At 73.0% G+C, this 50449-nt stretch carries 33 protein-coding genes; 10 read left to right on the forward strand and 23 right to left on the reverse strand.

Annotated elements, in window-relative coordinates; genetic code table 11:
- Positions 1–39: 39 nt before the first annotated feature.
- The 4 genes from ACLHRZ_RS29875 to ACLHRZ_RS29890 form a co-directional block, all read right to left on the reverse strand.
- Positions 40–1017, reverse strand: coding sequence for a hypothetical protein (locus ACLHRZ_RS29875; RefSeq protein WP_490421678.1), 978 nt, complete (start codon positions 1015–1017; stop codon positions 40–42).
- A 211-nt stretch (positions 1018–1228) separates the two neighbouring features.
- A complete protein-coding gene (gene prfB / locus ACLHRZ_RS29880; protein WP_490421679.1) occupies positions 1229–2335 on the reverse strand; it encodes a peptide chain release factor 2 in 1107 nt (368 codons plus the stop codon).
- 183 nt (positions 2336–2518) lie between these two features.
- Positions 2519–3790 carry a serine/threonine-protein kinase gene (locus ACLHRZ_RS29885; RefSeq protein WP_490421680.1) on the reverse strand — a complete coding sequence of 424 codons (1272 nt, stop codon included), beginning with the start codon at positions 3788–3790 and terminating at the stop codon, positions 2519–2521.
- 167 nt (positions 3791–3957) lie between these two features.
- Positions 3958–5754, reverse strand: a complete 1797-nt coding sequence (locus ACLHRZ_RS29890; RefSeq protein WP_490421681.1) for a serine/threonine-protein kinase — start codon at positions 5752–5754, stop codon at positions 3958–3960.
- 515 nt (positions 5755–6269) lie between these two features.
- Between ACLHRZ_RS29890 and ACLHRZ_RS29895 the strand changes: the two genes are divergently transcribed.
- From ACLHRZ_RS29895 to ACLHRZ_RS29910, 4 genes are all read left to right on the forward strand, one after another.
- A complete protein-coding gene (locus ACLHRZ_RS29895) occupies positions 6270–10244 on the forward strand; it encodes an FtsK/SpoIIIE domain-containing protein (protein WP_490421710.1) in 3975 nt (1324 codons plus the stop codon).
- A 212-nt stretch (positions 10245–10456) separates the two neighbouring features.
- Positions 10457–11803, forward strand: coding sequence for an ABC transporter substrate-binding protein (locus ACLHRZ_RS29900; protein WP_490421682.1), 1347 nt, complete (start codon positions 10457–10459; stop codon positions 11801–11803).
- Between the two features lie 13 nt (positions 11804–11816).
- On the forward strand, positions 11817–13160 hold the full coding sequence (locus tag ACLHRZ_RS29905; RefSeq protein WP_490421683.1) for a carbohydrate ABC transporter permease: 1344 nt from the start codon (positions 11817–11819) through the stop codon (positions 13158–13160).
- Positions 13157–14044 (forward strand): carbohydrate ABC transporter permease, encoded by an 888-nt coding sequence (locus ACLHRZ_RS29910; RefSeq protein WP_490421684.1) that lies wholly within the window; start codon positions 13157–13159, stop codon positions 14042–14044. The genes ACLHRZ_RS29905 and ACLHRZ_RS29910 overlap by 4 nt, the downstream gene beginning before the upstream one ends.
- An 18-nt stretch (positions 14045–14062) precedes the next feature.
- Here the strand turns inward: ACLHRZ_RS29910 and ACLHRZ_RS29915 are convergent, their stop codons facing one another.
- Positions 14063–15577, reverse strand: a complete 1515-nt coding sequence (locus ACLHRZ_RS29915; protein ID WP_490421685.1) for a glycosyltransferase family 39 protein — start codon at positions 15575–15577, stop codon at positions 14063–14065.
- Positions 15578–15649: 72 nt separating this feature from the next.
- Here ACLHRZ_RS29915 and ACLHRZ_RS29920 point away from each other — a divergent pair, with 72 nt between their 5' ends.
- A complete protein-coding gene (locus ACLHRZ_RS29920) occupies positions 15650–17305 on the forward strand; it encodes a glycosyltransferase family 2 protein (protein WP_490421686.1) in 1656 nt (551 codons plus the stop codon).
- A 136-nt stretch (positions 17306–17441) separates the two neighbouring features.
- On the opposite strand, the gene ACLHRZ_RS29925 is transcribed toward ACLHRZ_RS29920, so the two are convergent.
- From ACLHRZ_RS29925 to manB, 6 genes are read right to left on the reverse strand one after another with little or no spacing between them, the layout of a single operon-like run.
- Positions 17442–18581: a glycosyltransferase gene (locus tag ACLHRZ_RS29925; protein ID WP_490421687.1), complete on the reverse strand. Its 1140-nt coding sequence runs from the start codon at positions 18579–18581 to the stop codon at positions 17442–17444.
- Positions 18575–21385, reverse strand: coding sequence for a bifunctional glycosyltransferase/CDP-glycerol:glycerophosphate glycerophosphotransferase (locus tag ACLHRZ_RS29930; protein ID WP_490421688.1), 2811 nt, complete (start codon positions 21383–21385; stop codon positions 18575–18577). The genes ACLHRZ_RS29925 and ACLHRZ_RS29930 overlap by 7 nt, the downstream gene beginning before the upstream one ends.
- 3 nt (positions 21386–21388) lie before the next feature.
- Positions 21389–22663, reverse strand: coding sequence for a glycosyltransferase family 87 protein (locus tag ACLHRZ_RS29935; protein WP_490421689.1), 1275 nt, complete (start codon positions 22661–22663; stop codon positions 21389–21391).
- Positions 22660–24174: a hypothetical protein gene (locus tag ACLHRZ_RS29940; RefSeq protein ID WP_490421690.1), complete on the reverse strand. Its 1515-nt coding sequence runs from the start codon at positions 24172–24174 to the stop codon at positions 22660–22662. The genes ACLHRZ_RS29935 and ACLHRZ_RS29940 overlap by 4 nt, the downstream gene beginning before the upstream one ends.
- Positions 24175–24183: 9 nt before the next feature.
- Positions 24184–25005, reverse strand: a complete 822-nt coding sequence (locus tag ACLHRZ_RS29945; RefSeq protein ID WP_490421691.1) for a polyprenol monophosphomannose synthase — start codon at positions 25003–25005, stop codon at positions 24184–24186.
- Between the two features lie 43 nt (positions 25006–25048).
- Entirely contained in the window at positions 25049–26128 is a 1080-nt protein-coding gene (gene manB / locus ACLHRZ_RS29950) for a mannose-1-phosphate guanylyltransferase (RefSeq protein ID WP_490421692.1), read from the reverse strand.
- 176 nt (positions 26129–26304) lie between these two features.
- On the opposite strand from manB, the gene ACLHRZ_RS29955 reads away from it, so the two are divergent.
- A complete protein-coding gene (locus ACLHRZ_RS29955; protein WP_490421693.1) occupies positions 26305–26856 on the forward strand; it encodes a GtrA family protein in 552 nt (183 codons plus the stop codon).
- On the opposite strand, the gene ACLHRZ_RS29960 is transcribed toward ACLHRZ_RS29955, so the two are convergent.
- The 4 genes from ACLHRZ_RS29960 to ACLHRZ_RS29975 all read right to left on the reverse strand — a co-directional run bounded on the left by ACLHRZ_RS29960 (position 26784) and on the right by ACLHRZ_RS29975 (position 34798).
- Positions 26784–27941: a hypothetical protein gene (locus tag ACLHRZ_RS29960; protein ID WP_490421694.1), complete on the reverse strand. Its 1158-nt coding sequence runs from the start codon at positions 27939–27941 to the stop codon at positions 26784–26786. The genes ACLHRZ_RS29955 and ACLHRZ_RS29960 overlap by 73 nt on opposite strands.
- Before the next feature lie 116 nt (positions 27942–28057).
- Positions 28058–33097 carry an NAD-glutamate dehydrogenase gene (locus ACLHRZ_RS29965; RefSeq protein ID WP_490421695.1) on the reverse strand — a complete coding sequence of 1680 codons (5040 nt, stop codon included), beginning with the start codon at positions 33095–33097 and terminating at the stop codon, positions 28058–28060.
- A 485-nt stretch (positions 33098–33582) separates the two neighbouring features.
- On the reverse strand, positions 33583–34260 hold the full coding sequence (locus ACLHRZ_RS29970; RefSeq protein ID WP_490421696.1) for an HAD family hydrolase: 678 nt from the start codon (positions 34258–34260) through the stop codon (positions 33583–33585).
- Positions 34261–34294: 34 nt separating this feature from the next.
- Positions 34295–34798 carry a DUF6912 family protein gene (locus ACLHRZ_RS29975; protein ID WP_490421697.1) on the reverse strand — a complete coding sequence of 168 codons (504 nt, stop codon included), beginning with the start codon at positions 34796–34798 and terminating at the stop codon, positions 34295–34297.
- A gap of 290 nt (positions 34799–35088) precedes the next feature.
- On the opposite strand from ACLHRZ_RS29975, the gene ACLHRZ_RS29980 reads away from it, so the two are divergent.
- Complete coding sequence (locus tag ACLHRZ_RS29980) at positions 35089–35514, forward strand: Rv3235 family protein (RefSeq protein WP_490421698.1); 426 nt, start codon at positions 35089–35091, stop codon at positions 35512–35514.
- A 63-nt stretch (positions 35515–35577) separates the two neighbouring features.
- Here ACLHRZ_RS29980 and secA read toward each other — a convergent pair whose 3' ends face one another.
- Positions 35578–38406, reverse strand: a complete 2829-nt coding sequence (gene secA / locus ACLHRZ_RS29985) for a preprotein translocase subunit SecA (RefSeq protein WP_490421699.1) — start codon at positions 38404–38406, stop codon at positions 35578–35580.
- A 200-nt stretch (positions 38407–38606) separates the two neighbouring features.
- Here secA and ACLHRZ_RS29990 point away from each other — a divergent pair, with 200 nt between their 5' ends.
- Together ACLHRZ_RS29990 and ACLHRZ_RS29995 are read left to right on the forward strand one after the other, a co-directional pair.
- Positions 38607–39200: a GNAT family N-acetyltransferase gene (locus ACLHRZ_RS29990; protein WP_490421700.1), complete on the forward strand. Its 594-nt coding sequence runs from the start codon at positions 38607–38609 to the stop codon at positions 39198–39200.
- Between the two features lie 46 nt (positions 39201–39246).
- Positions 39247–40458 carry a winged helix-turn-helix domain-containing protein gene (locus ACLHRZ_RS29995; protein ID WP_490421701.1) on the forward strand — a complete coding sequence of 404 codons (1212 nt, stop codon included), beginning with the start codon at positions 39247–39249 and terminating at the stop codon, positions 40456–40458.
- 77 nt (positions 40459–40535) lie between these two features.
- On the opposite strand, the gene ACLHRZ_RS30000 is transcribed toward ACLHRZ_RS29995, so the two are convergent.
- The 7 genes from ACLHRZ_RS30000 to mtnA all read right to left on the reverse strand — a co-directional run bounded on the left by ACLHRZ_RS30000 (position 40536) and on the right by mtnA (position 49054).
- Positions 40536–41276, reverse strand: a complete 741-nt coding sequence (locus tag ACLHRZ_RS30000; RefSeq protein ID WP_490421702.1) for a response regulator — start codon at positions 41274–41276, stop codon at positions 40536–40538.
- A gap of 232 nt (positions 41277–41508) precedes the next feature.
- Positions 41509–42198: a ribosome hibernation-promoting factor, HPF/YfiA family gene (gene hpf, locus ACLHRZ_RS30005; protein WP_490421703.1), complete on the reverse strand. Its 690-nt coding sequence runs from the start codon at positions 42196–42198 to the stop codon at positions 41509–41511.
- A gap of 329 nt (positions 42199–42527) precedes the next feature.
- Positions 42528–43253, reverse strand: coding sequence for a ComF family protein (locus ACLHRZ_RS30010; RefSeq protein WP_490421704.1), 726 nt, complete (start codon positions 43251–43253; stop codon positions 42528–42530).
- Between the two features lie 66 nt (positions 43254–43319).
- Positions 43320–45185: an LpqB family beta-propeller domain-containing protein gene (locus ACLHRZ_RS30015; protein WP_490421705.1), complete on the reverse strand. Its 1866-nt coding sequence runs from the start codon at positions 45183–45185 to the stop codon at positions 43320–43322.
- The gene (gene mtrB, locus ACLHRZ_RS30020) at positions 45169–47193 is read right to left on the reverse strand and encodes an MtrAB system histidine kinase MtrB (RefSeq protein ID WP_490421706.1); all 2025 of its coding nucleotides are present in this window, start codon (positions 47191–47193) and stop codon (positions 45169–45171) included. Before mtrB ends, ACLHRZ_RS30015 begins: the two co-directional genes overlap by 17 nt.
- Before the next feature lie 2 nt (positions 47194–47195).
- Positions 47196–47873: a two-component system response regulator MtrA gene (gene mtrA / locus ACLHRZ_RS30025; protein ID WP_171087043.1), complete on the reverse strand. Its 678-nt coding sequence runs from the start codon at positions 47871–47873 to the stop codon at positions 47196–47198.
- Positions 47870–49054 carry an S-methyl-5-thioribose-1-phosphate isomerase gene (mtnA, locus tag ACLHRZ_RS30030; protein WP_490421707.1) on the reverse strand — a complete coding sequence of 395 codons (1185 nt, stop codon included), beginning with the start codon at positions 49052–49054 and terminating at the stop codon, positions 47870–47872. The genes mtrA and mtnA overlap by 4 nt, the downstream gene beginning before the upstream one ends.
- A gap of 172 nt (positions 49055–49226) precedes the next feature.
- Between mtnA and ACLHRZ_RS30035 the strand changes: the two genes are divergently transcribed.
- Complete coding sequence (locus ACLHRZ_RS30035; protein WP_490421708.1) at positions 49227–50264, forward strand: DUF7847 domain-containing protein; 1038 nt, start codon at positions 49227–49229, stop codon at positions 50262–50264.
- Positions 50265–50449 lie beyond the last annotated feature (185 nt).

The raw sequence follows: 50449 nt of genomic DNA on the forward strand, positions 1-50449 counted from the left end.
CCCCCCCCCCCGGGCCTCTGTGCTGCGGGGAGGCGGTCGTCAGGCCGCCGTGCCGCGGTTGATCAGGCGCGGGAGCATCCGGAAGCCGATGCCGCCGGCGATCATCACCGCGGCGCCGGTCACCAGGAAGGCCGTCTGACCGGCACCGGTCTGGGCCAGCTCGCCGGTCTGGGCGAGCTCCTCCTTGGGCTTGTTCTGCTGGACCGGCTGGGCGCCGGCGTTGTCCGGGCCCGGGTTGTTGCCACCGGTGGCCGCGGCGCCGTTGTTGCAGTTGGCGCTGTCGGTGTCGACGGGGCAGGTGCGGGCGTCGTCGGAGCCGCCGGTGCTGCCACCGCCGGTGGCGGAGCCGCCCGTGGAGCCGTGGTCACCGGAGCCGCCGTTGGTACCGGAGGAGCTGCCGCCGGTGGTGGAGCCGCCGGTCGTGGTGCCGGAGGTGCTGCCGCCCGTGGTGGAACCTCCCGTCGTCGTACCGGAGGTGCTGCCGCCCGTCGTGGTGCCGGAGGTGCTGCCACCGGTCGTGGTGCCCGACGTGCTGCCGCCCGTGGTCGTGCCGGAGGTGCTGTCGCCGCCGGTCGAGCCGGACGTGCTGCCACCGGTCGTCGTACCCGACGTGCTGCCGCCGGTCGTGGTGCCGCTGGTGCTGCCACCCGTGGTCGTACCGGAGGTGCTGCCACCCGTCGTGGTGCCGGAGGTGCTGTCGCCCCCGGTCGAGCCGGACGTGCTGCCACCGGTCGTCGTACCGGAGGTGCTGCCGCCCGTCGTGGTGCCGCTGGTGCTGCCGCCCGTGGTCGTACCGGACGTGCTGCCGCCCGTCTGGCCGCCGGTCGGCTGCGGGATGGAGGTCGGGTTGCCCGTGGGGTCCGTCGTGGGGTCGGTGTGCACGCTCACGTCGATGCCGGGAACGGACACGTCGACCCCGGCGGCTGCAGCCGCGCCCGCGGCCGTCAGCGACGCACCCGCGGCCATCACGGCACCGGCCGCTATTCGCGCAACGCGCAGCCGAGTCGTCTTCGTCATCTGCCTGCTACCCCCTGTAGCTGATCTCGTCGATGGAGCAGCTATGCACAGGGCCGTGGCATTCCGGGGGCAGCGTGACCGGGCCGGCGATCGAAACGCCGGGACGCTTACCCCCCGTCACACGCGCCCCAGTGATACGCATGCCGGGCGCAAGCCTTGCGATTTTCGGGGGCGACGTCAAGCCGGAACGATCCGGCCGACGCCAACGCCGTTACTTTTCCTGCTGCTTGCGCCAGCGGATACCGGCCTCGATGAAGCCGTCGATCTCGCCGTCGAGCACGGCCTGCGGGTTGCCGACCTCGAACTCGGTGCGCAGGTCCTTGACCATCTGGTACGGGTGCAGGACGTACGAACGCATCTGGTTGCCCCAGGAACCGCCGCTGTCGCCCTTGAGCGCGTCCATCTTGGCCTGCTCCTCCTGGCGGCGGCGCTCGAGGAGCTTGGCCTGGAGGACGTTCATGGCGGTCGCCTTGTTCTGGATCTGCGAGCGCTCGTTCTGGCAGGAGACGACGATGCCGGTCGGAATGTGCGTCAGACGCACCGCGGAGTCGGTGGTGTTGACGCCCTGGCCGCCGGGGCCGGAGGAGCGGTAGACGTCGACGCGCAGCTCGGACTCGTCGATCTCGACGTGGTCGGTCTGCTCGACGACCGGCAGGACCTCGACGCCGGCGAAGGACGTCTGACGGCGGCCCTGGTTGTCGAACGGGGAGATGCGCACCAGGCGGTGCGTGCCCTGCTCGACGGAGAGGGTGCCGTAGGCGTACGGGACCTGGACGGCGAAGGTGGTCGACTTGATGCCGGCCTCTTCGGCGTACGAGGTCTCGTAGATCTCGGTCTTGTAGCCGTGGCGCTCGGCCCAGCGCAGGTACATGCGCTGCAGGCGCTCGGCGAAGTCGGAGGCGTCGACGCCGCCGGCCTCGGCACGGATGTTGACCAGCGCCTCGCGGGAGTCGTACTCGCCGGAGAGGAGGGTACGGACCTCCATCTCGTCCAGCGCCTTGCGGACGGCGGTCAGCTCGGCCTCGGCCTCGGCGAGGGCGTCCGCGTCGTCCTCGGCCTCGGCGAGCTCGAAGAGCACGCCCAGGTCGTCGATGCGGCCGCGCAGCGACTCCGCCTTGCGGAGCTCCGCCTGGAGGTGCGACAGCTGACTGGTGATCTTCTGCGCCGCCTCGGGGTCGTCCCAGAGGGACGGGGCGGCCGCCTGCTCCTCGAGCACGGCGATGTCGGCCCTCATCTTGTCGAGGTCCAGGACGGCCTCGATCGACCCCATGGTGGAGGAGAGGGACTTCAGCTCTTCGGATACATCAACGACTGCCACGCACCCCAGCGTAACGGCTGCGCCGGGCTGTCCGGTCCTCGCGGTGCGGGGCCGATGGGCGGGGCGGTGGTTTCGGGGCCCCGCTCCTTGCCCGCACCTGGGTTGTGGGCAGGCGTTCCGCAAGGCGGAACGGGTGGGCACAACCCGGCCCACCCGTCGCAACCACCCCGCGGTACCCCCGGACTACGGAGTCCGTTCCGTTCGGTGCACGCCCGGCTTCGCGTCGCCCCCGCCGTCGTGATCGGCGGCGAACCAGCCGCCGACCCCCGCCGCGGCGGCCACCGCGACGGCCACGGCGCCCAGCCGGATCCGCTTGCGCCGGGCAGCGAGCTCCGCAGGAGTCCGGTGGCGGGCCGAGCCCGCCCGCGGCTCGCCCGCGGCGCGCGGGGAGCGGGCCGTGCCGTGCGGGCCGCCCGCGAGCTCCTCCGGCGCCGGCACCCGCATGCTCGTGTGCGTGTCCCGGCTGGAGTCGGGCACCCCGCCCGGCACCAGCGGCACGGCGCCCCGCCGCTGCGGCTCGCCGGCCACGGCCGGCGCCGGCGCCACGGCACCCGCTTCCGGGCGGGCGGCGGCAGCCGTCTCCTCCGGTTCGTCGATGTCCAGCGGCGGCAGCCCGGCCAGCGACGGCAGCAGCTCCCGCAGCCGCGCCCCCAGCTCGGTGGCCCGCAGCCGCGAGGCGGGGGCCTTGGCGAGGCACTGCACGACGAGCTGCCACAGCTCGTCGGGGATGCCCGGCAGCGGCGCCACCGTCTCCGTCACGTGCCGCCGCAGCACCGCGCCCGGGTGCCCGCCGCCGAACGGTGTGAAGCCGGCCAGGAGCTCGTAAAGCACGGTCGCCAGCGCGTAGACGTCGACGGAGGCGCGCGGCGGCAGGCCCTCGATGATCTCGGGGGCGAGGTAGTCCGGCGTGCCGATGATGCTGCGCTGGCCCGTGGAGCGGCCGCCGGCGCCGCCGCCCGGGGAGTCGACGAGGCGGGCGATGCCGAAGTCCGTCAGCAGCGCCTGGTGCGCGCCGCCGGGGCCCAGCGGGCCCTGCATGTCCAGCAGGACGTTCTCCGGCTTGACGTCGCGGTGGATGATGCCGGCCGCGTGCGCGGCGGCGAGCCCGTCCGCGACGTCGGCGACGATGGCGACCGCGGCCTCGGGCGCGAGGCGGCGCTCGCGGTCGAGCCGGGTGCGCAGGTCCGTCCCCCGGATGAGGTCCATGACGAGCGCGAGGTCGGCGCCGTCGACGACGAGGTCACGGACGCCGACCACGTTCGGGTGGTCGAGACCGAGGAGGGCCGCGCGCTCCTGGACGAAGCGGCCGACGAGCTCCTGGTCCGAGGAGAGGTCCTCGCGCAGGAGCTTGATCGCGACCGGCCCCTCGGGACCGTCGCCGAGCCACACCGTCCCGGCACTGCCACGGCCCAGGACCTGGTGGGCGGTGTACCGGCTGCCGATCTTCCGTGCCAAGACTGTTCCCCGACTCCTCCGTCATCCGGCCGTCCTGCGACTGGCGCGCTGGCGCGCTGGCGACCAAGCTACTGCCAACCGTCACGGGGAAGGCAGAAAAACCCCTGCCGGTGTCGACATATCGATGGCGTCGGCAGCCGGACCGGCAGGTCGCGGGGCGTGCGGGGCTACCCGTGGGAACCGAGATTCGACACCCAGTCCTTGACGGCGGTGCCCCAGCTCCACAGCGTGTCCCAGTAGCCCTTGCCGTCGGCCACCCATGTCTTGAGCGGGGTGAACTCCCAGACCAGCCAGGAGCCGACGACCAGCAGGACGATCATGAACAGACAGCCCTTGAGGCAGCCCAGACCCGGGATCCGCATGGGGTTCGCGCTGCGCTGCCGCGGCGGGCGCGGCTCCCGGCCGGGCGCCGGCTCGGGGGCGGGCGGCGGGGCGTACGGCTGCGGCGCGGGCTGCTGCCGGCGCGGCTGCTGACGCTGCGGCTGGGGCTGCGGCTGGGGCTGCGGCTGCTGACGCCGGGGCGGACGCTGCTGCTGCGGCTGCGGCGCGTAGGGCTGCGGCTGGGGCGCGTACTGCTGCGCGTACCCCTGCTGTCCGTACGGCTGCTGCCCGGGCTGTCCGGACTGCCCGCCGTACTGCTGCTGTTGGGCCTCGCGGCGCGTGGGGCGGCGGCGCAGCGGGTCCTCGGCGGGGTCGAGGTACTGCAGCTGCGTCTGCTCGTTGCGGTCGCGGGCGGCGGCCATCTGCGTCTGCCACGGGTGCGGGCCGTCGGCCTGCGGGGCCCCGGGCGGGACGGGCGGCATGACGCGGGTGGGATCGGCGCCCGGCCCGCCGGCGGGCGGCAGCACCTGGGTGGGGTCGGCGTTGGGGCCGCCCCTGGACAGCACCTGGGTCGGGTCGGCGTTCGGGCCGGTGCTCGGCAGGACGCTGGTCGCGGCGTTCGGGTCGTAGCCGCCCGGCTGCTGGGCGGACAGCACCTGCGTGGGGTCGGCGTCGCCGGAGCCGGGGATGCCCGGGGCGGCGCCCTGGCCCGTGCCCGGCACCGTGGCCGGCTGCGGGTCGGGCGCGAGGAGCGCGGCGACCCCGAGGGCCGCCTCGGCCTCGGCCGGGGAGGCGTGCACGCCGACGCCCGCGGCGACGACGCGCAGGGCGCGGGCGAGGTTCTCGGCGCTGGGCCGCACCTCGGGCCGCTTGCTCAGGCAGCGCTCGATGACCGTCCAGAGCGGCTCGGGGACGGTGGTGGGGCGGCGCGGGTCGGCGGTGAGGTGCTGGTGCAGGACCTCCAGCGCGGTCGCGCCCGCGAACGGCGGGCGGCCGGTGACCAGTTCGTACAGCAGGATGCCCGCGCCGTAGATGTCGACGGCGGAGGTCTGCGGCCGGCCCTCGGCGGACTCGGGCGCGACGTACGCGGGCGTGCCGACGAATTCGTGGGTGCGGGTGAGGCCCGGGGAGTCCGCGAGGCGCGCGATGCCGAAGTCCGTGAGCATCGGGTGCATCTGGCCGCCGTCGCTCTTGAGGAGGACGTTGGCGGGCTTGAGGTCGCGGTGCACGATGCCGTCGGCGTGGCTGGCGGCCAGGGCGTCGGCGATCTGGGCGGTGAGGAGGGCGGCGGCCACGGGGGTGAACGGGCCGTTCTCGCGCAGGTAGCGGTGCAGGTCCGGACCGTCGATCAGGTCCATGACGAGCGCCAGCAGATCGCCCTCGACGACGAGGTCGCGGGTGCGGACGATGTTGGGGTGGGTCAGCCGCAGCAGGACGGAGCGCTCGCGCAGGAACCGCATGACGACGTCGGCGTCATTGGCCAGTTCCTCCTTGAGGACCTTGATCGCAACGGTCTCGCCCGGCTGCCCGGCGACGGCCGCCTCGGCACCGGCCGCCTCCCTCTGGCGGGCTCGCCAGACGGTGCCCGTGGCTCCGCGTCCGAGCGGCTCCTCGAGCAGGTACTTGCTGCCTACCGGCCGCACGTCATGCGCTCCCTGGTCGTGATCTGCTGGGTCTGCTGAATCGGCCTGGTCCCGTGTTCGGCCTTCCGCCCACTGTAGTGCCGGTCCGGGGGGCCGTCGGCGGCCGTGATTCGGATGCGACGCCACGGGCTTACGGGGAAGACGCAACGCGGGCGGGGATGGTTGCCGGGGGCGCGGCGGGCGGCCGGGGCGACCGCACGGTTTCGGCAATAAAGCGCAAGAAACAAGCCGGTCCGCGGACACAGGTGGCACACAGGAGAGAACAAATCGGCCACCGGCTGACAGTGGCGCAAGAGTGCCTCATCCTCGGAGGGTCGTTCAAGATCACGAATTGGCTCTCGCGGGGCGCGTTGTCGGCGGCAGGTGCGAGGATGCTCGCAGCACGGACGCGGCGGGGAGGGAGCGGGAGACCCCGCGCGACGTGGACCTGTACGTGCCGACGCGCTCGTGCACGGCCGGAGGGGGAGAGCCGCCCCGCCCGGCCGGCCGGGGGCAGGAAGGGACCGTTGACGGCGATGCAGATCCGGCTGACCGTCCTCGGGCCGCTCGGCGGCCACACCCACAGCGCCGCCGCGGCGGCCCACGTCTCGTGCGACGTCCTGGTGACGGCCCCCGTGGGCACTGCCCTCGCCGGCGTCGCGAGCGGCCTCGCGGCCGCCGTCGCGGCGGCCGGCTCCGACCTCGGCACGGGTGCCGTCGCGGTCTACGCCGGCACCGAGCGCCTCGACCCGCAGCGCTGCGCCCTCGGCGAGCCGCCGCTGATCGACGGCGCCGTCCTGTCCCTGAACGCCCCGGCCGACCCCGAGCGGCACGCGGGCGTCCTGCTGTCCGGCCTCCCCGAGTCCGCCGCCCGGCTGCACGTCGTCTCCGGCCCCGACGCGGGCGGTGTGCACCTGCTGCACGGCGGCGAGGTGCGGGTGGGCCGCTCCGGCGGGGCGGACGTCCCGCTGGACGATCCGGACGTGTCCCGGCTGCACTGCGCGGTCACGCTGTCCGACGAGGACGGCAGCATCACCCTGCACGACCTGGGCTCGACGAACGGCACGGTCCTCAACGGCGAGCGCGTGGACGGCCGGGCCGTCCCCTTCCCTCCCGGCTCGCTGCTGCGCGTCGGCGAGTCGACCCTGGTCCTCCACGCGGGCCCCTGCGGCGACACTCCGGAGGCGGCTCCGCGGGTACTGCCGGCGACACCGGACGGCGAAGGGCACCTGCGGGTGGGGCAGTTGGCCTCACCCGGGCAGTCCGTGAAACTGCCGGGGCAGCAGGGGGCGGCGGAGGTACGCGGGGGAAGTCCCTTGCCTCACAGCGCCGTTCACCCCGGGGAGGTGCCGGCTGCGCCGGGGGGTGGCGGGGCCCTGGCGGGCGCGGGTGCGGAAGGCACGTGGGCGGCTGCGGGCAGCGCCGGGGTGCCTGCGGCGGGTGCGGGTGACGGCGGGCGGGAGCCTGCGTACGGTGCCGGGCAACCCGCCCCGGGAGCACACCCGACAGCCACCGGTGACGGCGGGCGAGCACCCGCATACGGCGCCGGGCAGCACACCTCGGGAGTGCCCAAACAGGCGGCCGCCGACGGACGGGCGACCACGTACGGCGCGGGGCAGCACCTTCCGGGAACACCCGCGGCGGCCGCGTACGACGCCGGACAGCGTGTCCCGGGAATGCCCCTGGCCGCCGCCGGTGACGGCGGACGGGCATCTGCGTACGGCACCGCACAGCACGCCCCGGGAGCACACCCGGCGGCACCGGCCGCCGACGGACGAGCCCCCGCGCATGGCACAGCACAGCACGCCCCGGGAGCACCCGCGACCACGGCCGCCGACGGGCAGGCGCCCGCGTACGGCGCCGGGCAGCACGCCCCGATGGTGCCCGCGCAAGCGACCGCCGACGGCGGGTCGGCGGCGATGCCCGCGGCCGGCACCACCGCCGCGCCCCCGGCGGCCCGGGCCAGCGTGCCCTCGCAGGCCGCAGCTCCACTCGAACAGCAGCCCCTCGCGGGCGACTTCGCGCAGCCCGGCCCCACCGGCTACGCCACCGGAACCCTCGGCCTCGACGGCGGCACCGTCCGCCGCCCCGCCCCCGCCCACTCCGGCTACGCCGGCCACACGCCCGGCGCCGCCGGGACCGTCCACGGCGTCGGCTCCGCCTCCTTCGTCCCGGGCGGCCACGACGACGGCGCCCACGAAACCCTGGGCGGCCGCGGCCTGCCCCTCGCCGTCGAGGCCGAGGCGGACGACGCCGAGCCGCGGCGCGGCAAGCGCGGCCGCGGGATAGGGGCCTGGGCCCGCCGGCTCACCGCCGGGCGGGGCACGGCGCAGCGCGGGAGCGGCGAGGACCCCGAGGCGGACGGCCCGGAGAGCGAGGCCGGGCAGGCGCTCGCCACCGCCGCCGCACTGCGCGGGCGCTGGCCCGACCCGGCCGCCGTGCTGCTGACGGCCCTCGGCCCCGGGACGCTCCTGTGGGAGCGCGGGCCGGACCACCCCGACCTGCTCACCGTCCGGCTGGGCACGGCCGACCGCAGCCTGCTGCCCTCCGTGCCCGTCACCGTCGCGCTGCGCCAGGCCGGCGCCCTCGGCCTCGCCGGGCCGCGCGAGCGGCTGTCCGGGCTCGCCCGGTCCGTGCTGGCCCAGCTGGCCGCCCTGCATCGCCCGGCCACCCTCGAGTACGTGCTGATCAGCGCGGACCGCGCGCGGACCGCCGAGGAGCGGCTGGCCGAGTGGTCCTGGCTCGGCTGGCTGCCGCACGCGCGGCCCGCGCACGGGCAGGACTGCCGGCTCCTGCTCGCGTACGACCGCGAGCAGGCCGAGGCGCGCACGGCCGAGCTCGTGCGCCGCCTGGACGACGGCCCGCTCGGGACCGGCTGGGCCACGGCGCCCCCCGAGGCGGTGGCCGCGGCGGCCGCGCAGCACCGCGGCCCGTACACGGTGCTGGTCGTCGACGGCGACCCGGGCTCCCCGGCGCTGCGCGACACCGTCGCCCGGCTGGCCGGGAGCGGCGCGGCGGCCGGCATCCACGTCGTGTGCCTGGCGGAGGCCCCGCCCACCACGCCCTCCTCCCCCGTGTCGGCCACCCTCGCCACGGCCCAGGCCGCCTCCCCCGCGTTCGCCCAGTGCGGGGCGGTGGCCCTGCTGAGCGGTGACGTGGCCACGGTGGTGCAGGTCATCCAGCGCGCCCCGGCGGGTTCGCAGGGCCCCGTCGTGCCGGCGGTGGTCCCGGCCGTCGCGGGTACGACGCTCGTCGCCGCCGTGGACGCGGTGTCGGCGGCCTGGGCCGAGCGGTTCGCCCGGGCGCTGGCCCCGCTGCGCATGGCGGAGGGCGTCGGCGCCGACGGGCCGGGGGCCCGCGTGGCGGCCGTACTTCCGCGCGCGGCACGGCTGTTGGACGAGCTGGGGCTCGCCCGCGCCACGCCCGCCTCGCTCACCGCCCGCTGGGCGGCCGCGACCGACCGCGGGTCCCGCCCCGGCGGCCGGGCCGTCGCCGTGCTCGGCGCCGGGCCGCACGGCCCGCTCGCCGTGGACCTCGCGGGCGACGGCCCGCACCTGCTGGTGGAGGGCGCGCCCGGCAGCGGCAAGACGGAGCTGCTGCGCTCGCTCGCCGCCTCGCTGGCGGCCGCCGACCGCCCCGACCGGCTGTCGCTGGTCCTCGTCGACGGCGCCGCCGCCGAGCGCGGCGAGGGCCTGCGCATGTGCACGGACCTGCCGCACGTGTCCACGTACCTGGCCGCGTCCGACCCCGTGCGCATGCGGGAGTTCGCGCAGGCGCTCGGCTCGGAGCTCAAGCGGCGCGCGGAGCTGCTGGGCACGCTCGACTTCTGCGCGTGGCACGACCGGAACCCCGCGCCCCCGGCACCCGACGCCCCGGGCGTCGTGGCCCCGCGCAACGGCGACCTGGACTCCCCGCCGAGCGGCACGCTCAAGCTGCGGACGCAGCGCGGCGGTCCGGCGCGGACGGCGGAGACGGCGCTGCCCCGGCTCGTCGTCCTCGTGGACGACTTCGACGCCCTGGTCGCCCCCGCCCTCGGCAGCACCGGCCGCCCGGCGGCGGGTTCGGTCGTCCGGGCGCTGGAGGCGGTGGCCCGCGACGGCGAGCGGCTGGGCGTGCACCTGATCGCCGCGTCCGGGCGTCCGGACCGCACGGCCGACACGGCAGCGGTCGAACGGGCCGGGCTGCGGGCGACGTTGGAGATCGCCCCGGCGGCGGAAGGCGCCGGCTCCGGCGCCGACAGCGAACCGGCGCCCGGCCGGGGCCGTTTGCAGCGGCCGGACGACGGGGTGGTGACGCCGTTCCAGGCGGGCCGCGTCACGGGCCGCATCCCGCGCACGGCGACGCTCCGCCCGACGGTGGTGACCCTGGACTGGCAGCGCATGGGCGACCCGCCGGCGCGACGGCCGGTACGGGAGCTGGGCAACGGTCCGACGGATCTGGCCTTGCTGGCCAGCGCGTTGCAGCGCGCGGCCCAGTCGGCGGGGGCACAGGCGGCTCCGCCGCTGTTGTAGGGGGCTTTGCGCAGGCACCGGACGGGCTGATTTGCTGCCCGGTGCCGGGCACTTTCAGCCCGTCCGGCGATTGAGGACGAGCGGCGGAGCCGCGACAACAGCAACCCCGGGGGCAGCAGCCTCCAGGAGACGGGACCCCGCGCGCTATTGCGGCCACAGCCTCCCCGGCGTAGGACTGTCGCACGGGAGTGCGGTCACGGGGAGGTCCGGTCATGCGTACGGCACCATTACTCGCTCTGGCCACGGCGGTCGTCCTGGCCGCCGCCGGCTGCAGTAGCAGCAGTAGCAGCGACAAGAAAAAGGACGAAGGGAAATCCGGAGGCGCCGTCCCCCACACCCTCCAACTCCCCAAGCTCACCGGCCAGAAGATCAAGGTCACCGCCGTCTGGACCGGTGTCGAGCAGCAGAACTTCACCAAGGTGCTGGACGAGTTCCACCAGCGCACCGGCGCCGACGTCTCCTTCGTGCCCAGCGGCGACGACATGTCGTCGTTCGTCGGCTCCAAGATCGCCGGTGGCGACCCGCCCGACGTGGCCATGCTGCAACAGCCGGGCGTCCTGCACGAGTTCGCGCAGAAGGGCTGGCTCAAGCCGCTCTCCGCCGGCACCACGGCCGAGCTGGACAAGAACTTCGCCAAGGGCTGGCAGGATCTCGGCTCGGCGCAGGGCAAGCAGTACGGGGTGTACTTCAAGGCCAGCAACAAGTCCCTGGTCTGGTACAACACCAAGATATTCGACGCCGCCGGCGCCAAGGTGCCCGGAACGTGGCCGGAGTTCCTGCGCACCGCGCAGGCCATCGCCGACTACGGGGTCTCCCCGGTCTCCGTCGGCGGTGCGGACGGCTGGACGCTCACCGACTGGTTCGAGAACATCTACCTGTCCCAGGCCGGCCGCGAGAAGTACGACGCCCTGACCGTGCACAAGATCAAGTGGACGGACCCGTCCGTCAAGGACGCGCTGACCACGCTGGGCCAGCTGTTCGGCAAGAAGGAACTGCTCGCCGGCGGCAACGAGGGCGCGCTGCAGACACAGTTCCCCACGTCCGTCACCCAGGTCTTCGCCGGTGGCGAGAAGGCCAAGGCCGCCATGGTCTACGAGGGCGACTTCGCCGCCGCCAACGTCACCGCCGCCAAGGCCCGCATCGGCATCGACGCCAAGGTCTTCCCCTTCCCCGCGGTCGGCGCCGAGTCTCCGGTGGTGACCGGCGGCGACGTCGGCGTGGCGCTCAAGGACGGCCAGGCGGCGCAGGCCCTGCTGACCTTCCTGGCCTCGCCGGACGCGGCGGCCATCTGGGCCCACCAGGGCGGCTTCGTCTCGGCGAACAAGAACCTGGACCTCTCCGTCTACCCGGACGACGTCCAGCGCTCGATAGCGAAGGCCCTCGTCGGCGCCGGCGACAACTTCCGCTTCGACATGTCCGACCAGGCGCCCGCCGCCTTCGGCGGCAAGCCGGGGCAGGGCGAGTGGAAGGATCTCCAGGACTTCCTGAAGAACCCGTCCGACGTCGCGGGCATCCAGCAGAGACTGGAGGACGACGCGGCCAAGGCGTTCAAGAGCTGACGGGGGCGGTCCCGTGGCCTCCACCACGCAAGCCACACAAGCCACGCGAACTCCCAAGGCCCGCCGCAGCGTGCTGGGCACCCGCCCCTGGGCGGCCGCCTGCTTCCTGCTGCCCGCGCTGGTCCTGCTCGGCGCCCTCGTCGTCTATCCGATCGGCTACTCCGTCTACCGCAGCCTCTTCGACGCCTCGGGCCACGGCTTCGTCGGCCTCGGCAACTACCACGAGGTCTTCTCGGACGACCGGATCCGTACGGCCCTGAAGAACAACGTCATCTGGGTCGTCGTGGCCCCGACCGTCGCCACCGCCCTCGGTCTGATCTTCGCGGTGCTGACCGAACGGGTGCGCTGGGGAACCGCGTTCAAGCTCGTGGTCTTCATGCCGATGGCCATCTCGATGCTGGCCGCGGGCATCATCTTCCGGCTGGTGTACGAGCAGAACCCCGACCGCGGCGTCGCCAACGCCGTGTGGGTCGGCATCCACGACACCTTCGCCTCGCCCGCGCCCTACCCCGGCGCCCACCCGCGCCCGAACGCGGACCTCGCGGCGAGCAGCGGCGGTGCGTACACGACGCGGACACCGGCCCGGGCCGGCTCCCCCGTGCTGCTGCCCCTCGTGGCCGTGAAGCCGGAGGACGTGAACGGTGCGCACCAGGCGGCCCCGGCGAAGGCGGTGCCCGGGAAGGTCACCGGGACGGTGTGGATGGACTTCACCCGGGGCGGCGGCGGGACGCCGGGCCGGATCGACCCCGGCGAGAAGGCCCTGGCGGGCATGAAGGTCGAGGCGGTGAAGGGCGGTACGGCCGTCGCCTCGGCCACGACCGCCTCCGACGGGACGTTCACCCTGCCCGCCTCCGCGGACGGGGCGCAACTGCGCCTGCCCGCCGCGAACTTCGCCTCCGCCTACGACGGGGTCGACTGGCTCGGCCCGTCCCTGGTGACGCCGTCCATCATCGGCGCCTACATCTGGATGTGGGCCGGCTTCGCCATGGTGCTGATCGCGGCGGGCCTGGCGGGCGTGCCGCGCGAACTCCTGGAGGCGGCGCGGGTGGACGGCGCCAACGAGTGGCAGGTCTTCCGCCGGGTGACGGTGCCGCTGCTGGCACCCGTGCTGGCCGTGGTCGTCGTCACCCTCATGATCAACGTGCTGAAGATCTTCGACCTCGTCTACATCATCGCCCCCGGCTCCAGCCTCAGCAACGCCAACGTCCTCGCCCTCCAGCTGTACCAGTCGTCGTTCGGCACGGACGTCAACCAGGGCGTGGGCAGCGCGATCGCGGTCTTCCTGCTGCTGCTCGTCCTGCCGGTGATGTACGTCAACCTCCGGCGGATCCGCAGGGAACGGGAGCAGCGCCGATGACCACCACGCACCCGCACACCGCCGCGCCCGCCCGGCAGTCGCTGCCGGCCCGGATCGTCTCCCGCGCCGGCGGCGGACTGCTGCGGCTCTTCCTCGTCCTGACCGGCCTGTTGTGGCTGACGCCGACCGTGGGCCTGCTGCTGTCCTCGCTGCGCGACCGGTCGGACATCGCGGCCTCCGGCTGGTGGCAGGTCTTCGTCCACCCGGCCCAGCTCACGACGTCCAGCTACAGCACGCTCTTCCACAACTCCAAGGTCACCCACTCCCTGCTGACCACCGCCCTGATCACCGTCCCGGCGACGGTGCTGGTGATCCTGATCGGGGCGCTCGCCGGATACGCCTTCGCCTGGCTGGACTTCCCCGGCCGGGACGGGTGGTTCATGGTGGTCGTGGGGCTGCTGGTGGTGCCGGTGCAGGTCGCGCTGATCCCGGTGGCGAAGCTCTTCAACGCGCTGGGCATCTTCGAGACCACCCTCGGCGTGGTCCTCTTCCACACCGCCTTCGGGCTGCCGTTCGCGGTCTTCCTGCTGCGCAACTTCTTCGCCGAGATCCCCCGCGAACTGCTGGAGGCCGCCCGGCTGGACGGAGCCGGTGAACTCCGGCTGTTCACCCGGGTCGTGCTGCCGCTGGGCGGCCCGGCCATCGCCTCGCTGGGGATCTTCCAGTTCCTGTGGGTGTGGAACGACATGCTCGTCGCGCTGATCTTCGCGGACAGCAGCAACCCGCCGATCACCGTCGCCCTGCAGCAGCAGGTGCGGCAGTTCGGCGACAACGTCGACATCCTCGCCTCGGGCGCCTTCCTCTCGATGGTGATCCCGCTGGCGGTCTTCTTCGCCTTCCAGCGCCAGTTCGTCAGCGGCGTCATGGCGGGCGCCGTGAAGTGACGTGCCGAAGGGGCCGGTTCACCGCCGTACGTACAGCGACACCGCGCCGCCGTGCACGTACACCGACGACTCCTCCCGGTACAGCGCGCCCAGCACCCGCGACTTGGCGTACTCCGCGCGCTGGGCGCGGAACCAGCGCGTGCCGACCGTGTTGGTGTCCCACACCACCCACACGCGCTCGCTCGGGGAGAGCCGGGCCAGCCGGGTGCGGAGCTCCGTGCTGCTCACGTCCTCGCCGAAGAGGGTGCCGGAGGCGGCGGCCGAGCGTTTGAGGGTGAGGTCCTTCAGCCCGGTGAAGTCGCTCGGGTAGAACAGCGCTATGCGCCGCTCGTAGTGCGGCAGGAACAGCACCGCATCCCCCGGCCGGGCCACCGCGCCGACCGCCGTGGCCACCCGGGCCGGCTGGTCGCCCCGGCTCGACGGCAACCGCTCCCGCTCCTGGAACGGCAGTTGCCACACGAACGCCCCCGCCACGGCCACCACGCCCGCCGCCACGGCGACGCCCCTCCACGGCAGCAGCCCGAGCAGCCGCTCCGCCCCGGCGGCGGCCAGCAGCGGCACCCCCGCCAGGCAGAACAGCAGGTAGCGGTCGAGAAACAACGGCTGCTGCTGGGACGCGGCGTACAGCAGGACGGGCGGCACGACCGCCAGCGGCAGGGCCACCGCGTGCAGCGGGAGCGGCCCGGTGCGGGGCAGGGGCAGGAGGACGCCGACCGCGATCAGCAGGAGCGTCACGGCCAGGACCAGGTCCCCGGGGCCCGCGAAGGCGTAGAGCAGGGCCTTGGCCTGCTCGTAGCCGGGCGTGCGGAGCCAGGAGACCTGCTCGCTCTGGCCCTGTGAGAGCACCACCAGCGGCGCGAGCAGCGCGCAGGCGGCCAGGGCCGCGCAGCCCCAGCCGCGCCAGACGGGCCAGGACACGCGGGAGACCAGCAGCGTGACGGCGTGCGCGGCGAGCAGCAGGATCGCGAACTCGTGCAGCAGGGCCGTGACCCCGACCACCGCGCCGTAGCCCGCCCACCAGCCGTACGAACCGTGTTCGACCGCCCGGAGCAGCAGCCATGTCGCGAGCGCCGCGCCCGCCGCGACGAGGGCGTACGAGCGGCCCTCCTGCGCGTAGTGGCTGACGAACGGGGTGGCCGCGTAGAGCAGTCCGGCCCACAGCCCGACCCGGGGGCGGGCCAGCCGGCAGCCGATCGCCGCGGTCAGGGCGGCGGTCGCGGCGGCGGCCGCGACCGAGGGCAGCCGCAGGGTGACCTCGTCGGCGTGCAGGGCCAGCACGGCGTGCATGAACAGGTAGTAGAGGCCGTGCACGGCGTCGACGGTGCCGAGCATGTGTGCGATCTCGGGCAGGGAGCGGCGCGCGACCTGGAAGGTGGCGCCCTCGTCGCGCCACATCGTGCCGCGGTCCAGGCCCCACAGGCCGAGGACGGTCATGACGGCGGCGGGCACCAGGACGGCAGCCACCCGGCCCGCCCTCTCCGGGGTCACGGCGGGCAACCGCCCCCGCAGCCGCTGTGCAGTCGTCCGTGCCATCTCCGCCCCTTGCGCGTGCGTCGTTCCCCGATGAGACATATTTGCCGGACCTGTCGGATAAAGATGTATTTCGTGATCGCGAACGTGAACGACGGCGGAACACCTGCCGTCGGCGCTCCGGACCTGCCCCCCGCGCGGATCAGCGTGATCGTCATCGGCTTCGACGACGCCCGGCACATCGGCACGGCGGTGCGCTCCGCCCTGGCACAGGGGCCGGTCGTCGCCGAGGTCGTCGCCGTGGACGACGCCTCCACCGACGGCACCGGCGCCGTCCTCGACCGGCTGGCCGCCGCGGAGCCCCGGCTGCGGGTCGTCCACCGGACCGTCAACAGCGGCGGCTGCGGCACCCCGCGCAACGACGGGCTGCGCGCGGCGACTTCGCCGTACGTGATGTTCCTGGACAGCGACGACGTGCTCCCCGCGGGCGCGGCCGCCGCCCTGCTGCGCGCCGCGCTGCAGCACGACGCACCCGTGGCGGCCGGGCTGTGCGTGCGCCGGGAGCTCCCCCAGCGGCGCGACACCCGCTGGCAGCCCGGCCTCTACCGCACGGCCGCCGTCCACGACCGGCCCGAGGCGCACGCCGCACTGCTGCCCGACACCCTCTGCGTCAACAAGCTCTACGCGCGCGCCTTCCTCACCGGGAACGGCATCGCCTTCCCCGAAGGGGCCTACCGCTACGAGGACTTCGTCTTCACGGCCCGGGTGCTCGCCGCGGGACCGCGCATGGCGACCGTCCCCGACCCGGTCTACATCTGGCACGTGCGCCGGAACACGGACCGGCCCTCGCTCTCCCTCGACCGGGACCGCATCGGCAACTGGCAGGCGCGCGTCCTCGCCCATCAGCACGCCGTGGAGATCCTCCGCGGCGCGGGCTGCACGGCGCTCGCGCAGGCCGCGCGGGTGAAGTTCCTCGACCACGACCTGCGCATGTACGTCCGCGAACTGCCCTCCCGCGGCCCCGCGTACCGGCGCGCCTGGTGGCACGTGGCCCGCGGCTGCCTGGCCGCCTACGGGGAGGCCGAGTTCGCGGCGGCCCGCGCTCCGGCGCGCTGGATCGCCCGGGTGCTGCTGGCGGCCGGGGCGCCGCGCGACCTGGAACGGCTGGCCCAGCTGGCCGCCCGCCCCGCCCGGCTGCTGCCGCCATACGCGGAGGTCGCCGGGCTGCCGGTGTGGGCCCGGGACCTGCCGGCGGTCGTCCTCGACGGCCTCGCGGGGCCCGGCGCGAAGCCGGTGCGGCGCCTGCCGGTGACGGTGGACGCCGGGCTGCGGACCGGCCCGGCGCGGGCCGAGCTGCGGCTGCAGGTGCACGACCTCTACGGGCGGCTGGCCCAGGCCGGCCCGCGGAAGGTGACGGTGGAACTGCGGCGGCGGGGCGGCGAATCGGCAGTCTCGTACGCCGCCCCGCTGGCACCCGAGGGCACGGCCGTGTGGGGAGCGCGCCTGTACTTCGGGCTGGGCGCACTGGCCGCGCGGGGCCGCGGGGGCACGACCCAGGTCTGGGACGTGCGGGTGCACCTCCACTGCGGGCGCGGCGGCGCCCCGCTCCGCACGGCGGTCCGGGCGACGGGCATCGGACTGCGGCGCACGGTCCTCCCGAGCACCCGGCACGGCATCCTGCTGGCCCAGCCCTACGCAACGGCAACCGGCTCCCTGGCCCTGCGCATTGCACCGGGGGTGAGGGGGGCGGTGGGGATTGCGGTACGGAGGGTACGACGATGGTTCCGCTGACGTGGGCGCCCCGAAGGGGCGCGGGGCGGTTACTCCCCCAGCTACCGCTGGGAGGTGCCCCCCAGCGGCTCCGCCGCGTGGGCGCGACCGGCCGAAGCGAACCCACGCCCGGAAACGCGCCCACCGGACGAGCCGCCTAGCGACGGATCTCATCGAACAGCCCCTCCCACCGATCCAGCACCGCCCCCAGACGCAACGGCGCCACATGGGCCCGGGCCGCCTGCCCGTACCGCACCCGCAGTCCCGCGTCCGCCATCAGCCCGCGCAACGCGCACGCAAACGCCTTCGCATCCCCCGGCGGGACCAGCACCCCCGTCCGCCCCTGCACCACCAACTCCCGCACCCCGCCCGACAGATCGAAGCTCACGCACGGCACCCCGGCGGCGGCCGCCTCCGCCAGGGCCATCGGCCGGCCCTCGCGCTCGCTCGTCAGGGCCACGAGCGACAGCTCCCGGTAGGCCGCGGCCATGTCGCGCACCGTGCCGCGGAAGCGGACCCGGTCCGCGACGCCCAGGCGCACGGCCAGTGCGCGCAGCTCCGGCTCCTCCGGACCGTCGCCGAAGAAGTGCAGCTCCCAGCCCGGCACTTCGGCGGCCGCAGTCGCGAAGGCCTCGATCAGGCGGTCCAGCCGCTTGACGGGATCGAGCCGCCCGACGGCTCCCACGCGCCGCGTGTCCAGCGGCGCATCCCCGGCCGGCTCGAACGGCAGCGGGTTCGGCATCACCCCCGCGTTCGGCAGCCGCTTCCGGCGGAACTCCGCCGCGTCCGCCTCGCTCAGGAAGAGCGCCTTCTCCAGTGCGGGGTAATGCTTCAGGATCAGCCGGAGGTTGGGGGTGTGACACGCCTGGGCGTACGACTCGTGGTACTGCCCGATCCGCTTCAGCCCGGGCGGCCGCTCCACCCCCTCCAGCCACACCGCCGCCCACGGAGAGCCGATGACGACGTACCCCTCCGGCGCCCGGGCGAGCCGCCGCGCCAGCCGCTCCCGCGCCCGGTCGCGCTCTGCCCGGGCGGCCCGTGCCGCCCGCAGCCGGGCCGGGCTGAACCGCTCGGCGAGCGAGCCGGCCTGCCAGGCGGGCGGCGCCGGGGACCGGTACAGCGTGGTGTGCCGGTAGCCGGGGTCGGCCTGGTACGCATGCGGCTCGGGGCTGGGCCGGATGCCGATCAGCTCCACCCGGTGGCCCCGCCCGGCGAAGCCCTGCGCGAGCGTGTGCAGCACCCGCTGCGAGCCGCCCATGGAGTCGACGTCGATGCCGACGAGGAAGAGGTTCAGCACGGCGCACCGCCTTCGAAGAAGAACTGGTCCACCACGTCCTTGCTCGCGCGCCCCGTCTCCAGCGGGTTGAACCGCGCCTGGAACCGGGCGTACGCCCCGGCCCACTCCTCCTCGACGGCCTTCAGGTCCCTCAGCGCATCGACCAGTTCACCGGTCCGGGAGAGCATCGGCCCGGGGGCGATCTCCCGCAGGTCGTAGTACGTGCCGCGCACGGCCGTCCGGTACTGCTCGTAGTCGTCGGTGTAGAGCAGGACGGGGCGACCCAGGTTGGCGTAGTCGAACATCACCGACGAGTAGTCCGTGAGCAGCGCGTCCGAGGCGAGCAGCAGGTCGTTGAGGTCGGTGAACTCCCGGCCGTCGCGCACCGCGTGCCCCAGTTCGCGCGGCACGGTGTACCGCTCGTAGTAGTGCGGCCGGACGACGACCGTCCACTCCTCGCCCACCGCCCGCACCAGCTGCGCCAGGTCGACGCGGAGCGACGCACCGCTGTCGCGCGCCCCGTCGCGGAAGGTGGGGGCGTAGAGGAGCACGCGGCGCCCGCCGGGGATCTGGAGGCGCTCCCGGGTGGCGGCGGCCCGGTCGCGCTGGGCGGGGTCGTTCCAGCGGACGAGGACGTCGTTGCGGGGCAGGCCGGTGTGCAGGAGGCGGCCGGTGTACGCGTTGGCCCGGACGAACGTGTGCTCGAACTCCTCGCTGGGGCGGATCAGGGCGTCCCAGCGGGCCACCATGGCGCGGTGCTGCTGCTGTCGCGCGGGGCCGGCGAGGCGCAGTTCGGGGACGTCGAAGCCCATGTGCTTGAACGCCTGGCCGTGCCAGGTCTGCAGGTAGCGGGTGCCGGGCCGTTTGGCGAACGGCCGGGGGAACCCGTGCGAGTCCACCCAGTAGCGGGCGCGGGCGATCGCCCGCAGGTACTCCCAGCTGCCCCGTCTGACCAGCTCGACGTCCGGGGGGTAGGAGGCGCGGCTGCCGGTGTACGACCAGACGATGCGCAACGGGAGCCCGCGGCGGCGGAGTTCCTCGTGGATGTAGCGGGGGCTGTCGGCGTAGCCGCGGCCTTCCAGGGCCTCGAAGACGGCCAGGCCGTCGTCGACGGGGAGCCGGCACAGCTCGTGGTGGGCGAGCTGTTTGGCGCTGGGGCCGGTGACCCGGCGGGCGAGTCTGCGGATGCGGTGCTGCACGGGGCCCAGCCGGGGTGCGGCCGCCTCGGCGCGGGCGAGCGCACCCGTCCGCTCCCAGGCCACCTGGAGCCGCCCGGCTCCGCGCTGCTCGCAGCCCACGTGCACCGTGTGGCGGCTCAACGCGGCCTGCAGCGGGGCCGTTCCGGCGGGGGCGAGGACCGGATCGGTGCGGGTGAGGCCGAGCCTGCCGAGGGCGACGACGGGGTGGCGCCGCCCCCGGAACCCCTTGAGGCCGAGCGGGACGCGCCGCAGGTCGACGTCGAACTCCGCGGTGCGGACCGCTCCGTGGGCATCGGCCGGGGCGTAGTGGAACGGCACCGCGAGCGGGCCGGCGGGCGTGGTGAGGCGCAGGGTCGCGCTGACGGGGACGGGCCCGTCGAGCAGCCGCCCGGGGTCGTACGTCCGGAGGGCGATCCGCAGCACCGGGCCGCGGAGGCCGAGCCGCTCCGCCTCGTGCCGCAACGGGACGGTGGCGAAGGGCTGTTCGTCCAGACGCCAGTCGGTGATGTCGAGGGCCGCGGCGGCGGCCCCGTCGCCGGGGAGGACGGAGCCCCAGTACGTCCGGCCGCTGCCGTCCCGTACGACGTGGCGGGGGGCGAGGCGGGGGCGGTCGAGCGTGCGGGCGCATTCGGCGGCCTCGCTGAACCTCCCTGCGTGCAGCAGGTGTTGGCAGATCTGCTGTTCACGCGGGATCGCGGCGCGTGCCGCCGCGTCGATGCCGTCCAGGCAGGGGGCGACCGCCGCGGCGAACCCCGCGATCCACGGTTCGTCGCGGAACGGCAGGTCGCCGAGGTAGAGGCGCAGGTCGTGGCGGAGGAACTTGGCATCCTTGGCCGGGCGGAGGTCCGCGTTGCCGGTCTCCTCCAGGAAGGAGTCGACCAGGCGGGCCACCGCGATGCGGTCCGTCGCATTGCGGAGGCTGTGGCGGCTGGAGGAGATGGACGGCGCGTCCGGGCCGGCGGCGAGCCGCCAGGTGTAGACGGGCCAGGGCACGACGGCGAAGGTGCGCGCGAGGGTGAAGGCCTGGGCGGTGAAGAGCCCGTCCTCGTAGTGCAGGCCCTCCGGGAAGCGCAGGCCGTGGCGGGCGAGGAAGTCCGCGCGGTAGAGCTTGTTGGTGGAGAGGGTGTCGAGGAAGTACTCGGGGGCGGCGCGAATGCCCTCGACGAGGCGGACGTCCGCGAAGAGCTCGGGGTACCAGAGGCCCTCGGTGCCGGTCTCCTCGGTGTACCGGGTGACTTCGCCGGTGACGAAGTCCGCACCCGTCCCCTCGGCCGTCAGCAGCAGCGACTTGCAGGCGTGGTAAGGGAGTTCGTCGTCGCTGTCGAGGAACATCACGAAAGCCGCCCGTGCGGCGTCGATGCCCGCATTGCGCGGGGTGCCGCAGCCGCCGCTGTTGACGGGCAGGCGCAGGAGGCGCACCCGCGGGTCGGCCTGCGCCAGTGCGCGGGCGGCGGCGGGGGTGTCGTCCGTGGAGCAGTCGTCGACGACGATCACTTCGAGGTTGCGCAGCGACTGCCCGAGGACCGAGCGCACGGCGCGGGGCAGCCGTCCGGCGTCGTTGTGGACGATCACGACCACGCTGACGTCGGGGCGGGGCCGGGGCCGTTCACGGCGTGCGGTAGTCACAATTCACCTCGCTTCAGGGCGATTTCCCGCCGAGGGATCACTGCACAGAGAGTAGCCATCATCACCGACAGTAATCAACCCCTTTCCCCGCCCCCAGGTCCGGCAGGCCGCCAGCCCCAGCACCGCCGCCATCCCCGTGTACATGACGATGTCCTTGAAGGCGTGCCGCCGCGCGCTCTCGACCCCGGGCCACGGCACCCCGCCGAGCTGCGGCACCAGCACCATCCAGAACCACACCGACCGCACCGCCGCCGCGCGCACCACCACCGACGCCGCCAGCGAAGGCACCACCACCAGCGCGTAGTTGAGGAACGAAGGCCGCGAGCCGAGGAACGCCGCCAGCATCAACAGCGACGCCGTCTCCACCAGCCTCAGCCCCTCCGCTCCCCCGCACCTCCAGCGCACCGCGGCACACCCGAGCACCACCAGCGCCACCACCACCGCAAGCCCCAGGGCCACCGGGTGCGGCAGGCCCACCCGCTCCAGCACCGCGGGCCACGACGCGTCGAAGGGCCGCGCGTACGCGTCCTGGCCGTGCAGCAGGAACGGCAGCGTCCGGGTGAAGAACAGCTCGGGGCGCGGCATCGCGACCGCCGCGACCAGGGACACGGAGGCCGGCAGCGTCACCGCCCAGACCAGGGCCCGCCACTTCCGGGCGAGGACGAACAGCAGCAGAACGGGCACGAGCATGGGCTTCAGCGCGATGGACGCGCCCACGACCCCCGCCGCCGCCTCCCACCGCCCGCGCCGCGCCAGCAGCAGGGCCAGGGGAAAGGCCAGTACGGAGACGACCGTCCAGTTGCCGAGCGAGACGATGCTGTGGAACGGCAGGAACAGCGCGGTCCCGGCCGCCAGCGCGGCCGCCAGCCGGCTGTCCGCCCGGACGTCGAAGAGGACCAGCGCCGGCATCAGGGACAGCGCGACGAACAGCCCGGTCACGGCCGGCACCGCGTAGAACAGCAGACGCTCGCTCAGCAGTGTCTCCGGCAGCGCCGCGAAGGCGGCCCCCGGCAGGTACAGGAACCGCCGGTCCGCGTAGGGCGAGCCGCCGTCCAGCAGGGTCCGGGCGGCACGCACCACCACGTCGTTGTCGATGCCGATGGCCTCCTTCGCGTACGCCCGCACCGTGCTCAGCGCGAGCAGCAGCGCCGCGGCGACGGAGACCGGACGCGACGTCCGGGCGCGCAGCCAGCGGGAGAAGTCGTCACCGGACGCGGGGACGGCGCCGGCGCCCGGCAGCGGGGCGACGGGATCCGGGGCGGCTGCGGGCGCGCTCACCGGGCCACGACCTCCAGCAGCGCGAGCCCGCCCGGTCCCCGGGCGGCCGTGCGCAGGGCCGGATCGTCCTGCGGCAGGCCCGAGCCACCGCTCTTCTGCAGCACCCAACGCACGCCGAACTCCTTGAGGATGCCGAGCCGTTCGGCCCGGGAGGTGGCAGGGGCGAAGTAGCGCCGGGTGGCGTCCCGGCGCCGCTTCTCGTCACGGAGGAAGACATCGGGATACGCGGGGGCGACCGTGTAGGGCCCGTAGGCGGGGAGGATCCGGAGGGCGTAGTAGTCGTCCGTCAGCACGGTCGCCCCCGCGGGCAGCCGCCGCGCGGCCCACGTGAACCGCGGCCACAGCGCGATGGCCGGGGCGCCGCGCAGCACGGGCGGGACGGCCTCGCGGCGGAGCACGTACGAGACCACTCCGGCCTGGGTCCAGGCCCCGGCCAGCAGCGCCGCCGCCGTGACCGCGGCCAGGGCCCGGCGGCGGCGCGGGCCGGCGGCCTCCACCGCCCCGGCGGTCTCCAGGGCGAGGGCGAGCTGGGCTGGCAGCAGGACGGCGGGGAGGACGCGCCCCCAGGCGTAGTGCCCGGTCAGCCCGCCCGCGGCGAAGACCGCCAGGCCCAGGGCGCAGAGCACGACCAGCGGGTCCCGCCGGTCGCGCCGCAGGCGCAGCACCAGCGCCGCCCCGCCCAGGGCCGCCAGGCAGAACTTCTGCGGCAGCCCTGCGTACAGCGGCCGGTGTACGGCGTCCAGTCCGGACGGTCCCAGCAGCGAGAAGAAGGAGTAGTACGGCCACAGCAGCAGCACCGCCACCGCCACAGCGCCCCCGGCGGCCGTCCGCAGCAGGACCGTACGCCCGGGCCACGGCCGCGCACCCAGCAGCACGGCGGCAACGCCCAGCAGGGCGACGGCCCCGGTGAACGGATGGACCAGCAGCACCACGGCGAGCAGCAGCCCGAGCGCCGAGAACGCCGGCAGCCGCCAAGCCTGGGCCACGGCTCTGCGCAACAGGGCCCACAGATGCAGCGCCATACCGAGCGCCAGAGTGCTCGGATAAGCAAGCGTCAGCGCCAGCGAGGCGAGCCCCGGCACCCCGCTCCACGCGAACAGCCGCACCCCGTACAGCAGCAGCACGCACAGCAGCGCAAGAGGCACGGCTGTGCGTGCACGGCTGAACGTCCGGACGAACGCACGGACGCCGCTGCCGAGCACGACGAGGCCGGCCAGACCCGCCAGCCGCAGCACCGTGAACGTGCTCCAGCCGGTCACCGTGGCCAGCAGCGCCAGCAGGACCGTCCACGGCGAGTAGTAGGGGCTCGGCGTGTCCGCGTCCACCAGCGGGTTGCCGGGGTGGAGCAGATCGGTGCGCAGCCGCTCCAGCACCGCGCCGTGCATCCCCAGGTCGCCGGACCAGGGCAGCCGCACCACCATCAGCAGCAGGAGGACGGCCAGCAGCAGGACGGCCGCCGTGGCCGCCCGCCGCGGGAGGTCCGCCCGGAGCGCGAGGGGGTGCGGGGTCACGGTGACCGCTCAGCGGGCGCGGTGATGTCCGTGTCCCCCGGGGGCACGCAGCGTCCTGGAGCGCAGCCGCCAGGGCATGGCGACGGATTCGAGCTGGACCGCGAGGTTCATCTTCGACTCCCCGGCGGTGCGGTCCTCGAAGTGGATCGGCACCTCCATGACGGTGAAACCGGCGCGCAGCGCGCGGTACTTCGTCTCCACCTGGAAGCTGTAGCCCGCACTGTCGACGGAGGCGAGGTCGACGGCGCGCAGGGCCTCCGCGCTCCACAGGTTGAAGCCGCCGGTGATGTCGCGCACGCGGGTGCCGAGGATGGTGGAGGCGTAGGCGTTGGCCCAGCGGGAGAGCAGCTTGCGGTGCGTCTTCCAGGCGTCGGAGAGGGTGCCCCCGGGCACGTAGCGGCTGCCGACGACGACGTCCGCGCCGGTGGCGAGGGCGACGCCCAGCATCTCGGCGATCTTGTCGGCCGGGTGGCTGCCGTCCGCGTCCATCTGCAGCACGTACGCGGCGCCCTCGTCGACGGCGCGGGCCATGCCCGCGGCGTAGGCGCGGCCGAGGCCGTCCTTGGTGGTGCGGTGCAGCACGCCGACGCGGGGGCGGCCGGGCTCGTTGTACTTCTCGGCCAGCTGCTCGGCGACGTTGCCGGTGCCGTCGGGGCTGTTGTCGTCGACGACCAGCAGCCGCAGGCCCTCCAGGGGGAGGGCCATGAGCGCCTCCGCCATGGTGGGCAGGTTCTCCGCCTCGTTGTACGTGGGCATCACCACGGTCGTCCTGGTGCGGCCCCATTCGCCGGGGAGCGGTCTGGCGGGGTCGGGGATGCGCGGAGCACTCATGGGCCCATCCTTGTCGGTACGCCGGTACGGCTCGGGTTCGGGGTCAGACGGCGGAGTAGCGGATCGCCGCGTCGGGAATGGCGGTGCCGCACCAGATGCGGGCGCCGTCGCGCAGTTCGTTGTCCGCGCCGACGGTGGAGTGGTCGCCGACGACGGCGCCGTCGAGCACGGTCCGGGTGCCCACCCGGGCACCCGTGCCGATCATCGAGGCCCGCACCCGCGCCCCCGCCCCGATGCGGGCGCCGTCCAGGACGACGGAGCCGTCGATCTCGGCGCCCGCCTCGACGTGGGCACCGGCGCCGACGACCGTGCCCCCGCCGAGCCGGGCCCCGCGCTCGACGCGGGCACCGGGCAGCACGAGGTACTCGCCGGGCTCCCCGGGCACGGCCGGCGAGTGCACGATGCCGCGGACGAGGTCCGCGGAGGCCTGGATGAAGGACGCGGGGCGGCCCAGGTCCAGCCAGTACGCGGGGTCGACCACCCCGTGCAGCAGGGCGCCGCCGGCCAGCAGCCCGGGAAAGGTCTCCCGTTCGACGGAGACCGGGCGGCCCGCCGGGATGGCGTCGATGACCTCGCGCCGGAAGACGTAGCAGCCCGCGTTGATCTGATCAGTGACGATCTCCTCGGGGCGCTGCGGCTTCTCGGTGAAGGCGGTCACGCGCCCGTCGGCGCCGGTGGGCACGAGGCCGAAGGTCCGCGGGTCGGCGACCCGGGTCAGGTGCAGGGTGACGTCGGCCTGGGCCTGCTCGTGGCGGCGCAGCAGCTCCCGGGCGTCGAGTCCGGTGAGGATGTCGCCGTTGAAGACGAGGACGGGCTCGCCGGGTGCGGCCTCCAGCGCGGGGGTGGCGGCGCGGATGGCGCCGCCGGTGCCGAGCGGCTCGTCCTCGGTGACGTAGGTCAGCCGCAGTCCGTGGGCGGAGCCGTCGCCGAAGTAGGGCTCGAAGACGTCGGCGAGGTAGCAGGTGGCCAGCACGACGTGGCAGACGCCGGCGGCTCTGGCGCGGGCCAGCTGATGGGCGAGGAAGGGCACCCCGGCGGCCGGGACCATCGGCTTCGGCGTGTTGATGGTGAGCGGCTGGAGCCGGGTCCCCTTGCCGCCGACGAGCAGTACCGCCTCTGTCATGCCTCGTCCCTCGTCATGCGCCGGTCTCGCTGCCCGCGCTGCTCTCGCTGCTGTCGCCTGCTGTCGTCGTACCGTCGCACTGCGTCATCTTCCGCGGCAATTTACACTACAATCGGTTGTCTGCGCGCACTGTGCGCAATGTCCGCTATGCGTGGCGACCGTACAGGGAGAGGCCCTTGCGACCGAGGGAACCCGGGAAGGAGAGCGCCCCCGCCCGGACGGGGCTGCGGGCGCTCGGTCAGGAATTCGCCAAGTTCGGCACCGTGGGCGGGCTGGGGATCTTCGTCAACCTGGCGGTCTTCAACCTGTGCCGGGGCCTCACCGGCCTGCCGGTGGTGCGCTGCAGCGTGATCGCGACCGTCGTCGCCATCGCCTTCAACTACCTCGGCCTGCGCCACTTCGCCTACCGCGACCGGGCCCGCGCCCGCGGCCGGCGCAGCCGGGAGGTCCTGCTCTTCGCGGCCTTCAGCGCCGCCGGGCTGATCGTCGAGAACGGCGTCCTGTACGTCGCCACCTACGGCTTCGGACTGCACACACCCTTCGAGAGCAACGCCTTCAAGTTCCTCGGCATCGGGACCGCCACACTGTTCCGCTTCTGGTCCTACCGCGTCTGGGTGTTCCGGGCCCTGCCCGGCCTGCCGCACGGCGCCGCCCCTCACGGCGACCCCTCGAACACCACGAGCAGCCCGGCCGCGTACCAACCCGAGACCACCGCACCTCCACCGTAGAGACAGATCTGCACGCCAAGCGGAGCACGCGAGAGCGGCCGGGCCGCCAACAGCAGCAGAACCGGCAGGAACGGCAGCATGAAACGTGGCTTGGAGAACGGCGAGCCGGGCGTTCCGACCGTCAGCACCCAGGCTCCCGCGAGCACCGCCACCAGCGGCCACGGCACCGTGCGGTCCAGCGCCAGGGCCAGCACCCCGACGGCCGTCAGCAGGACCAGCGCGAACACGGCGGCGTGCCGCACGTCGTCGGTGCCGTGGACGTTCCGGTAGAACAGGATGCCCTTCAGCACGTGCGCCGTGCCCCGGCCGAAGTCGAAGCTCTGCCCCCACGCCTTCTCCGCCTCGAACCAGCCGTCCGCGCGCCCCACATGGCTGCCCAGGAACAGCCAGCTGCCCGCCAGCCCCAGCGGGGCCAGCACCAGTACCGCCCACGGCCGCCACCCGCCGCGGCGCCGCACCAGCGCCCAGCAGGCGGCCAGCACCACCGTCCCGACCAGCACCGTGGCCGTCGGCCGCACCGTCCCGGCCACCACGCACAGCACGGCGGCCGTCAGCCAGCGGCCCGCCAGCAGCGCCACCAGCGTCCACAGCAGCACCGCGGCGAACACCGCCTCCGAGTACGGCACCCACAGCGCGAAGGCGTAGGGCGAGGCGGCCCACAGCGCCACGCACGCGTACCCCGCGGCCGCGCTCCCGCCCACCGCCCGGACCAGCCGGTACGCCCCCGCCGCGGCCACCGCGGCAGCGCACCAGGAGACCGCAACGCCCGCGTACGCGTACGGCAGGCGCGTCACCACGTGCATGCCCCGGATGAGCGCCGGGACAAGCGGGAAGAAGGCGAGCCGGGTGAACATGGGCGTCCCGTCGTCGCGCAGCGGGAGCGAACCGGGATAGCCGCGTTCGGCGATCTTCAGGTACTGCCCGCTGTCCCACCGGTGCAGCAAGTACCCGACGGAGTGGCCGAGATGATGGTTGATCAGCAGACAGACCGCGAACCCCACGCCCGAGACGGCCAGCTGGACCCCCGCCGCGACGACCGTCCCCCGGACCGGCCGACCGCCAACAAGCCGCGAAACGACTCTCATTCGTCTCTCTTAGCACGACAAAGGGGCGGCCCCGGGAACAATTCCCCAGGACCGCCCCTTTTGTGCAAGGCGTCGAATTCTTGTCAGCCCTCGTTCACCGGAAGACCGGATTCCGGTCAGGTGTGCGTACGGAGCAGCGTACGCATCGTCCGCATGGCGACCGACAGGTTCGCCAGGTCGAACGCGTCCGAGCTGCGGATCTCGTCCAGCGTCGTCCGCGCGCGGTTGAGGATGGGCGCGTTCTTCTCCTCCCACGCCGCGAAGCGCTGCTCCGGCGTCGAGGTGCCGTTGCCCACGGACAGGACGTCGGAGGTGAGCGCCGCGTGGGCCGCGTAGAGGTCCTCGCGGATGGAGGCGCGGGCCATGGACTGCCAGCGATCGGACCGCGGCAGCTCGATGATCTTGTCCATCAGCTGGCTGATGTGCAGGCGGTCGCCCAGGTCGTAGTAGACCTCGGCCACGTCCAGCGGCGCCTTGCCGATGCGGTCGGCGATGGCGACGATGTCCAGCGTCGGGAAGGCGGACGAGAAGCCCGCGACCCGCATCGCCAGCTCGCCCGGCACGCCGGCCTCCACCAGCTCGTCGCTGATCGACTGCCACCAGGTGATGTCGGCGCCGCGCAGCAGCTTGGGCAGCTCGGCCCAGACCGCGTCCACGCCGTCGCGGAAGAACTCGGTCGTCTCCGTGAGCTGCAGCGGCTGCGGCCGGTTGTTGAGCAGCCAGCGCGTGCCGCGCTCGACCAGGCGGCGGGAGTGCAGCCGGATCCGGGTCTGGACGTCGGCGGCGACGATGTTGTCGAGCGACTCGACGGCGTCCCACACGGCGTTCAGGCCGAAGATCTCCCGGGCCGCGGTCTGCGCCCGGACGATCTCCTCGATCGAGGCGCCGGTCTCCTCGCGCAGCCGGTGCAGGAAGGTTGAACCACCGGAGTTGACCGTGTCGTTGACCAGGACGGTCGTCACGATCTCGCGGCGCAGCGGGTGGCTGTCGATCTGCTCGCCGAACGACTGGCGCAGCGCCTGCGGGAAGTAGGCGAACAGCAGCCGCTCGAAGTACGGGTCGTCGGGCAGCCCGGTGGCGAGCAGTTCCTCCGCCGTGGTGATCTTGATGTAGGCCAGCAGGACGGCCAGTTCGGGCTGGGTCAGCCCGCGGCCGGCGGAGAGCCGCTCGCGGATCTGACGGTCGGTGGGCAGGAACTCCAGGGCGCGGTCGAGGTGCCCGTCGCGGCCGAGGCGGCGCATGATCCGCTGGTGCGCGTGGAGCAGGCTGGGGGCCTGGGCCACGGCGTTGGCCAACGCCACGTTCTGCGCGTAGTTGTTGCGCAGGACGAGCTCGCCGACCTCGTCGGTCATCTCGGCGAGCAGCTTGTTGCGCTGCTTGACGGTCATGTCGCCGTCCGTCACCAGGGCGTTGAGCAGGATCTTGATGTTCACCTCGTGGTCGGAGGTGTCCACGCCGGCGCTGTTGTCGATCGCGTCCGTGTTGATCCGCCCGCCCGTGGAGTCCGGGCCGCCCGACGTGGCGAACTCGATCCGGCCCAGCTGGGTCAGGCCCAGGTTGCCGCCCTCGCCGACCACCTTGACGCGCAGGTCCCGGCCGTCGACGCGGATCGCGTCGTTCGCCTTGTCGCCCACGTCCGCGTGGGACTCGGCGGAGGACTTGACGTAGGTGCCGATGCCGCCGTTCCACAGCAGGTCCACCGGCGAGCTGAGGATGGCCTTCATCAGCTCGGCGGGGGTCATCTTGGTGACGCCCGGCTCGATGCCGAGGGCCTCGCGCACATGCGCGTTGACCGGGATCGACTTGGCCGTGCGCGGGTGGATGCCGCCGCCCGCGGACAGCAGCTTGGTGTTGTAGTCGGCCCAGGACGAACGGGGCAGCTCGAACAGCCGGCGGCGCTCGGCGTAGGAGGCGGCCGCGTCCGGCCTCGGGTCGAGGAAGATGTGACGGTGGTCGAAGGCGGCCACCAGGCGGATGTGCTCGGAGAGCAGCATGCCGTTGCCGAACACGTCACCGGACATGTCGCCCACGCCGACGACCGTGAAGTCCTGCGTCTGGGTGTTGTGACCGAGCTCGCTGAAGTGCCGCTTGACGGACTCCCAGGCGCCGCGGGCCGTGATGCCCATGCCCTTGTGGTCGTAGCCGGCCGAGCCGCCGGAGGCGAAGGCGTCGCCCAGCCAGAAGCCGTAGGACTCGGCGACCTCGTTGGCGATGTCCGAGAAGGTCGCGGTGCCCTTGTCGGCGGCGACGACGAGGTAGGTGTCGTCCTCGTCGTGGCGCACGACGTCCTTGGGCGGGACGACCTCGCCGCCGACCATGTTGTCGGTGATGTCGAGCAGACCGGAGATGAAGGTCTTGTACGAGGCGATGCCCTCGGCCAGCCACGCGTCACGGTCCACCGACGGGTCCGGCAGCTGCTTGCCGACGAAGCCGCCCTTGGCGCCGACCGGCACGATGACGGTGTTCTTCACCATCTGCGCCTTGACCAGGCCCAGGATCTCGGTGCGGAAGTCCTCGCGCCGGTCGGACCAGCGCAGACCGCCGCGCGCGACCTTGCCGAAGCGCAGGTGCACGCCCTCGACGCGCGGGGAGTAGACCCAGATCTCGAACGCCGGGCGCGGCGCGGGCAGGTCGGGGATGGCCTGCGGGTCGAGCTTGAGGGACAGGTACGGGTGCGGGTGACCGTCCGTCTTCTGACCCTTGCTGTCGCTCCCCGCGCTGACGCGCTGGAAGTGGTTCGTCCGCAGCGTGGCCTTGATGACCGTCAGGAAGGCCCGCAGGATGCGGTCCTCGTCCAGGCTGGCGACCTGGTCCAGCGCGCCGTCCAGCTCCTCCATCATGCCGTCGATCAGCTCGGTGCCGGCGTGCTGCAGCGCGGGCGACATCCGGGCCTCGAAGAGGTTGACCAGGAGGCGGGTGGTGTGGACGTTGTTGCTGAGGGTGTCCTCCATGTACGCCTGGCTGAACGGCGAACCGGCCTGCCGCAAGTACTTGGCGTAGGCCCGCAGGACCATCGCCTGGCGCCAGTCGAGACCGGCGCGCAGGACGAGGTTGTTGAAGTTGTCGTTCTCCGCGTCACCGGCCCACACCGCGGCGAAGGCGTCCTGGAAGCGGTGACGGGCGTCGTCGCCCTCGACCCGCTCGGGCATCCGCAGGCCGAAGTCGTAGATCCACGCGGTCGTCCGGTCCGAGCAGCGCAGCTCGTACGGGCGCTCGTCGACGACCTCGACGCCCAGGCGCTGGAGCACCGGCAGGACGGCGGACAGGGACACCGGCTCGCCCGTGCGGTAGATCTTGAAACGGCGCTCGCCCGGGGCCGCGCCGACCGGCTCGTACAGGCTGAGCTCGAAGTCGCGGTCGCCGCCGGCCGTGGTCAGCTTCTCCAGGTGACCGAGGTCGGAGACGGCGCCGCGCGGGCTGTGGTCGGCCTTGTAGCCCTCGGGGAAGGCCTGGCCGTAGCGGCGCAGCAGCTCGGCGGCGCGCTCCTCGCCGACCTCGGCGGTCAGCGTCTCGGCGAAGCCGTCGGCCCAGGAGCGGGCGGCCTCCACCAGGCGGCCCTCGATGCGCTCGACGTCGGCGTCGGCGAGGTCCGGCAGGGTGGAGCCGGACTCGACGCGGACGACGAAGTGCAGCCGGGAGAGGACCGACTCGGTGTTCCAGGCGGTGAAGTCGACGACGGTGCCGTTGAGTTCTTCCTTGAGGATGTCGATCAGCCGCAGCCGGACGGCCGTGGTGTAGCGGTCGCGCGGCAGATAGACGAGGGCGGAGAAGTAGCGCCCGTACTCGTCACGGCGCAGGTACAGCCGCAGCCGGCGGCGCTCCTGGAGGTAGAGCACGCTGGTGGCGGTGGAGCGCAGCTGGTCCGGCGGGATCTGGAAGAGCTCGTCGCGCGGGTAGGTCTCCAGGATCTGGAGCAGGTCGCGCCCGTCGTGGCTGTCGGCGGAGAAGCCCGCGTCGGCCAGCACCCTGGCGACCTTGCGGCGGATCACCGGGACGCGGCGGACGGACTCGGTGTACGCGGCCGAGGAGAACAGGCCCAGGAAGCGGCGCTCGCCGGTGACGTTGCCGTCGGCGTCGAACTTCTTCACGCCGACGTAGTCGAGGTAGGACGGACGGTGCACGGTGGCACGGCTGTTGGCCTTGGTCAGGACGAGCATCTTGTGCTCGCGGGCCTTGGCGCGGGCGTCCGCCGGGAGCCGGCTGAAGGACGGCGAGGTCGGCCGGGAGAGCGGGGCGTGGTGGCCGCCGTGGTGCCCGTCCGGGGTGTGGGCCGGGTCGGAGCGCAGGATGCCCAGACCGGTGCCCGGAACGGCGCTGAGGGTGTCCTCCTCGGCGCCCTCCGTACCGACCTTCGTCAGCTCGTACTCGCGGTACCCCAGGAAGGTGAAGTGGTCGGCGGCCAGCCAGCGCAGCAGCTCGCGGGCCTCGCTGACCTCGGTCTTGGGGACGTCGGAGGCGACGGGCTCGGAGGGCAGGCCGTCGGCGATGCGCAGCGCGGCGTCGCGCATCTTCTCCCAGTCCTCGACGGCCTCGCGGACGTCGGAGAGCACGCGCACCAGGTCGGCGGCGATCTGCTTGAGGTCGTCGCGGTCGGTCTCGCGGTCGATCTCGACGTGGATCCAGGACTCGACGAGCGCGTCGTGCGGGAGCTCGGCGCCCTTGGCGGTGCCGTGGGCGTCGCAGGAGGAGCCGAGGACCTCCAGGAGGCGGCCGGTGAGGTCGCGGCGGACGACCACCTGCGGGTGGATCACCACGTGGATGCCGCGGTTCTGGCGGGACAGCTCGTTGGTGACCGAGTCCACCAGGAAGGGCATGTCGTCGGTGACGACCTCGACCACGGAGTGGCTGGACGTCCAGCCGTTCTCCTCGACGGTCGGGGTGTGCACCCGGACGTTCGCGGTGCCCTGGGGGCGGTTCTCGGCGAGCCGGTAGTGCGAGATCGCGCCGCCGTAGACGTCGACCGGGTCGCGGCCGGTGAGGTCCTCGGGCGCCGTGTGCAGGTAGTAGCGCTGGAGGAAGGCGACGAGGGCCTCGTGGCCGAGCCCGCTCTCGCCCTTCGGCCCGTTCGTCTGCGGCCCCCCGGCCGGTCCGCTCTCAGCGACGCGGGCCGCCCGCTCGAGCAGCTCGGCCTTGGCTTCGTCCAGCTTGGTCTGCATGTCCTCTGGCTCCTGTCGCGCGCCGTTGCGTGACATAGATGGTGATGACATCACGCCGCGACCCGGGGTGTCCGGTCGTCTCCGACGGTATGCCTGGATGAGGGGTGACCGGGCCGTTCCTGGCCAACTTCGTCAGACGCGCCCGGACCCGGGAACCAGCGCCGGCCGGGGCGCTGTGGCGCTCCGGGTGCAGGACAGGAGCGTCCACGCCCCTGACTGGATATCGCGCTGATCACCTGGTAAGGCTATCGCTCTTCCCCCGGAACACGTCACGAGGCGTTTGTGCACAAAACAAGGGCCTCAACTTTGACACTCTGCACAGCGACGCGGACGTTCCTCTTCCACTTGATCTCCGCCTGGTCTCCGTACATCCACGTGTCCCAGCATCCTGCACGACCAGGGGTGCGCGCCCGGCGGATGGGCCGTTCAGCCGCTGCCCCGTCCCGCCTGCCGCACCGCGCCCCGCAACCGTGCCTTTCAGGCCATCATCGGCCGGCTGCGACGGCCACCAGCCGCTCCGCCTCGGCGACGGCCTCCGCCAGACTGTCCACCACCGGAACGCCCACTCCGGCGAGGCTCGCGCGGCTGTGGGAACCGCCCGTGTAGAGCACGGCGTGGGCACCGACGTGCTGCGCCGCGACCGCGTCGTCCGCGGCGTCGCCGATGACCACGGTGTGCTGCCCGAGCACCCCGTCGAGACCGGCGAGATGGCGGACCATGTGCTCGGCCTTGCTGCCGCCCGAGGGACCCGTGCGCCCGTCGACCCGCACGAACCGGCGCTCGATGCCGAAGCCGCGCACCAGCGGCAGCAGCTCCTCGTGCCCGTACATCGACATGATCGACTGGGTGCGGCCGGCCTCCTGCCAGCGCTCCAGCAGCGACTCCGCGCCGTCCGCGAGGCCGCAGCGTATGCGCTGGTCCTGGTAGTGCCGGTGGAAGGCGCCGTCCATGTGGTCCCACTCGGACTGCGTGGGCAGCCGGCCCATCAGCCGCTCGTAGAACCGCGGGATCGGCACGCAGTACAGCTCGCGGTACGTCGCCAGCGTGATGGGCGCCAGGCCCACCTCGGCGAAGGCGGCGTTCGTCGCCGCGATCACCGCGTCGGTGTCGTGGAAGAGCGTGCCGTTCCAGTCCCAGACGATGTGCGCCCTGTGCGTCCCCATGCCCCCGAAGGTACCGGGCGGGTACGACAACGGCTCAGACGAGGTTGGGGATCTCCTGGACCCCGAACCACATCAGCTCGTGGTCGTCGGCGCCGTCGACCGTGAACCGGGCGTCGTCGTCGCCCCCGTCCGCGGCGTCCAGCGCCGCGGCCGCGGCCGCCACGTCCTCCTCGGCGTCCTCGGAGTCGACGTGCACGGAGGCCGCCTTGCGCAGCGGCACCGGCGCCGACAGCCGCACCTCGCCGAACCCGGGCCCGTCCGGACCCTGGTCCGGCACGGCGGTCACGAGGCCGTCGGGCACGTCCACCGCCACGACCACCCGGCGGCGCGGGGCCCCGGCATCGGCGGCGAGCAGCCGCAGCGAACCCTGGGCGGCGCGGCCCAGCGCGGCGTACTCGAGCTCCTCCATGTCGTCGGAGACGTACCACTCGCGCAGGGCGGGGGTGACGGCGTAGGCGCCCAGGGGGGCCGGGCCGAACTCGCCCGCCTTGTGCACCTCGGCGAGACCGGGGAGGGTCAGGGGGACGTAGACGCGCATGACCGCCGCTTTCCTGTTCTGCCGCTGGATTCTCATGATCTGTGCAGCCAATATACGGGCGGGAGTCCCCCTTCGAAGTGCCGGTGGCCCCCGGGACGCGTGTGCCGCGCCGCCCGCCGGTACGCCTCCGACCTGCGGCGGAGCCAGGACCATCCCCCTGATAGGTGAACTGCACAGGGCCGCCGGAGCCCTGTTCGGGTCCTTGCCGCCCCCGGAAAAGCGCCGGTAAAAGATCTCCCACGCGGCCACCGCCCGGTACCCGCCGGGCCCGGCACTCCGGGGGGACGACCATGCAGCGCAGCACCACCACGAGGACCGCACCACCGCGGCGCACCGACTCGCGCCGCCCCGTCGCGGACGCCGCGGCCCGGCGCCGCGAGCGCGACAAGCTCCCGCACTACTGGTTCGCCGAGCGGCTGCTGCTCGCCCTCAGCGGCCAGCGTCCGGTGCACTCGCTGCTCGGCCACACCGTCGGCGAGGCCTACGAGCAGCTGACCGCGCTGGCGCCCCGGGCGCCCCTGCGGCCCGCCCTGCCGGGCGGCCGCACCCCCGTCGTCCGCCACTGCGGACAGTTCCGCCCCCGGCCCGGGGTCATCGAGGCCTTCGCCCGGATCGCCTCCGGCGACCGGCTCCAGGCCCTGGCCTTCCGCCTGGAGAAGGGGCCCGACCTGCGGTGGCGCTGCTCGGCGGTGGAGCTGGGCGGGGCCCAGGTCTAGGCATGCAGAAGGGCGGGCACCCCCGGGATCGCCCCGGGAATGCCCGCCCCTCCGGCCGGTCGGCTACTTCTTGCGGCGACGGCCGCCGACGCCGTTCTTCTGGGCCTTGCGGCGCTCGGCGCGGGTCATGCCGTCCGCCGCGGAGCGGAACTCGCCCGTGTCGTCGCTGGCGAAGTCGCCCTCGACGACGCCGCCCTCGCCGTCCACGGTCGGGGCGGAGAAGTGCAGCTGCGCCGGGCGCTGCGGAGCCGAGAGGCCCTTGGCGCGGATCTCCGGACGGGCTGCCGGCACGGTGTCCTGGGCCGCCTCCGCCGGGGCCGGGCGCTCGGCGCCCTCCTCGACCGGGACCTCCTCGAGCTGCTGGTCGACCTGGACCTCCAGGTTGAACAGGTAGCCGACGGACTCCTCCTTGATGCCCTCCATCATCGCGGTGAACATGTCGAAGCCCTCGCGCTGGTACTCGACGAGCGGGTCCTTCTGGGCCATCGCGCGCAGGCCGATGCCCTCCTGGAGGTAGTCCATCTCGTAGAGGTGCTCACGCCACTTGCGGTCCAGGACGGACAGCACCACGCGGCGCTCCAGCTCGCGCATGATCTCGGAGCCCAGCTCCTCCTCACGGGCGGCGTACTGCTCGTGGATGTCGTCCTTGACGGACTCGCCGATGAACTCGGAGGTGATGCCCGCCCGGTCGCCGGCCGCCTCCTCCAGCTCGTCGATGGTGACCTTCACCGGGTAGAGCTGCTTGAAGGCGCCCCACAGGCGCTCCAGGTCCCACTCCTCGGCGAAGCCCTCGACCGTCTCGGCCTGGATGTAGGCGTCGATGGTGTCGTCCATGAAGTGCTGGACGTGCTCGTGCAGGTCCTCGCCCTCCAGGACGCGGCGGCGCTCGCCGTAGATGACCTCGCGCTGGCGGTTGAGGACCTCGTCGTACTTCAGGACGTTCTTGCGGGTCTCGAAGTTCTGCTGCTCGACCTGCGACTGGGCGGAGGCGATGGCCCGGGTGACCATCTTGTTCTCGATCGGCACGTCGTCCGGGACGTTGGCCATGGCCATCACGCGCTCGACCATCTGGGCCTTGAACAGACGCATCAGGTCGTCGCCGAGCGACAGGTAGAAGCGGGACTCGCCCGGGTCGCCCTGACGGCCGGAACGGCCGCGCAGCTGGTTGTCGATGCGGCGCGACTCGTGCCGCTCGGTGCCCAGCACGTAGAGCCCGCCGAGCTCCTCGACCTCGTCCTTCTCCGCCTTGACCGCGTGCTCGGCGTTCTCCAGGGCGGCGGGCAGGGCCGCGGCCCACTCCTCGATGTGCTCCTCGGGGTCGAGCCCGCGCTGGCGCAGCTCGGCCTCGGCGAGGTCCTCGGGGTTGCCGCCGAGCTTGATGTCGGTACCGCGGCCGGCCATGTTGGTGGCGACGGTGACGGCGCCCTTGCGGCCGGCCTGGGCGACGATCGAGGCCTCGCGCTCGTGGTGCTTGGCGTTGAGCACCTCGTGCGGGATGCCGCGCTTGGCGAGCTGCTGCGAGAGGTACTCGGACTTCTCGACCGAGGTGGTGCCGACGAGGATCGGCTGGCCCTTCTCGTGCTTCTCCGCGATGTCCTCGACGACGGCGGCGAACTTGGCGACCTCGGTGCGGTAGATGAGGTCCGACTGGTCCTTGCGGACCATGGGCTTGTTGGTCGGGATCGGGACGACGCCGAGCTTGTAGATCTGGTGGAACTCGGCGGCCTCGGTCATCGCCGTACCGGTCATGCCGGAGAGCTTGTCGTAGAGGCGGAAGAAGTTCTGCAGGGTGATCGTGGCGAGCGTCTGGTTCTCGTCCTTGATGTCCACCCCTTCCTTCGCCTCGATCGCCTGGTGCATGCCCTCGTTGTAGCGGCGACCGGCGAGGATACGGCCGGTGTGCTCGTCGACGATCATGACTTCGCCGTCCATGACGACGTAGTCCTTGTCCTTCTTGAAGAGTTCCTTCGCCTTGATGGCGTTGTTGAGGTAGCCGACGAGCGGGGTGTTGACCGACTCGTAGAGGTTGTCGATGCCCAGCCAGTCCTCGACCTTGGAGACGCCGGCCTCGTGGATGGCGACCGTGCGCTTCTTCTCGTCGACCTCGTAGTCGCCGGTCTCGTCCACACCCTTCTGCGGGTTGGCGGGCTCGCCCTTGGTGAGCCGGGTGACGAGCTTGGCGAAGTCGCCGTACCACTTGGTGGCCTGGTCGGCCGGGCCGGAGATGATCAGCGGCGTACGGGCCTCGTCGACGAGGATCGAGTCGACCTCGTCGACCACGGCGAAGTTGTGGCCGCGCTGCACCAGCTCGTCCTGCGACCACGCCATGTTGTCGCGCAGGTAGTCGAAGCCGAACTCGTTGTTCGTGCCGTAGGTGATGTCGCAGCCGTACTGCTCGCGGCGCTGCGCCGGCGTCATGTTGGCGAGGATGCAGCCGACCGTCAGACCGAGGAACCGGTGGACGCGGCCCATCATCTCGGAGTCGCGCTCGGCCAGGTAGTCGTTGACCGTGATCAGGTGGACGCCCTTGTCCGACAGCGCGTTCAGATACGTGGGCAGGGTGCCGACGAGGGTCTTGCCCTCACCGGTCTTCATCTCCGCGACGTAGCCGAGGTGCAGCGCGGCGCCGCCCATGAGCTGCACGTCGTAGTGGCGCTGGCCGAGGACGCGCTTGGCGGCCTCGCGGACGGTGGCGAACGCCTCGGGGAGCAGGTCGTCCAGGCTCTCGCCGTCGGCGTAGCGCTGCTTGTACTCGTCGGTCAGGGCACGCAGCTCGGCGTCGGAGAGGTTGACGAAGTCCTCTTCGATGGAATTGACCTGGTCCGCGATGCGGTGCAGCTTGCGCAGGATCTTGCCTTCTCCTGCACGCATGATCTTGCCGAAGACGGACACGTAGGCTGGCTCCTTGCCGGTCGGGCCTGGGCACGGTCGGGTGCGCGGGCACGACGGGACAGTGCCCGCCGCAACGGCCATCGTAAGCGAGGACCCCGCCGCGCCGGGAGGTCCGTCATCACCGAGGCCGAGTGTCACCCGCACATCCAACGAACGGATATTCGCGGAAGTGCCCGGCTCCGGGTCCCTACACTCCGCCCATGGAGCCGATAGCCCTCGCCACGGAACGCCTGGTCCTGCGCCCCTTCGCGCCCTCCGACGTGCCCGATGTGCACGCCGCCTGCCAGGACCCCGACATCCCGCGCTACACCAACGTGCCCGACCCGTACCGGATCGAGGACGCCCGGCTCTTCGTCGAGGAGACCTGCCCCGCGGGCTGGCAGAACGACACGATGTACACGTTCGGTGTCTTTTCCGGTGATACCGGGCAGCTGGTGGGCGCCATGTGCCTCGTGCGGCTCGCACAGCTGCACACGGCGGAGCGCCAGGCGGAGCTGGGGTACTGGACGGCCAAGGAGCACCGCGGCCGCGGCTGCACCGTGGAGGCGGCGCGCGAGGTGATCCGCTGGGCCTTCGAGGACCTGGGCGTCGAGCGGCTGGAGTGGTACGCGGAGGCCGGCAACGAGGGCTCCCGGGCCGTGGCCCTGAAGGCCGGCTTCCGGATGGAGGGCACCATGCGCGCGAAGATCATCCACCAGGGCACCCGGCGCGACGCCTGGATCGGCTCGCTGCTCCCCTCGGACCTCGGCCGACCCTCCGGGACCCCGTACCTGCCCTGGCCCGAGCGCGACTGAGGGCCGGGAGCAGGGCGTTGTCGGTGCCCGGCCCTAGGGTGCCGTCATGACAACTTCCGCTGCCGCACGGGGCCGCAGGGCCGAGGTCAGGTTGTCCGCCGGCGAGGCCCGGCGCCTCGCCCTGCACGCCCAGGGCCTGCTCGGCGCCCCCGACCGCCGGGCCGGGGCGCGCGGGGTGCTGCGCCGGCTGGGCGCGGTCCAGCTGGACACGATCTCGGTGCTGGCCCGCTCGCACGAACTGGTGCCGTACGCCCGGCTGGGCGCGATCGGCCGCGATGCCGTCGAGCGGGCGTACTGGGCGCCGCAGGCGGCGGGAGCGGCCCCGCACGGCTTCGAGTACTGGTCGCACGCGGCTTGCGTCCTGCCCGTCGAGGAGTGGCCGCTCTTCGCCTTCCGCCGCCGGGCGTTCGTCGCCCGCGGCCACCGCTGGCACGTCATGGAGGATGCCGAGCGCTCCTGCGCGGCGGTCCGCGACCGCCTCAAGGCCGACGGCCCGCTGACGGCCGGGGAGTTGGGCGGCGCGAAGAACGGGGGCGAGTGGTACGACTGGTCCGAGACGAAGATCGCGGTGGAGTGGCTGCTCGACACGGGCGAGGTGGTCTGCACCGAGCGGCGCGGCTGGAAGCGGGTCTACGAGCTGGCGGAGCGTGCCATTCCGGACGCCCTCTTCCACGACGACCTCGACGACGCCGCATGCATACGGCAGTTGGTCGCCCAGGCGGGCGCCGCCATGGGCGTGGCCACGCGCGCGGACCTCGCGGACTACCACCGTCTCAAGAGCGAGCAGGTGGACGCGGTCATCGGCGACACGGGCCTGATGCCGGTGGAGGTGGCGGGCTGGGGCAGGCCGGCGTGGGCGGACCCGCAGGCACTGGCGGGCCTCTCCGCGCTGAAGGGCAGGCGTCACCGGACCACGCTGCTCTCCCCGTTCGACTCCCTGATCTGGGACCGGCCGCGTACGGAGCGGATGTTCGGCTTCACCCACCGCCTGGAGGCGTACGTGCCCCGGCAGAAGCGGGTGCACGGTTACTTCGCCATGCCGCTGCTGACCGGCGGCCGGCTGGCGGGCCGGGTGGACCCGGCCCGCGAGGGGAGCACCCTGGTGGCCCGCCAGGTGTCGCTGGACGGCCCGGCCGCGGTCGCCCCGATGGCGCGTGCGCTGCGCGAGGCCGCGGAGTGGGTAGGCTGCGACGCGGTGCGCATCGAACGCTGTGACGATGCGGAGCTGGCCACGGCACTGACCCGCGCGGTGGCCTGAGGTCCCTCAGCGGCTGCTCTTCCCGGGGGACAACCCCCGGGCCCCCGGCCGGAAGGGCGACTCGGGGCGCCCCGCCCTCAGCGGATCTCCAGGATCTTCTCCCGCATCGCGTAGACCACCGCCTCCATCCTGGAGTGCAGCTGCAGCTTCTCCAGGATGTTCCGCACGTGGTTCTTGACCGTGTTCTCGCTGATGAACAACTCCTTGGCGATGTCGCGGTTGTTCATCCCCGTCGCCACCAGCTTCAGTACCTCCAGCTCCCGGTCCGTGAGCCGCGGCGCCGGCACCAGCCGGCGCTCGTCGGTGCGCTGGATCATCGACTTGAACTCGGTCAGCAGTTTGGACGCCATCGACGGGCTGATCTGCGACTGCCCGTCCGCGACGGCCCGGATCGCGGTGGCCACCTCGTCCGTGGAGATCTCCTTGAGGAGGTAGCCCGTCGCCCCGGCCTTGATCGCGTCGTAGAGGTCCGCCTCCTCGTCGCTGATCGTCAGCATGATGATCTTCGCGCTGGGGGCCACCTCCTTGATGGAGGTGCAGGCCTCGATGCCGCCCCGCTTGGGCATCCGCACGTCCATCAGCACGATGTCCGGCAGCAGGTCCGCCGCCTTGACCACCGCCTCCGCGCCGTCCCCGGCCTCCCCCACGACCAGGATGTCCTCCTCCTGGGCCAGGACGATCTCCAACCCCCGGCGGAAGAGCGCATGGTCGTCCACGACCAGCACCCGGATCGGCTCCTCGCACCTGGCGCCGCGACCCACGCGGGCGCCCTCCTCGTCCTCACCGGGCATGAGCACGGGCCCGAACCTGTCCGCCATCGTTCCTCCCCCTGAAGGCCATGGCCCCTAGCGGTTGCACACTGCTGCCGCCCGTCCCAACCGGTTCCGGCGCACCGGCGGTTGGCCGCCCGGCCATGATTTCATGCCGGACGGCCCGTACGGTGCTTCCCGGCCGCATGACCACACGGGGGTGCCCCGGGAGCGCGAACGCTCCGAGGGCACCGTCACGGTTGGGTGGGCTCACCCGGGGCGAGGCCTCCTGCCCGCCGGGTCAGCCGCCGAGCGCTCCGCCTGCGCCGCCGGGCTCCGCCTCGAAGAGGGGATCGGCGTTGAGGTGGATGACGCCGTAGTCGTATGCGTGCCGCCGGTAGACGACACTGGGCATCTTGGTCTCGGAGTCGACGAACAGATAGAAGTCGTGGCCGACCAACTCCATTTCATAGAGCGCCTGGTCGAGCGTCATGGGTGCTGCGGTGTGGGTCTTCTCGCGCACCACCAGCGGGCCCTCGCCCTGGATCTCCAGCGACCCCATACGGGTGACCGGAACGCCGTTCGTCTCCTGGATCGCGGCGAGTTGACCGCTGTCGTTGAGCTCCGCGGCGCCGATGACGGCCGCCGACACCTCGCTGGCCGGAATGCGGCCGTTGCCGCGACGCGTGAAACGCTTGTCGTGCTGCTTGCGCAGCCGCGCCTCGAGCTTGGCCGTGGCCAGGTCCAGCGCGGCGTAGGGATCGGTCGCCGCCGCCTCGGCCCGGATGACCGGGCCCCGCCCGCGAACGGTGATCTCCACACGGTCGGAGCGGTCTGCCTGCCGCGGGTTGGGCTCCTTGGACACCTCCACGTCGAGGCTGATCACCTTGCTGTCGAGCTTCTGGACCTTGTCCAGCTTCAGCTTCTCGGCCACGTGCTTGCGAAACCGCTCGGGCACCTCTGTCTTGCGGCCCTTGACGACGATGTCCACGCAGAACTCCGTTCCCGGATCGCTCCGCCGAAGGTTGCGGAGCGCATCCCTCTTGCATCAGACCCCGGGGCCGGCCCGGAGCCACCGACTAGGCGGTTTTCACCTCCTCCTCCCCCACCGGCAAGATCGACACCCCACCGGGCCGAAGCTTCTTCCCAGCTTCGACCACGGCGCATGAAGTGCGCCATTCGGAGATATGAGGCATAGCTTCCGCCATTCCTCACAACCGAACATATCTCGCTCGGAAGCCTGTCGGTACCCCCTACCGCGACGTACCTCCATTCAGGTGTTTTCCTGCCGTTTCCCTCAGGAACGCTGTTCGTTCGGCATCAGTTCCGATTGTTTTCGAAAGCGCGCGGTGCCGCAGCGACCACCGCGGCGGCCACGGCCCGCCCGCCCGAGACACCGACGGCGCGGGCCGCCTCGGCCAGCGAGGCGCCGGTCGTCATCAGGTCGTCCACCAGCACCACCGGGCCGCCCTCGCGCCACACGTGCCCTGCTGCTCGCACGGTCCCCATGGCCCCCGCCACGTTCGCCCACCGGTCGCGGGCGTCCAGCTCCGCCTGGTCGGCCACCGCCCGGCGCAGCCGCAGCACGGCGGCCGCCCGGGCCGGGACGCCCGCACCCCGCAGGGCGCGCGCCGCGGCCAGCGCGACGCGCCGGCAGGCGTCATGCCCGCGCCCGGCCACCGCCCGCCGCGCCGAGGGCACCGGCACGAGCAGCAACGGGTCTCTCCCGGCCCATCCGCCCCACCCCCTTCCACCTGCACCAGCAGCCCGCACCGCGCCCGCCAGCGCGGCGCCCAGCGGCTCGGCCAGCCCCAGCGCACCCCGCTCCTTGTGCGCGAGCAGCACGGAGCGCACCCCGGCCGCGTACGGCGCCGCCGCGAAGACCGGCGGCAGGCCGGGCGGCACCGGGTCCGGCCGCACCTCCCGGGGCCGCCGCCCGCACAGCCGCGCCCGGCACTCCTCGCACAGCACCGCCTGCCCCAGGCCGCACCCCGCACACGGTGACGGCAGCACCAGCCCCGCGATCTCCTGCCACCACCCCCGCACGGCACCACTGTCCCGCCGCGGAGTGCCGGCCGCCACCCCTGTGGAAAACTCCTGGCATGTACCCGGCTACCCCGGGTAGACCGGCGCCGTCCCCTCCTTGGCCACCAGCTTCCAGTTCGCGTCCGGCAGCAGCCGCACGATGCCGCCGTCGCCCTCGGCGACCAGCGCCTGGGACTTGCCCGTGCTCTCGGGGGCGGCAATGGCGCGCACCCCCGTGATCCCCGGCAGGGCGGCGGTGTTCGACAGCGAACCGTCGGTCTCGATGTACTGCAACTGCTGCAGACCGCCCTGCTCGCTCCCGGCGACCAGCAGCCGGCTCGCACCCGCCCAGGAGACGGCGTCGACGTTCTCCAGCCGCGGCGCCACGGAGCGCAACTCCTGCACCGACAGCGCCGGCTTCCCGGTGCTGGTCCTGCGCTCGACCCGGCCGAGCTTCAGGGACGTATGGTCGCCCTTCGTCACCAGCAGCGCGACGCGAACCCCGTCGGCCGCGACCCGCACCCCGGTGATCCGCCCGCCGTCCAGCCCGGGCACCTGGACCTCCTCCGGCGTGCCCGTACCGCCCTGCAGGCGCAACAGCCGCGGGTGTTCCTGGTCCTGGTCGGCGACCCACAGATCGCCCAGCCCGTCCCAGCTGGGCGCCGTCAGGCCCGCCTTCGGGCCGCTCCCGTGTGCGGTCACCCGGGCGTCGCCCAGCGGGACGCCGGACTGCAGCGCGGCGACGTACAGCACCTGCCCGTTCGCGGAGACGCCCGCGGCCCGGCGCTCCGACCGGTCGACGGCCACCGAACGCAGCGGCACGGCACCGTCCGCACCGAACGGCCCGGGCACCCGGCGCGGCTCCTCGTCACCGTCGGCCAGGCTCACCAGGCGGTGCTGGGCGTCGACGAAGAACTGCCGGTCGGCCTGCCCGGCCGTCTGGTCCGGCGCGTACCACTTGGCCTGGTCGCGCCCGAGCACGCACAGCCGCGATCCGTCCTTGCGCTCCAGCGTCACATCGGTGACCTTGGCCGAGTCCTGCACGGTGTAGAGCACCTGCGCGGCCATCCGCAGACACTGGTCCTGCCCGGCGCCGGCCGCCTGGTCGCTCAGCCGGACCTTCAGCGCGTTGGAGTCGTCCAGCGAGAGCCGGTCGTCCAGCAGGCGCGTGCCGGTCGGGAAGGCCGTGCCGGCCACCGGGTCCAGCCAGGTCGTCGGACCGTCCAGCAGGGCCTTCACCGAGGACGTGACCGGGTCTATCCGCTTGCGCAGATACACCGGGTCGGCGACGAGCACGTCCCTGCCACGGCCCGGGCTGCTGCCGCCCGGACCCGTCTCGGCGAAGTAGTACTTGTTGGCGGAGCGGTAGATGCGCTGGAAGTCGGAGATCCCGAGCACCAGACCGTCCGGCGGGGCGTCGATGCGCCACTCGCCGTCCTCGCGCGTCATGTGCATCTGCGCCTGGTAGTCGCCCGCGTCCGGCTTGTAGGCATGCCGGGCGTCCACCTTGGCGACCTGCTTGCCGGTCAGCGTGATGGTGACTGTCTGCTCGCGGTCGCCTCCGCTGTGCTCCACCCGCACCTGGGGCACCGACGACAGCACGGTGATCGAGGACGACGGGTCCCACTGACGCTTCACACTCTTCGCCAGGTACATGCGCGCCGTCGCGTAGTCCGCCTCGTCGCTCGTGGTGGCCTCCAGGAAGCCGGCCACGAGTTCCTGCGGCTGCTCGTTCTTGCGCGGCGGGACACCGTAGACGCGCACCTGCGAATCCGCATCCGCACGCTGCGAGGCGTCGACCGACATCACGTCCCCGCCGTCCGGCATCGACGCACAGCCCGCCAGCAGCACCCCGCTGGCGGCCACGGCGCACACACCCACCAGCGAGCGACCGCCCCGACGCGTGCGCCCTCTGCGGAGCCGGCCGCCGACGCCCTCAGTCCTGAGCGTCATGGTCGCCTCCACTGCCGATGCTGCTGCTGTTCCCGTCGGCCACCGGCCGTCCGTTCCTGTCGTCCGGTGCACCGCCCTGACGGGCGACCACCCGCGCGCCGTTGCCCGGCAGCGCCGTCGGGTCGGCGGACGGCCGGACGTTCCTCGTCTGCGCCGGCACCTGGGCCGGCAGCGGCGGTGTGCCCCGGCCGGCGGCCGACAGCGGCATCCCGGCCTCGTTCAGTCCGCGGTTGCGCCGCGAGTCCTCCGGCTCCAGCGGAATCGGCGAACCGCGCAGCGTGTCATCCGTCGTCCGCGGCAGCGTCAGCCGGAACTGCGAACCGCCGCCCGGCTCACCCCACGCCTGCAGCCAGCCGCCGTGCAGCCGCGCGTCCTCCACCGCGATCGACAGCCCCAGGCCCGTACCGCCGGTCGTCCGCGCACGGGCCGGATCGGCCCGCCAGAAACGGTTGAACACCCGTGTCGCCTCACCGGGCTTGAGGCCCACGCCGTAGTCGCGCACCGCGACCGCGACCGCACCGCCGGCCACCGCCAGCCGGACGACCACGTCCCGGCCCTCGCCGTGCTCCACGGCGTTGACGACCAGGTTCCGCAGCACCCGCTCCACGCGCCGGGCGTCCGCCTCGGCGATGACCGGCTGCTCGGCACCGCGCACGAGGATCCGGCTGCCCTTGCGGTCCGCCAGCGGCAGTGCTCCCTCCACCACGCGGCCGACCACATCGCGCAGGTCGATCGGCTCGGCCTCCAGGGCCGCGGCCCCCGCGTCGAACCGGCTGATCTCCAGCAGGTCGGCCAGCAGCGACTCGAACCGGTCCAGCTGTCCGAACAGCAGCTCGGCCGAGCGCGCGGTCACCGGGTCGAAGTCCTCGCGTGCCTCGTGAATGACGTCCGCCGCCATCCGCACGGTCGTCAGCGGCGTCCGCAGCTCGTGCGACACGTCCGAGACGAATCGCCGCTGCATCCGCGACAGCTCCTCCAACTGCTGGATCTTGACCTGGAGGTTCTGTGCCATCTTGTTGAAGGCTTCACCCAGACGAGCGATGTCGTCCTCGCCGGTGACCTTCATCCGCTCATGCAGCACACCGGCCGCGAGCCGCTCCGAGATCCCGGCGGCCATCCGCACCGGCGTCACGATCTGCCGCACGACCAGCCAGGCAATGGCCCCCAGCAGCACGACGACGAACACCCCGGCCGTCGCCAGCGTCGTCTTCACCAGCGTCAGCGACTTCTCCTCCTGAGTGAACGGGAAGAGGTAGTACAGCTGGTAGGCCTTGCCGTTGATGTCGTACATCCGCTTGCCGACCACCAGCGCCGGCTGCCCCTCGTCCGAGGCGCTGCGCTTGATCGACCCGGGCTTCTCGAACGTGCCCGTCTTGGTGTCCAGCTGCCTGCGCATGTCGACCGGCACACTGTGCTCGGGGTCGATGTCCCCCGAGGCCCGCGGCCCGCGCCCGATGAACGAGCCCGTGGTCATCGCATCGCCGTCGCCCGCGCTGAGCGCCACGACGTAGTAGACGCCCTGCCCGCCGCTGGCGAGCTGCTGCACCAGCTGCGTCAGCCACGCACCCGGATCCGGCGTCCCTCGGCCGCCCGACTGCTGTCCGCCGTCCTGGCCCCGGCCGTCGGCCACCGCCCCGGCGGCCTCCTGGGCCGCCTTGAAACCGCCCGCGGCCTGGCTCTGCGATGCGTGCCGCTTGGCGTCCAGCAGACCGTTGCGCACCTGACCGATGACGACCACACCGAGCAGCAGCACCACACCGAGCGACATCAGCAGCGTGGTGGCGACCACCCGCAGCTGGATATTGCGCCGCCACAGCCGCATCGCCGGCAGCAGCGGACGCCTCACCCAGCGCACGTACAGCCGCAGCACGGGATGCACCGACCCGGCCGCAGCACCGTCGGGCAGCATCTGCCCGGCACGCCACAGGCGGCGGAGCAGCGATATGCCGCCCGTCGAACCGACGGGCCGCCCCACGCCCCGCTCCGGGGCGGCACCGTTGCCCGTCATGCTCAGCTCGGCCCGGCCTTGTAACCCACGCCGCGCACGGTCACCACGATCTCGGGGCGCTCGGGGTCGCGCTCGACCTTGGAGCGCAGCCGCTGCACATGCACGTTGACCAGCCGCGTGTCCGCCGCGTGCCGGTAGCCCCACACCTGCTCCAGCAGCACCTCACGGGTGAACACCTGCCAGGGCTTGCGGGCCAGGGCGACCAGCAGGTCGAACTCCAGCGGCGTCAGCGCGATGGACTGCCCGTCGCGCTTGACCGAGTGCCCGGCGACGTCGATGACCAGGTCGCCGATCGTCAGCTGCTCCGGCGCCGGCTCCTCCGACCTGCGCAGCCGCGCCCGGATCCGGGCCACCAGCTCCTTGGGCTTGAACGGCTTGACGATGTAGTCGTCCGCACCGGACTCCAGCCCGACCACGACGTCGACCGTGTCGCTCTTCGCGGTCAGCATCACGATCGGCACTCCGGACTCGGCCCGGATCAGCCTGCACACCTCAATGCCGTCCCGGCCGGGCAGCATCAGATCGAGCAATACAAGATCCGGTTTGGCCTCGCGAAATGCAGCAAGTGCCTTGTCACCGTCGGCCACAAACGACGGCTCGAAACCCTCGCCGCGCAGAACGATTCCGAGCATCTCGGCCAGTGCAGTGTCGTCGTCGACGACAAGGACGCGTCCCTTCATATCGACATCATCCCATTACCCGATCGTGACCTGGCACACAGCTCCGCCAGACCGCCCTCCGACACGGGCGAAACAACCCCGTTTTCCGTGATAATCGCGGTCACCAACTCCGGCGGTGTGATATCGAACGCAGGGTTGTAGGCCTGCGTCCCCAGCGGCGCCACCGGCACCCCCGAACCCGCCTCCGTGCCCGCCCCGGGCACCGACGGCGCCGCCAGCTCCGTCACCTCGTGCCCCGGCCGCTGCTCCACCTCGATGGCCGCGCCCTCGGCCGTCCCGAGGTCCACGGTGGTGGTCGGCGCCACGACCACGAACGGCACCTGGTGATAACGGGCCAGCACCGCCAGCGGATAGCTCCCCACCTTGTTGGCCACCGACCCGTCCGCGGCTATCCGGTCGGCACCGATCAGGACCGCGTCCACCTCCCCCGCCGCGAACAGCGACCCCGCGGCGTTGTCCGTCAGCAGCGTGTACGCCATGCCGGCCCGCGCGGCCTCGTACGCGGTCAGCCGCGCACCCTGCAGCAACGGCCGCGTCTCGTCCACCCACAGCCGCCGCAGTTCACCCGCCCGGTGCGCCGCACCGGCCACCGCCATCGCCGTGCCCTCGCCGCCCGAGACCAGCGCACCCGTATTGCAGTGCGTCAGGATCCGGTAGCCACCGCCGGGCAGCAGCTCCTCCAACAGCGCCAGACCGTGCGCCGCCATGCGGGCACTCGCCTCGGCATCCTCACGGTGCAGCGCCCGGGCCTCCACGAGGGCCGCCGTCGCAGCCGCCCCAGCGTCGGCGCCACCCCGCAGCGCACTGTGGTGAGCCGCCAGAGCACGCCGCACCCCGTACTCCAGATTCACCGCCGTGGGACGGGCGTGCGCGAGCATCTGGGCGGACTCCTCCACGTCGAAGCCGCGCACCGCCGCCAGGGCCAGCCCGTACGCCCCCGCGATCCCCAGCAGGGGCGCACCGCGCACGGCGAGCACGTGTATGGCCTCCACCAGCGCGGGAACGTCCGTACAGACCAGCTCCACCTCCTCGGCGGGCAGTCTCCGCTGGTCCAGCAGCACGATCACCGGGCCCTCGGGCCGCTCCTCCCAGCGCAACGCAGGTACGAGGTCGGGGACACCGGGAGATCCAGGACCGCCCGGAACAGCAGAAGCCGCGGATACCGCGTACTGATCAGCCATTCGTCCAGTCTGCCCCGCACACACCAACTATTGAAGGCCTCCCTGTGGTCTCTCCCCCTTACGAGCCCGGCCTGTGCTTCGAGCGCCGTGACACGATGGCTGACCGGGCAATGGCCCGTACCTGCGGCCGCACCCGGCAACCGGCACGGGCAGTGAAAAGGAGCAACAGACGATGAACAACTCTCCGCCGGGCGGTCCCCAGGGTTGGGGAGGCCAGCAGGGCTGGGGCGGGAACGGCTGGGGTGGCGGCGGCTGGGTGCCGCCGGCCCCGCAGGCCCCGAAGCCGGGCGTGGTCCCCCTGCGCCCGCTCACCCTGGGCGAGCTCCTGGAGGGAGCTTTCGCCACGATGCGCCGGTACTGGCGCACTTTCGCAGGGGTCTCGCTGGCCGTGGCCGCCGGCACCCAGCTCGTGGAGACCGCGATCACCTGGCCATGGCTCGACAAGCTGCAGGATCTGCAGTCCTTGCAGGAGCGGGGCGAGGCCGTCAGCGTCAAGGAACTGCTCAACGCCCTGGGCGGAACCTTCGGCGGGCTCGCGGTGACCGGGCTCATAGGCCTGGCCGGCTCGATCGTGGCGACCGCGATGTTCACCGCCGTGGTCAGCCGCGCGGTACTGGGCCGCCCGACGACGGCGCGCGAAGCCTGGCAGGAGGCCCGCCCGAGGCTGGCCGGTATGGCGGGACTCCTCGTCCTCGTGCCGCTCCTCGTCGGCGGAGTCTTCCTGGTGTGCCTGCTGCCGGGCCTGATCATCGCCGTGGGCGGCTCGGAAACGGCCGGGGTCCCGTTCATGTTTCTCGGCATGCTGGCCGGGACGGTACTGGCCGTGATGCTCTGGATTCGTTACAGCCTCGCGGTGCCCGCTCTGATGCTGGAGAAGCAGGGCGTAATCGATTCCATGCGCCGCTCGGCAAAGCTGGTGCGGGGTTCTTGGGGACGAATCTTCGGCGTGACGGTCGTGAGCAGTTTCCTGGTATTCGTTTTCTCGTCGGTGGTGCAGATCCCGGGCGAACTCATTCGGACGGTCTTGGCCGAGGACGTCACGAGCTGGCCGGCCATGATCATTACCGGTGTCGGCGCCATCATCGCCTCCACGATCGCACTGCCTTTCATGGCCGCGGTGACCACGCTGCTTTATACGGATCAGCGCATCCGGCGCGAGTCCCTCGACCTCGAACTCGCGCGCGCCGCGGGTGCAGTCGGCAACGATTAACACTTCGCCTCCGGGCCGCCCTGGAAAGGGCGGCCCGGAGTGGAGGGGTATGAGACGGCCGAGACGGTCCGTAAACGCAAGAAAGCCCTGACAGGGAACCGGAGTTCCCCGTCAGGGCTTTCTTTCACAATTAGTTCGGCGGCGTCCTACTCTCCCACACGGTCCCCCATGCAGTACCATCGGCG

The sequence above is a fragment of the Streptomyces sp. AM25 genome, from assembly GCF_058146165.1.

What these genes read in the sequence shown, in the direction of transcription:
- ACLHRZ_RS29875 (WP_490421678.1), bottom strand. Translation starts at nt 1,017, where the DNA reads ATGACGAAGACGACTCGGCTGCGCGTTGCGCGAATAGCGGCCGGTGCC.
- ACLHRZ_RS29895 (WP_490421710.1), top strand. Translation starts at nt 6,270, where the DNA reads ATGCAGATCCGGCTGACCGTCCTCGGGCCGCTCGGCGGCCACACCCAC.
- ACLHRZ_RS29900 (WP_490421682.1), top strand. Translation starts at nt 10,457, where the DNA reads ATGCGTACGGCACCATTACTCGCTCTGGCCACGGCGGTCGTCCTGGCC.
- ACLHRZ_RS29910 (WP_490421684.1), top strand. Translation starts at nt 13,157, where the DNA reads ATGACCACCACGCACCCGCACACCGCCGCGCCCGCCCGGCAGTCGCTG.
- ACLHRZ_RS29915 (WP_490421685.1), bottom strand. Translation starts at nt 15,577, where the DNA reads ATGGCACGGACGACTGCACAGCGGCTGCGGGGGCGGTTGCCCGCCGTG.
- ACLHRZ_RS29945 (WP_490421691.1), bottom strand. Translation starts at nt 25,005, where the DNA reads ATGAGTGCTCCGCGCATCCCCGACCCCGCCAGACCGCTCCCCGGCGAA.
- manB (WP_490421692.1), bottom strand. Translation starts at nt 26,128, where the DNA reads ATGACAGAGGCGGTACTGCTCGTCGGCGGCAAGGGGACCCGGCTCCAG.
- ACLHRZ_RS29960 (WP_490421694.1), bottom strand. Translation starts at nt 27,941, where the DNA reads ATGAGAGTCGTTTCGCGGCTTGTTGGCGGTCGGCCGGTCCGGGGGACG.
- ACLHRZ_RS29965 (WP_490421695.1), bottom strand. Translation starts at nt 33,097, where the DNA reads ATGCAGACCAAGCTGGACGAAGCCAAGGCCGAGCTGCTCGAGCGGGCG.
- ACLHRZ_RS29970 (WP_490421696.1), bottom strand. Translation starts at nt 34,260, where the DNA reads ATGGGGACGCACAGGGCGCACATCGTCTGGGACTGGAACGGCACGCTC.
- ACLHRZ_RS29975 (WP_490421697.1), bottom strand. Translation starts at nt 34,798, where the DNA reads ATGCGCGTCTACGTCCCCCTGACCCTCCCCGGTCTCGCCGAGGTGCAC.
- ACLHRZ_RS29980 (WP_490421698.1), top strand. Translation starts at nt 35,089, where the DNA reads ATGCAGCGCAGCACCACCACGAGGACCGCACCACCGCGGCGCACCGAC.
- ACLHRZ_RS29990 (WP_490421700.1), top strand. Translation starts at nt 38,607, where the DNA reads ATGGAGCCGATAGCCCTCGCCACGGAACGCCTGGTCCTGCGCCCCTTC.
- ACLHRZ_RS29995 (WP_490421701.1), top strand. Translation starts at nt 39,247, where the DNA reads ATGACAACTTCCGCTGCCGCACGGGGCCGCAGGGCCGAGGTCAGGTTG.
- ACLHRZ_RS30000 (WP_490421702.1), bottom strand. Translation starts at nt 41,276, where the DNA reads ATGGCGGACAGGTTCGGGCCCGTGCTCATGCCCGGTGAGGACGAGGAG.
- ACLHRZ_RS30015 (WP_490421705.1), bottom strand. Translation starts at nt 45,185, where the DNA reads ATGACGCTCAGGACTGAGGGCGTCGGCGGCCGGCTCCGCAGAGGGCGC.
- mtrB (WP_490421706.1), bottom strand. Translation starts at nt 47,193, where the DNA reads ATGACGGGCAACGGTGCCGCCCCGGAGCGGGGCGTGGGGCGGCCCGTC.
- mtrA (WP_171087043.1), bottom strand. Translation starts at nt 47,873, where the DNA reads ATGAAGGGACGCGTCCTTGTCGTCGACGACGACACTGCACTGGCCGAG.
- mtnA (WP_490421707.1), bottom strand. Translation starts at nt 49,054, where the DNA reads ATGGCTGATCAGTACGCGGTATCCGCGGCTTCTGCTGTTCCGGGCGGT.
- ACLHRZ_RS30035 (WP_490421708.1), top strand. Translation starts at nt 49,227, where the DNA reads ATGAACAACTCTCCGCCGGGCGGTCCCCAGGGTTGGGGAGGCCAGCAG.